Raw genomic sequence first — 46,037 nt, 5'->3', positions numbered from 1 at the left:
GGGCGGAGGTGCCAAGCGAGGGCACCGGGCCGCCTGGGCGCGACGGCACGCAGTCGCTGGCCCCTGCCCAAGCCCACGACCTCCAGTGCGCGCCGGCCTCTGCCGCGCGCCGGCTTCGTGGCGCGCCTGCTTCGGCGCGCGCCGGCTTCGTCGCGGGCCGGCTTCGTCGCGGGCCGGCTTCGACGCGCGCGGGCCTGCGTCGGCGGCTCAGCCGCTCTCGCGCACGAGCAACGCGTGGGGCACGACGATGGACCCGCTCTCCGGCACCGAGGGGTCGTCGAGACGCTCCACCAGGCGGCCGATGGCCGCGCCGGCGAGCACGTTGAGGTCAGGGGCGACGGTGGTGAGCGGGGGAGTCGCGTGCCGGCCTTCGGGCACGTTGTCGAAGCCGACGACGGCCACTTCGTCCGGCACGGCGAGCCCGTGGCGGCGCAGGGCCGACAGGGCGCCCAGAGCCATCAGGTCACTGAAGCAGAAGAGGGCGTCGAACGGCACCTTGTCATCGACGAGCCGGTCTACGGCGGAGGCCCCCTCCTCACGGGAGAACTGGTGGACCGGCACCTCCAGCCGGTGGTCCGGGTCCACGCCGCCCCGCGCAAGGGCCTGACGGTAGCCACTCAGACGCAGTTCGGCCGTCGCCGCCGTCGACCCTCGCTTGGCCCCCACCGCTGCGATCCGGCGACGTCCCTGCGCCAGCAGGTGGCTGACCGCCTCATCGGACGCGGCAACGTTGTCGACGGCCACCCTCGAGCGGCGGCTCGCCAGCAGGTGCTCGCCCAGCAGGATCAATGGGATGGTCGGAGACGCGTGGTCGAGCACGTCCTGGGTGACCGAGATGGGGGAGAAGATGAGCCCGTCGACGATGGTGGGCCTCCGGCCGTGGAGGACTTCGGTCTCCCGACCTGCATCTCCTCCGGTCTGCTCCACCAGCACTGACAGGCCGCGTTGCGCGGCGGCGTCGATGACCGCTGCGACGACCTCGGCGAAGTACGGGTCGCTGATCCGGGGGACGGCCAGACCGATCAGTCCGCTGCGGCCCGTGCGCAGCGACCGGGCCGAGATGTTGGGCAGGTAGCCGAGCGCCTCGATGGAGGCCTCGACCCGGGTCCGCATGGACCGGCTCACCGCCGGGTGGCCGTGCACCACGTTCGAGACGGTCTTGACCGACACACCGGCGTGTTCGGCGACGTCACGGAGCCGCACCGGCAACACCATCACCCACTTCCTCGCGCTGGACCTTCATGGTGCCACACTCTTTACAACGTTGGAACAACGTTGTATACCTGTGCGTGCACACCGACGTGACGACCGCAGGAGGCACAGTTGCCCAGCACCCGAATCGTTCTCGACCCGGCCTTCACGGTGGGGCAGCTCGACCGGCGGGTGTTCGGCTCGTTCGTGGAGCACATGGGCCGGTGTGTCTACACGGGCATCTACGAGCCGGAGCACCCCTCGGCGGACGAGCACGGCTTCCGCGGAGACGTCGCGCGCCTGACGCGCGAAGGTGGCGTCACCCTCGTGCGGTACCCGGGTGGCAACTTCGTCTCCGGATACCGCTGGGAGGACGGGGTGGGGCCGGTCGAGGAGCGCCCGGCACGGGTGGACCTCGCGTGGCGCAGTGTGGAGAGCAACGAGGTCGGCCTCAACGAGTTCGTCGGCTGGGCCCGCAGGACCGGTGTCGAGCCCATGCTGGCGGTGAACCTCGGCACCCGCGGGGTGCAGGAGGCCTGCGACCTCCTGGAATACGCGAACTACCCGGGCGGCACCGCGTGGTCCGACCTCCGCGCGAGCCACGGCCACCCGAAGCCGCACGGCATACGGCTGTGGTGCCTCGGCAACGAGATGGACGGTCCCTGGCAGACGGGGCACAAGACCGCCCAGGAGTATGGCCGGCTCGCGCTCGAGACCGCCAAGGCGATGCGCCAGGTGGACCCGGACATCGAGCTCGTCGCGTGCGGCAGCTCCAACAGCGCCATGCCGACCTTCGGTTACTGGGAGGCGACGGTTCTCGAGCACTGCTACGACGCGGTCGACTACATCAGCCTGCACGCCTACTACGAGGAGCGCGACGGCGACCTCGCCAGCTTCCTCGCGTCGTCGGTGGACATGGACCACTTCATCCGGTCCGTCATCGCGACGGCCGACCACATCGGCGCCACCCGACGCAGCCGCAAGAAGATCAACCTCTCCTTCGACGAGTGGAACGTCTGGTACCAGCAGGACTTCGCCGGACACACCAACCTCGATGTCGAGCGGACGCCGCGCCTGATCGAGGACACCTTCTCGGTCGCCGACGCGGTGGCCGTGGGTGGCTTCCTCAACACGCTCATCCGCCACGCTGACCGCGTCAAGATCGCGTGTCAGGCGCAGCTGGCCAACGTCATCGGCCTGATCCGTTCCGAGCCCGCAGGGCCGGCCTGGCGCCAGACGATCTACCACCCCTTCGCCCAGACGGCCCGCCTAGCCCGCGGGACGGTGCTGCAGGCGCAGACCAGAGGCGCCACGCACGAGACGGCCGTGCATGGGGTGGTGGACAGCGTCGACGCCACCGCCACCTGGGACGAACCGAGTGGCCAGCTAGCCGTCTTCCTCGTCAACCGCAACCCCACGGAGGCCGTCGACGTGACCGTCGAGCTGCGCGGGTTCGCGGAGGCGTCGCTGCAGGAGTGCCTCCGGCTCGCCGACGACGACCCGCGCGCGGTCAACACGATCGACGAGCCCGACCGGGTGGGCGTGCACGTCGACAGCGGTGCGCACGTCCAAGACGGGTGCGTCAGCCTCCGCCTTCCCCCGGTCTCCTGGACGGCACTGGACATCCGCACGACCCAGCCCTGATATCCCCCGCGGCGCCCTCGGCGCCCCTTCGAAGGAGAAGCACCACATGACCCCTACCCCGATGTCGTCACCCCTGTCTCGGCGACTCTTCCTCGGCTCCCTCGCGGCCGTTGGAGCCACCACCGCCCTGGCCGCCTGCGGGGGCTCCAGCACGCCTCCCGGGGCCGGTGTCCCCAGCGGTGCCTTCGGCCAGGGGGACACGTACACCGGCCCCAAGGTGGCCCTCAGCTTCTGGAACGGCTTCACCGGTGGCGACGGCCCGTTCATGCGGCAGCTCGTGGAGCAGTTCAACAAGGCCAACCCCACCGTCACGGTCTCGATGAACACCCTGCAGTGGGGGGACTACTACGCCAAGGTGCCGAATGCCGTCGCCTCGGGGGCGGGTCCGGACATCGGCATCATGCACATCGACCAGCTGGCCACCAACGCCGCCCGGCGCGTCATCATCCCCCTCGACGAGGTGGCGTCCGGGCTCAAGCTCACCGAGTCCGACTTCGCGCCCGTCGTGTGGAAGGCGGGGGTGTACCAGGACAAGCGCTACGGCATCCCGCTCGACATCCACCCGCTCGGCTTCTACGCCAACACCGGCCAGCTGAGCAAGGCCGGGATCGACAAGCTGCCCACCGACCGGGCGGGATTCGAGGCAGCCGTCAAGGCGCTGCAGGCCGGCGGCGGGGTCAAGCAGCCCTTCTGGGTGACCGCCACCTGGCCGGCCCACCTGATGTTCACTGCCCTGGTGGCCCAGTTCGGCGGCAGCATCTACGACGCCGAGGGCGGCAAGGCAACCTTCAACTCCGACGCGGGGGTGGAGTCCCTCGAGTGGCTCCGCAGCTTCATCACCAACGGCGCCAGCCCGGCGAACGTCTCCAACGACGCCCAGGCGCAGGCGTTCCGGCAGCAGCGCAACTCCCTCACGTGGGACGGCATCTGGATGATGAACGAGTGGGCGAAGGTCAACGGGCTGAAGTGGGGCGCCGCAGCGCTGCCGACCATCGGCGACAAGCCGGCGACGTGGGCCAGCTCCCACAACTTCGTCGTCACCACCCAGGCGACCAAGGACAAGAACAAGCTGGCGGCCTCCCGCGCCTTCATCTCCTATGTCTCCGAGCGGTCCATCGAGTGGGCCAAGTCCGGTCAGATCCCGGCCCGCAACAGCGTTCGTGAGTCGGCGGCCTTCTCCGCCCTGCCCGTGCAGTCGACGCTGGCCGCGCAGCTGCCCAACGTCGTCTTCCCGCCGGCGGTGCCGGGCATCGGTGACGTGACGACGCCGACGTTCGAGGCGGCCGTCAACGAGGTCATCCTCGGCAAGGCCCAGGCCAAGGCCGCCCTCGACGCCGCAGCGAAGAAGGCCGACGCTCTGCTGGCGGACAACCGCGCGAAGTACCAGGCCTGAGATGGCCACCGTCGTGCAGCCCTCCTCACCGCCGCAGGCGCGGCGAGGGGGGCGGCGGCCCAGGCCGGAGCCGGCGGTCAGCAGGGCCGGGCTCGGCACCGCGCTGCTCTTCGTCGCTCCCTACCTCGTGCTGTTCGGCACGTTCATCCTGGCCCCCATCGTCTACGGACTGTGGATCAGCCTGCACGAGTGGGACTTTCTCCTGCCCGGCAAGCCGTTCGTCGGCCTGAAGAACTACATCGACCTCGTCACGCCGGGATCGGTCACCTCTGGTCCGTTCTGGTCCGCCATGCGGGCGACCGCCATCTTCACCGTGCTGAGCGTCCCCCTGCTCATGGTGGTGCCGCTCGCGCTCGCCGTGGCGCTCAACCGTAGGTTCCGGGGGCGCAACGCCGTGCGGGCCGTCTTCTTCGCCCCCTACGTCCTCGGGGTGGCGGTCGTCGGGCTTCTCTGGCGTTACCTGCTCGACCCGAACGTCGGCGTGCTCAACTACTACCTCGACGCCCTGGGACTGGATCGCATCCCCTTCACGACGGCCACCCCCTGGGTCTGGCTCGCGCTGGTCGTCCCGACGGTGTGGTGGACCGCGGGATACAACATGGTCATCTTCCTCGCCGGCCTGCAGGACATCCCGAGTGAGCTCTACGAGGCGGCCGAGCTGGACGGGGCCAGCGCCTGGCACAAGTTCCGGCACGTCACCCTGCCGGGACTGAGGCCGGTCACCGTCTTCGTCCTGACCATCACGATCCTCGCGTCGGCCAACGTCTTCGGCCAGCCGTATCTCATCACCCAGGGCCAGCCGGGCCGCGAGACGCGCAGCGCCATCATGCAGATCGGTGAAGAGGGGCTGCGTCAGTTCAAGATGGGCAGCGCCTCGGCGATGAGCACCGTCCTCACGGTGGCGCTGCTGGCGATCAGCCTGCTCAGCCTGTCGTTCCTGCGCGAGCGGAACCCCAAGGAGAAGAAGCGATGAGCGAGCCGGCGAACCCCACGGTCACGGTCGCGCAGGGCGCGCGAAGGCGGGTGCCGTGGCAGGCGGTCGTCCTCGCCCTCGTGGGGCTGCTGTTCCTCACGCCGCTGCTGTGGCTCGCCACGACGTCCCTGAAGTCGACGAGCGAGGTCGCGCAGGCCGACCTCAGCGTGCTGCCGCGGGATCCCAGCGTCGAGGGCTACACCACCATCCTGCGGGCGCCCCAGACCCCCGTGGCCCAGTGGTTCCTCAACTCCATGGCTGCGGCGACCGCGCAGACCCTGCTCGTGCTCACCGTGGCGACGATGGCGGCATACGCCCTGGCTCGGCTCTCCTTCCCGGGCAAGCGGGTCCTGACCGCCCTGATCCTCGCCACGCTGTTCGTCCCGCCGATCTCACTGCTCATCCCCAACTACGTCATCGTCTCAAGGCTGGGGTGGCTCGACAGTCTCACGGCCGTCGTCGTGCCGGGCGCCGCGGGGGCCTTCGGGGTGTTCTTCCTCCGGCAGTTCTTCCTCTCCCTGCCCATCGAGCTGGAGGAGGCCGCCCTGCTGGACGGCGCCAGCCGGTGGAAGATCTTCCTCGCCGTCATCGTGCCGCTGTCACGTCCCGCCTTGGCAACCCTCGCGCTGCTGACCTTCCTGGCGAACTGGAACGACTTCCTGTGGCCGCTGTATGTGCTCTTCAGCCCGGAAAGGCTGACGCTCCAGCCCGGCCTGTCGACCCTGCAGAGCGCGTACACCACCGACTACGCAACGATCATGGCGGGGGGCGCGATCGCGAGCATCCCAGTGCTGATCCTCTTCCTCGTCAGCCAGCGCTTCGTCATCGAGGGCATCGCCCGCGGTGGCCTGAAGGGCTAACGCATGCCGCAGCAGCGACCGCTGTGGGACGGGTACTGCGCCGACCCCTTTGTCATCCGGGCGCAGGACGGACGGTTCGTCATGTACGGAACCTCGCCGGAGCGACCGGGCGGGCGCGCCTTCCAGACCCTCGTCAGCGACGACCTCGACGTGTGGTGCCCCGCGGGAGGGGCGCTGGTCATCCCCGCCGACGCCCCAGCGGGCACCGAGTGGTGGGCGCCCGAGGTCGCGTATGCCGGTGGACGGTACTGGATGTACTACTCGCAGGGAATGGGGGACCAGGGCCACCAGATCCGGGTCGCCTCCTCGGTCGAGCCGACCGGGCCCTTCACCGAGGCCGGCCCGCCGCTCACCGAGGACCTGCCGTTCGCGATCGACCCCTCACCCTTCCAGGACGTCGACGGCACCTGGTGGCTCTTCTACGCCACCGACCTCGTCGAGGGAGCGCGGCCGGGGACCGTCATCGCCGTGCAGCGTCTCCGCACGATGACCGAGCTCGCGGGTGAGCCCCGCATCATCCTGCGGGCCTCGGCGGACTGGCAGCTCTACGCCAGAGACCGGCAGCTGTACGGCGCCCAGCATGACTGGCACACCCTCGAGGGGCCGGCGGTCGTGCGCCACGGCGACCGCTACTGGCTGCTCTATTCCGGGGGGAACTGGCAGACGCCCCGCTACGGCGTCGCGGCGGCGAGCGCGGCCTCGGTGGAGGGGCAATGGACCGAGGACGCTGCGATCGGGCCGTTCATCACCAGCCAGAGCACGGGCCTGATCGGTCCCGGCCACTGCAGCATCGTGTCCGCGGTGGGCGGCGGCCACCACCTGTTCCTCCACGCCTGGGACGCGCAGCGCCAGCGCCGCCGACCGCACCGCCTCACCCTCCAGATCACCGGGGGCCCTCCCCGGGTGGCGCCGTGACCGCGTGGGTCGACCTGCTCCCTATCCGGCGTCGGCTGTCAGCCGCACCTAGTCGTCGTGGTCGTCATCGTCGTCCTCCCGGTGGCGCGCAGGCAGCCGGGTGATCCAGTAGCTGGCGGTGTCGGGGGATGCGACACCGAAGCGGGCGTTGACCGCCCACAGCCAGCGGCCGGCCAGCGTGGCCGTCGACGGCACGTCCAGGGTGTCGTCGGTGAGCTGACCGGCCCAGCGAGCCGCCCAGCCGTCGTCGGTCCGCCGGAGGAGCAGCACCGACACGGCGTCGGTCCCGGTGCCACGCACGTTGTAGAGGACGCGCCCGTCGAGCTCCAGCCCGTCGCCGCTCGTGATGCCCGGGCCGCCGCTGACCGGGATGGCGGTGGTGCGCCCCGTGGCGGGGTTCACTCTCCACAGTCCGCCCACCCGACTGTTGTTGAGCACGAGTGAACCGTCTGGCAGTCGCCGTATGCCGTTGCCGTTGAAGGCGATCCCGTCGCCGGCCGGCCAGGCACCACGCAGGCGCAGGAGCGCGCAGGCGTCCCCGTCGGTCGGCCCCGGGGACCCAGCCGGATCCACGTGAGCCGGTCGACCATCGAGTCCGTGACCCAGACCCGGTCCCGCGTCACGACGAGGTCGTTGAGGAACTTCGCACCGGGCACCACGGTGTCGGAGACCACGGCCCCGCTCCGGCCGTTCACGGCCCACACGTGACCGACGTCCCCGACGCTCCCGACCGCCCAGACGAGTCCCGTGCGCCGGTCCCAGAAGAGGCCTCGGAGGGACCGTCCGGTCGCGCCCGGCAGCAGGTTCCGGACCGCACCGGTGCGCAGGCTGCCGGTGGCGATGCGGCCGTCCGCCACCGAGCCGACGTAGAAGGTGAGGCCAGGACCCGAGGTGATCCCTTCCGGCCGGAAGCCGGCGGGCAGGGAGACCGTCTCGGGCACACGGCGCGGGTGGCCGGACGAGACGGACGCGGCCCCCGCAGCGGGTGCTGCAGGGGCCGTGAAGGCGACGAGGGCGGAAGCGGCCGCAGTTGTCAGGACCGTTCGCCGTGAGAGCTGGAGGTCTCCTCTGTGCATCGTTCATTGTGGACACGGGAAGGCGTCGGCGTCGACCCTCCGCGCATGGGGCGGCTGCGGGCCGGGTAGGGGGCGTGCGCCGGTGCGAGGAGGAGCAGCCGAGCCGCCGGCCCTGACCGAGCCTCAAGGAGAGAGATGCCCGAGGACCAGTACACCAAGCAGGACCCGACGCAGCAGCACCCGCAGCCGGACACCGAGGGCGAGCAGCTCGAGCACCCCGGCCGCACCGGCGAGATGCGCGACAAGCCCGACCACGGGGAGGAGAGCTACCGTGGCAGCGGGCGGCTGCAGGGCAAGAAGGCCGTCATCACCGGTGGCGACTCCGGGATCGGGCGGGCGGTCGCCATCGCCTTCGCCCGAGAGGGCGCCGACGTCCTCATCTCCTACCTCGAGTCCGAGGAGGAGGACGCGCAGGAGACGGTCAAGCACATCGAGCAGGCCGGCCGCAAGGCCGTCACCTGTCCGGGCGACATCCAGCAGGAGGACCAGTGCCAGCGGGTCGTCGACCGCGCGGTCGAGGAGCTCGGGCGCATCGACATCCTCGTCAACAACGCGGCATACCAGATGGCCCAGCCCGGTGGGATCGAGGACATCACGACCGAGCAGTTCGACCGGGTGATGAAGACCAACCTCTATGCGATGTTCTGGCTGTGCAAGAAGGCGCTGCCGCACATGGAGTCCGGTGCCTGCATCATCAACACGTCGTCCATCCAGTCGTCACAGCCGTCGCCGGAGCTGCTCGACTACGCCACTACGAAGGCCGGCATCGTCAACTTCACCAAGGGCCTCGCGCAGATGCTCGCCGCGAAGGGCATCCGCGTGAACTCCGTCGCCCCCGGCCCGATCTGGACGCCGCTGATCCCGGCGACGATGCCCGAGGACCACGTCGAGGGCTTCGGCGAGCAGGTGCCGCTCGGGCGGGCCGGTCAGCCGGCGGAGCTCGCCCCGGCCTACGTGTTCATGGCGTCGCAGGAGTCGAGCTACGTCACGGGGGAGGTGCTCGCCGTCACCGGGGGCAAGCCGCTCTGACGGTCGTGGCGGGCCGTCACCCCTGGGTCCGCCGCGCGGTGCGCAGGGCGTCCGCGATCCGGGCGGCGAGTGGCGAGTCCATGACCTGCTCGAGCTTCACCGGTATGCCGTCGGGCCCCGCCAGCGGCACGCGCCAGTTCGGGTACTCGTCCTGCGTCCCCGGCTGGTTGATGATGCGCACGTCGCCGACGAGGTCCGTGACGGCGACTCCGAGCATTCGTGACGGCGTCTGGCCGAGGAAGCGGTGCAGGGCCTCGACGGTGGCCGGGATGTCCGAGCCCTGCTCGAGCAGGCCTCGCTCCACGAGCACGGCGCGGACCTTGGCGATGGCGGCCTCCTCGACCGCTCGCTCCTCCTCGGCGGGTCGCGTGAGCAGCCCGAGGCGGTCCCGCAGCGCGACGTGCGCCAGCGCGAGGTAGCCCGCGGTCGGGGGCAGGTCGTGCGTCGTCACGGTGGACAGGCACAGCTCGCGGTAGCGCTCCGGGGGCAGCAGACTCCCGTCGGGATCCCACTCGAACCAGAGGATCGAGGTGCCGAGCAGTCCACGCTCGCGCATGTACTCGCGCACCCACGGCTCCACGACGCCGAGGTCCTCGCCGACGACGAGCGCGCCGGCGCGCTGCGCCTCGAGGACGAGGATGCCGATGAGCGCCTCGTGGTCGTAGCGCACGTAGGTGCCCTCGCTGGGCACGTGCCCTTGCGGCACCCACCAGAGGCGGAAGAGGCCGATGATGTGGTCGACCCGGATGCCGCCCGCGTCGGTCAGCACTGAGCGGAGCATGTCGCGGTAAGGCTCATAGCCGAGCTCGGCGAGGCGGTCCGGGCGCCAGGGCGGTTGGTTCCAGTCCTGGCCGACCTGGTTGAACTGGTCCGGCGGCGCACCGACCGTCACCCCCTGCGCCAGTGCGTCGGCGAGCGCCCACGCGTCCGCGCCGCCGGGGTTGACGCCCACCGCGAGGTCGTGGACGACCCCGATCGACATCCCCGCCCCGCGGGCATCCCGCTGCACGCCGGCCAGCTGGGCGCGCAGCAGCCACTGGAGCCACCGGTGGAAGTCGACGGTCTCGCGCTGCTCCTCGCGGAACGCGGCGACGGCCGCGGAGTGGGGCCGCTGCAACTGCTCGGGCCACGACCGCCAGGGCAGCCCGTGCCGCTCCGCCAGCGCGCACCACGTGGCGAACAGCTCGAGCCCCTCACCCTCCGCGCGGCAGAACCGGGCGAAGTCACGGGCTCGCCGGCCGGTCAGTCCGGTGCGGTAGACCTCCCACAGCGCCGCGCGCTTGGCCGCCCATGCGGCGTCGCGGTCGATGGTGTCGTGCGCCGTGAGGGCACGTGCCCTGGCCGCAAGCCGCGTGATGCGCGCCCGCGCCTGACCGGTGACCTGACGCAGCTCGGGCACGTCCTCGACGTGCAGGTAGATCGGGTTGGCGAACCTTCGGGAGGTCGGCAGGTAGGGCGAAGGCTCCATGGGCGCAACGGGTTCCGCGGCGTGGAGGGGGTTGACGAGCACGAAGTCGGCACCGAGCTCGTCGCCTGCCCACGCGGACAGCTCGGCGAGGTCGGACAGGTCCCCGACGCCCCAGGACCGGTCCGAGCGCACCTGGTAGACCTGCTCCATGACACCCCAGACCCGGCCCCGGCGCAGCGCCGGCGGCAGGGTGAGCGTGCCCGGTGTGACGACGACCGTCGCGCGAGCGGTGGGGTCGGCGCCCTGCTCAGCGCCGGCGACGTGCGCCCGCAGGACGTGCCAGCCGAGCGGCAGGTCACCGGGCAGCTCGAAGGTGGCCTCGCCGACGAGCGTGCCGTCGATCTCGTGGGGCTCGACCAGGCGGTCGACCTGCCGCGCCGCTCGGCGGCTGCCGTCCTCCAGCTCGAGCTCCAGCCAGATGTCCGTGCCGTGCGGGACGTGCGCGGCGACCCACGGCGTCCAGCCCTCCCGGCACACGACCGTGGGCGGGAGCGTGCGTCGCCAGGTGCGGTCGCCGAACTCGCGGAGCGAGCGCTCCGCCGCCTCGTCGGTCTCCGCCTCGACACCGAGGGCGGCCAGCACGGCGCGGATCGTCTCCGCCCCGACCATGACGTGCGCGCCCTGCCAGTCGTAGTAGTCCGTGTCCACCCGATGGACTCGGGCCAGCTCGAGCAGCGTGGGGGAGGGGGCGGTGGCCACGGCGGTCACTCCTGCGTCGGGGGAACGGGTGCCTGCAGTGTGCCATGCGCCCCGGTTGCGTCGGCCGAGGAAACCGCCGGCCCGCTGCCGCCTCCGAGCAGCTGGTGCCACGTGCGCGGCATACCGCTGCCACCGCCCGGTCGGGGCCGCACCGCGAGCACCTGGTTGACGCCGATCCGGCCCGCGGCAAACGCGAGCGCCGAGCCGGCGAGGTAGAGGCGCCACACCCGTGCCCGGCCCGGGCTCGACAGCGCGCAGGCGCGGTCCCAGTCGCGCTCGAGGTTGGCAACCCACGCCCGGAGGGTGTCCGCGTAGTGCTCGCGCAGTGACTCGACGTGTCGCACCTCCAGCCCCGCCGTCTCCAGCGCGTCCACCATCGTGGCAAGCGGCACCAGCTCCCCGTCGGGGAAGACGTAGCGGTCGATGAAGGACGTCCGGTTGCCCCGCGGGTGGCCCGGCGGACCGGGGCGCCGGGCGATGGCATGGTTGAGCAGCCGGCCCCCTGGTGCGAGCAGCGCGTGCAGCCGCTCGGCATACGTCGGCAGGTGAGCGAGCCCGACGTGCTCGGCCATGCCGATGCTGGCGATGGCGTCATACGGCCCGTCCGTGACCTCGCGGTAGTCCTGCAGGCGGATCTCGACGCGGTCTGCCAGCCCGGCTGCCGCCACCCGCTCCCGGGCGAGCCGCGCCTGCTCCTGGGACACGGTCACCCCGACGGCCCGGACGCCGTGGTGGCGCGCCGCGTGGAGGACGAAGGATCCCCAGCCGCATCCGACGTCGAGCAGCCGCATGCCCGGGCGGAGCCCCAGCTTGCGGGCCACGAGGTCGAGCTTGGCGCGCTGCGCGTCCTCGAGACCGTATGCCGCAGAAGGCTCCTGCTCGAAGTAGGCGCACGAGTAGACCATGGACGGGCCCAGCACGAGGGCGTAGAAGTCGTTGCCGACGTCGTAGTGCGACGACACGGCTCGGGCATCGCGCCGCCGCGTGTGCCGACGTCCGGAGAGCCGGATCTCCTCCGCGGGCGGGCGTGGGGGAGGACCGAGCGCGCCGAGCCGCAGCACCGCCCTCACGATCGCGGTGACGGTGTCCCGGCCGACGTGCACCCCCGGGCCCCGGGCCGGGTCGGCGACCTGCTCCAGCAGGTCGAGGGCGTCGAGGAGACCGCCCTCGATGACGACGTCGCCGGAGACGTAGGCGCGGGCGAAGCCGAGCTCGTTCGGAGCCCAGAGCAGCCGGCGCAACGCGCGCCGCGACGCAAAGCGCACGTGCAGCGGCGCGTCCGCCGGACCGCACGCGCTGCCGTCCCAGCAGTCGACGCGCACCGGCAGCGCATCACCGAGCGTCGCGCGGACGAGGGGGTCGAGCACCTGCGCCACGGTCATGGCGCGCTCCTTCCACTCCGGCACCGGACGCGGCTGCCCGCGTTCCTCTTGTGCCGCCCCATGGTCGCGGGGCGGACACGGCCTGTCGCACGAGGCACCATGGAGGGATGGCCGATCCCTTTGACCTCGAGCGCTTTCTCTCCGCACAGGACACCGGGGGCACGTATGACGCCGCCCTTGCCGAGCTGCGTGCCGGGCACAAGCACAGCCACTGGATGTGGTTCGTCTTCCCCCAGGTGTCCGGGCTCGGTCGGAGCCCGACCGCGCAGCGGTATGCCGTGTCGGGCCTCGCGGAGGCGCGCGCCTACCTCGCGCACCCGATCCTCGGCGCGCGGCTCGTCGAGTGCGCGCGGGTGCTCGCCGGCCTGCCCACGCATGATCCGGATGAGGTGCTCGGGCCGGTCGACGCGCAGAAGCTGCGCTCGTCGATGACGCTCTTCGCGCGGGCGGCCGAGCAGCCTTGGCAGCGAACGGCATTCGAGGACGTCCTCGACCAGTACTTCGAGGGTGAGCGCGACCCGGCGACGCTCGAGCGGCTCTGATGCGGGGCGTGTGCGGAAGTGGCCACTCGACGGGGTCGCGGGGTCGCCCGTGGCTCGAGTGGCCACTTTTGCGCGGGAGTGGGTGCACGGAAGTGGCCACTCGAGGGGGTCGGCCGTGGCTCGAGTGGCCCCTTTCGCCCGGGCGGGTCGCCCGCACCAGAGGGCCTCCGGGCGCGCCGTGTGCACTCGTCCGCGTCAGGGCACGGCCGATCGCACACAGGCCGCGGCACCCTCAGGCGTGGGTGACGAGCAGGAGTCCGGCGGCGACGGCGCCGACGAGGACCAGCAGCACGGCCAGCCCGGCCGTGGCTGAGCCCGCGAACGACCGCCGCGCCGGTGCCGGTGCGCTCCTCGGCGGGTACGCCTCGTCGGGCTGGTAGTAGTCGGCCGGCTTGTAGTCGTCGGTCCACCCGGCAGCCGTGCGATAGCGCAGCTGCCCGTTGCCGACATAGAACCACCCAGTCCGCATGTCAGTACTCATCCATGCCCCCCAGCATGTCGTTCTTTCCCCGAGGTGGACCTTACGGGCGTCCGCGGCCCGCCGCGGCGGAAACGACGAAGACCGCCACGTCGGCCCGCTCACCGCACCAAGGGAGCTGCAGCATGTCGCCGGTCACATCCCGCCGGTCACATCCCGCCGCGCAGCCGCAGCTGGAGGGGACGGCCGTCGGGGTCGAAGGCCAGCCGGTAGAGCGGGGCGGCCCAGGCCCGGGTGAGCCGACCCATCGGCAGGCGGGTGAGAGGGCGCAGCTGCCCGGGGGGCCGGGGCCCGCGCCGTCCGCCGTCGTGCCACGCCTGCAGTCGCCGGGCGGCGGCGGCATACGCCTCGAAGACGTCGTCGACGTCGGGCACCGGCTCCCTCTCGCCCAGGCCGAGGTGCTCGCGGGCGAGGGTGGCCCGCAGGTCCCGCGCGTAGTCCGGGTGTGCCACCGCCGCGGACAGCTCGGAGTCGTGGGTCCACGAGCGGCGGTTGAAGTTGTCGGAGCCCACGGCCGCCCACTCGTCGTCGAGGATGCACGTCTTGGCGTGGACGTAGATGGGCGTGCCGGCGGCGTTCTCGATGCCGTAGCAGCCGACCCGACCCGGCGCGGCGGCGGACAGCTGGTCGATGACCCGCTCTCGCCCGACGACGTTGGGCGGCAAGGCGATCCGGCCGTCCTGGTCGGGGAAGTGGGGAAGCACCGCGAGGAGCCTCAGGCCGGGCTCGCGGCGCAGGGCGGCCGCCAGCAGCGTCGCCACCTGCGGAGACCAGAGGTACTGGTCCTCGATGTAGACCAGGCGGCGGGCCTGGCGGATCGCCTTGCGGTAGCCGCGCGCCACGCTGCGCTCGCCGTCGGGCGCGAAGGGGTAGCCGCCCAGCCGCCGGGGATACGTGCGTAGCAGCTGCACCGGGTGCGGCCCGGTCGGGGCGGGGTCCGGCAGCTGCGGCGGCAGCGCCGGGCATGACTCCCGGTCCCCGTGGATGTGGTCGGAGACCCGGCGCAGCGGTGACCGGCTGAGAGGCTGCGGGTCCTCCCAGCGCTCGCGGAAGACGGTCTCGACGTCGCCGACCGCCGGGCCCGTGATCATGAGCTGGATGTCGTGCCAGGGTGGCCGGTCCCCGTAGACCGAGGCCATCGTCTGCGGCTGGGGGTCTCCGTCGTGGGTGGCGTCGTCGCGACGGCTGTGGCACAGGTCGATCCCGCCGACGAACGCCACGTCGTCGTCCGGTCGGCCGGGGTGGCGCAGGACGACGAACTTCTGGTGGTGCGAGCCGCCGGTGCGCACCCGCATGTCGAGCACGCAGCATCCCCCGGCGGCGTTGACGTCCTCCTCGAGGTGCCGGTTCTCCTCCGCGGAGAAGGCGAACTTGTCCCAGTGCGAGCGCCACACGAGGCCATGGACGGCGACACCCCGCCGGGCCGCGTCCGCGAGGACCCGGGCGACCTCGCTGCCGTCGGTGCCGACGAGCCGCTCGTCCGGGTCGCCGCGCCAGTCGACGAAGAGCAGGAGGTCACCGGCCCGCATGGCGGCGAGACGCCGCGTCAGCTCGGCGAAGTAGCCGGCCCCGTGCACGAGCGGGCGCACGAGGTTGCCCTCGCTCCACGGCAGGGCGCCGGGGTGGCGCGAGTCGAGCCGCGTGGCGGCGTTGCCCCGCTCACCGGGACCGAGAAACCACCGCGACGGATCCACCTGTGGATCGTATCGACGGGCCGAGGCGCTGGGTTAGGTTGAGGACATGCGCCTGACCCACCTCGGACATTCCTGCCTGCTCGTGGAGATGGCCGACCGCCGCCTGCTCATCGACCCGGGCAACTTCTCCGCCGGGTTCGAGGACCTCGGCCGCCTGGACGCCATCCTCGTCACGCACAACCATCCGGACCACTTCGACCCCGAGCGGGGGCCGTCCCTCGTCCGCGCCCACGCCGACACGCCCGTGCACACCGACCCCCTCACCGCGGAGACGCTCGCGGAGCAGGGCCTGCGGGCCGTGCCCACGCGGGAGGGGGAGGACTTCGCCGTCGGCGACGTCACGGTGACGCCGGTGGGCGCGCTGCATGCCTTCAACCACGTCGCGATGCCACAGATCCCGAACGTCGGGCTCGTCCTGCGCGCGGCGGGGGAGCCGAGCCTCTTCCACCCCGGCGACGCCTACGACGCAGAGCCGGGTGAGGTCGACGTGCTCGCCCACCCCCTCAACGCCCCGTGGGCGGCGAGCCGGGACTCCATCGCCTTCGTGGGCCGGATCCGTCCGCGCACCGTCGTGCCGATCCACGACGCGCTCCTGTCGGACCGTGGGCACGCCATGTATGCCGGCCACATCGAGAAGTTCGCCGGCGTCGACGGGCTGACCGTGCGCATGGTCGCCGACGGCGAGTCCGTCCAGTTGTGAGCCTGCCTCCACCCCGCGGCGCCCCGGCGGCAGGGCCGGCGATCGCCATCCGCGGCCTCGGCAAGCGCTTCGGGGACGTCATCGCCGTGCGCAGCATCGACCTCGACGTCCCACGGGGCTCGTTCTTCGGCCTCGTCGGCCCCAACGGCGCGGGCAAGACGACGACCCTGTCGATGGTGACCGGCCTGCTCCGGCCCGACGTCGGCCACGCGTTCGTCCTCGGCCGCGACGTGTGGGCCGACCCCGTGGGGACCAAGAAGCTCCTCGGCATCCTGCCGGACGGGCTGCGGCTCTTCGACCGCCTCACCGGCTTCCAGCTCGTGACGTATGCCGGGCTGCTGCGCGGCCTACCCCGCGACCTCGCCGCCGAGCGGGCCACCCTCCTGCTCGCCGCGCTCGGCCTGTCCGACGCAGCCGGAAAGCTCGTCGTCGACTACTCGGCGGGCATGACCAAGAAGGTCACGCTCGCGTGCGCGCTCGTGCACGGCCCCCGGGTGCTCGTCCTCGACGAGCCGTTCGAGGCGGTCGACCCGGTCTCCGCTGCGACGATCCGGCACATCCTCGAAGGCGTCGTCGACACCGGCGGCACGGTCGTGCTCTCGAGCCACGTCATGGACCTCGTCGAGCGGACGTGCTCGCACGTGGCGGTCATCGCAGACGGGTCGGTGCTCGCGGCCGGCCGGACCGACGAGGTGCGCGGCGGCGGCACGCTCGAGGACCGCTTCGTCGAGCTCGTCGGTGGCACGACGGTGGCGGAGGGGCTCGCGTGGTTGCACACCTCGTCCGACTGAAGCTGGCGCTGCTGCGCAACATCTTCCGCCGCAGCCGGGCCCAGGCCATCGGCGCCATCGTCGGCGTCCTCTACTTCGGCGGGCTCGTGCTGCTCCTCGCCGTCGCCGTCGGCGCGCTGCGCGGCTCGCTCGAGCTCGCCCTGACGGTGATCCCCCTGGGCGGGGCCGTCGCCGTCGTGCTCTGGTCGCTCGTGCCGCTCCTCGCCTTCGGCTCGGACCCCACGCTCGACCCGGGACGCTTCGCGACGTTCGCCATCCCGTATCGACAGCTGGCTGTCGGCCTCGTCCTCGCGGGGCTGGTGAGCCTCCCCGCGATCGCAACGAGCGTGCTTGCCGCGGCGACCGTCGTCGCGTGGTCGCACTCGGTCGCGGCCACGCTCGTCGCCCTCCTCGCTGCGGCGGTGGGGGTGCTCACGTGCGTCACGACGAGCCGGTGGCTCTCGGCCGCCGCCACCTCCGCCATGGTCAGCCGCCGTGGCCGCGACGTGGCCGCCGTCGTGGGCCTCGTCGTCGTCGTGACGCTGGGCCCGGCGGTGTCGCTGCTCGGCTCGCTGGGCGAGCGGTCGATGGACACCCTCTCGTCGGTGGCCCGAGCCGTCGGGTGGACGCCCCTGGGCTGGGTCTGGGCCGCCCCGGGCGACGTCGCCTCCGGCCACCCCGCCACGGGTCTGGGGCGGCTCGCCCTCGGCGTCGGCGTCCTGGCCGCGGTGGGCACGGCGTGGGCGCGGGCGCTGCGCAAGCAGGTGGAGAACCCCCGGCTGGTGGCGCGGTCACAGGCCGTGTCGGCCGCCGACGACCTCGGCGCCTTTCGCCGGGTGCCCGACGGCGCCACCGGCGCCGTCGCGGCCCGCCTGCTGACCTACTGGCGCCGCGACCCCCGCTACCAGGCCAGCCTGGTCCTCACCCCGGTGCTGCCGCTCGCGCTCCTCGTGCCGCAGCACGTGGCCGGTGCGCCGTGGACCGCCCTGCTCATGGCACCGCTCGCCGCCTTCCTCCTCGGCTTCAGCGAGCACAACTCGGTGTCCTACGACTCCACGGCCTTCTGGCTCCACGTCGCCGCCGGCGTCCCGGGGCGGGCCGACCGCCTCGGCCGGCTGGTGCCCACCGCCCTGCTGTCGGTCGTCCTCGTCCCGGCGTACGCCGTGCTCGGGACGTGGCTCGCTGGTCGCCCCGACCTGCTGCCCGCGACGGTCGGGCTGTCGCTCGTCCTGCTCGGCTCGGGCTACGGCATCTCCTGCCTGATGAGCGTGGCCCTGCCGTATGCCGTGCCCAAGCCCGGGGACAGCCCGTTCAGCAGCCCGCCCGGCGCGACGGGCGCGACCCTCGTGTCCCAGACGATCGCCGGCATGGGCATGGCCCTGCTGGCCGCGCCGACGCTCGTCCTCGCCCTCCTCGCCTGGTGGGGGAGCGCCGCGGCGGGCTGGGGCGCGGCTGCAGGCGGCGCGCTGCTCGGCGCGGCATACCTCGTCGCCGGCCTGCGGGCCGGCGCCGCCCTCTACGACCGTCGGGCACCCGAGCTGCTCGCGACGCTGTCCCGCGACTGACGGCGCAGCGACGGCTCAGGCGTGGCGGGCGAGGTCGGCGGCCAGCCGGGCGGCCCCCACGATGCCCGCGGAGTTGCGCAGGGCGGCCGGCACGATGGGCGCCCGCAGGCGCAGGTGGGGCAGGAACAGGTCGGCCTCCTTGGAGATGCCGCCACCGACGACGATGAGGTCGGGGGAGAAGAGGCGCTCGACCATGCTGTAGTAGCGCTGCAGGCGCTCGATGTACTCCTCCCAGGACAGCTCCTCCTTGTCCTTGATGGACGAGGCGGCGACCTTCTCGGCGTCGTGGCCGTCCATCTCGAGGTGCCCGAGCTCGGAGTTGGGCACGAGGACGCCGTCCATGATGAGCGCCGAGCCGATGCCCGTGCCGAGCGTCGTGAGCAGGACCAGGCCGGGGACGCCCTTCGCCGCGCCGTAGTGGACCTCGGCGACGCCCGCCGCGTCGGCGTCGTTGACGACGGTCACCTCGCGGCCCGTGTGCTTCTTGATGAGGGCCTGGGCGTCCGTGTCGACCCACGACGGGTCGATGTTGGCCGCGGACAGCACGGTGCCGTGGATGACGACGGCCGGCACGGTGACACCGATGGGAGCGTCCCGGGTCTGTGCGGCGAAGTGGTCGACGATCTGGTCCACGACGTCGGCCACCGCCTCCGGCGTCGCCGGCTGCGGGGTCGCGATCTTGAGCCGAGAGGTGGCGAGCTTGCCACCCTTGAGGTCGACCGGTGCGCCCTTGATGCCGCTGCCGCCGATGTCGATGCCGAGCGGGGTGCCCTTCTTGCCCATGTCTGTGCCGTTTCCTTCGTGCGGTGGAGGGGCGGATGCCGTGGACGTGCGGCCACCCTACGGGAGGGTGAGGATCTCGTTGCCGTCCTCGGTGATGACGATGGTGTGCTCGAACTGTGCCGACCGCGACCGGTCCCTGGTCACGACGGTCCACCGGTCGTCCCACATCTCCCACTCGGGGCCGCCGAGGTTGAGCATCGGCTCGATGGTGAAGGTCATGCCCGGCTCGATGACGGTGTCGTAGGCCGGTGCCGCGTCGTAGTGCGGGATGACCAGGCCGGAGTGGAACTCGAGCCCGATCCCGTGGCCGGTGAAGTCGCGCACCACCCCGTAGCCGAAGCGCCTGGCGTAGCTCTCGATGACCCGGCCGATGACGTTGACCTCGCGGCCCGGCCGCGCGGCCCGGATGCCGCGCATCATCGCCTCGTGCGTGCGCTCGACGAGCAGCCGCGACTCCTCCGCGACGTCGCCCACCAGGTAGGTGGCGTCGGTGTCGCCGTGGACGCCGTGGATGTATGCCGTGACGTCGAGGTTGACGATGTCGCCGTCCTCGAGCGGGCGGCTGTCCGGGATGCCGTGGCAGATGACCTCGTTGACGCTCGTGCACAGCGACTTGGGAAACGCCTTGTAGCCCAGGGTCGAGGGGTAGGCGCCGTGGTCGAGCAGGTACTCGTGGGCGACCCGGTCGAGCTCGTCCGTCGTGACGCCGGGCGCGATGCGCTCCGCCGCCGCCTGCATCGCCCGGGCCGCGATGCGTCCGGCGATGCGCATCCGCTCGATCGTCTCGGCGTCCTTGATCCGCAGGTCGCCGTCCTCCCGCGGGTTGGGCCGGTCGACGTAGTGCGGGCGCTCGATCGAGGCGGGGACGGCACGGCGGGGGCTCACGGAGCCCCGGGACACACTTGCGTGGGTGACCGGCATACGGTGGAGTCTAGGAGGTCCCGTGGGCGCGGCCACCGGCGGCGCGGCGCCTCGGAAGCACGGAAGGAAGGCGCGCGATGAGCTTCTGGTACAACGTCGACACCGGCAGGGTCGAGACCGACGAGGAGCGCAGCCCCGGCGCCACGGTCCTCGGGCCCTACGCCACGGAGGCGGAGGCCCGCGACGCCCTCGAGACCGCCCGACGCCGGACCGAGCGCTGGGACGCCGAGGACCGTGCGTGGAACGAGAAGGGCGCCCGCCCGGACGGAGGCGGCGAGGAGTAGCCGCCCCCACTCCGCCCGGCCTCGGGCCGTCATTCCCCGAAGGAGTGCTCCGGGCCCGGGAAGGCTCCGGACTCCACCTCGGCGGCATACGTGCGGGCCGCGGCGAGGAGGACCGTGCGCAGGTCCGCGTAGTGCTTGACGAAGCGGGGGCTCCGGCCCGCCCGCAGCCCTGCGAAGTCGGACCACACGAGCACCTGCGCGTCGGTGCCCGGACCCGCGCCGATCCCGACCGTCGGGATCGACAGGGCCGCCGTGACGCGGGCCGCCACGGGCGCCGGGACCATCTCGAGGACGACGGCGAAGGCACCCGCCCCCTCGAGGGCGCGCGCCTCGTCGACGAGCGCGTCGGCCGCGTCGCCCCGGCCCTGCACCCGGTAGCCGCCCAACTGGTGCTCGCTCTGCGGTGTGAACCCCACGTGCGCCATGACCGGGATGCCGGCGCGGGTCAGCAGCTCGACCGTGGGGACCATGGCGCGTCCGCCCTCCAGCTTGACGGCGTGCGCCCGGCCCTCCTTCATGAGCCGGACGGCGCTGTCGAAGCCCTGTTGCGGGGACGCGCCGTAGGTGCCGAAGGGAAGGTCGGCGACCACCATGGCCCGACTCGTCGAGAGGGCCACCGCGCGCACGAGCGGTAGGAGCTCGTCGAGCGTGACGGGAACCGTTGTGTCGTAGCCGAATACGTTGTTGCCGGCAGAGTCGCCGACGAGCAGCACTGGGATGCCGGCCTCGTCGAAGATCTGGGCGGCATACATGTCGTATGCCGTGAGCATGGCCCACTTGCGCCCGTCGCGCTTGAGCGCCTGCAGGTGGGGGATGCGGACCCGACGCACCTGCGAGCCGCTCCTGAGCCCGGCGCCGTAGGGGCTCGGCTCGTCCTGAGCCGGCTCGCGACCTCCCGGCGTGCTCTCGGTCATGTGCCCGAGCATAGCTGCGGGCGAACGGGCCACCGGCACAGGCCATTCGAGCGGCACTCCCCGGATGGTGGCACGCCGACAAGGTCGCTCGGGTCGTGTCGCCACAGACGTGGGCAGGAACGTGCCACCGGAGCCTCCGGCTTGGTCGAGTGGCCGACGGCGCCCGACCGTGCGCCCCGACGAGGAGGTAGGCGCGCTTCCCCTACCAGAAGGGCCTGCTCGTCTGGTAGGCCGACGGCGCGCTCCTCGGCAACCGGCGCCAGCCGTTCGACGACACGGACCCGAACCGGTACTGGGCGGCGGACCACCCGTGGGCCTCGACCAGGGTGGCCGGCATCGGCACCCGGATCACCGTGGAGGAGGCCACCTATGGCGGTCAGCGCATGCGGCTCTCGGTCCGGGGCAGGTGAACTACCCCTGTGAACAGGGAGTGCGGCAGGATCGAGCCATGAACCGTCAGGAAGAGTTCGTGCTGCGCACCATCGAGGAGCGCGACATCCGCTTCGTGCGCCTCTGGTTCACCGACGTGCTGGGGACGCTGAAGTCGGTGGCCGTCGCGCCCGCGGAGCTGGAGGGAGCCTTTGCCGAGGGGATCGGCTTCGACGGGTCGGCCATCGAGGGCTTCGCCCGCGTCTTCGAGGCCGACATGCTGGCGGTCCCCGACCCGGCGACGTTCCAGGTGCTGCCGTGGCGTGGAGAGAGCCCGGGCACGGCCCGGATGTTCTGCGACCTCCAGCAGCCGGACGGCTCGCCGAGCTTCGCCGACCCGCGGCACGTCCTCCAGCGCGCCCTGACCCGCGCGGCCGACCTGGGGTTCACCTTCTACACGCACCCCGAGATCGAGTTCTTCCTCCTCGAGCACGAGCGTGGCCCCGACGGCCGCCCCGTCCCCGTCGACGACGCCGGCTACTTCGACCACGTGCCGCACGGCACCGGGCACGACTTCCGGCGCGCCGCCATCACGATGCTGGAGAGCATGGGCATCTCGGTGGAGTTCAGCCACCACGAGGGCGCACCCGGCCAGAACGAGATCGACCTGAGGTATGCCGACGCCCTCAGCACCGCGGACAACATCATGACCTTCCGCACGGTCATCAAGGAGGTGGCCCTGACCCAGGGGATCTACGCCACCTTCATGCCCAAGCCGTTCTCCGAGCACCCCGGGTCGGGGATGCACACGCACCTCTCGCTCTTCGAGGGCGACGCCAACGCCTTCTACGAGGCCGGCGCGCCCTACCAGCTGAGCCGCGTCGGCCGGCAGTTCATCGCCGGCCTCCTCGTGCACGGCGCGGAGATCGCGGCCGTGACCAACCAGTGGGTCAACTCCTACAAGCGGCTCTGGGGCGGCGGGGAGGCCCCGGCCTACCTCACGTGGGGGCACAACAACCGGTCCGCGCTCGTGCGCGTGCCGATGCACAAGCCGAGCAAGGGCCAGTCGACCCGGATCGAGGTGCGCTCCCTCGACGCGGCGTGCAACCCCTATCTGGCGTATGCCGTGCTCCTCGGTGCGGGCCTCAAGGGCATCGCCGAGGGCTACGAGCTGCCGCCGGAGACCGAGGACGACGTGTGGAGTCTCACCGACGCCGAGCGCCGTGCCATGGGCATCGCCCCGCTGCCGGCGTCGCTCGGCCGGGCCCTGGAGGTGATGGAGCGCAGCGAGCTCGTCGCCGACATCCTCGGCGAGCACGTCTTCGAGTTCTTCCTGCGCAACAAGCGACAGGAGTGGGCCGACTACCGCCGCGAGATCAGCCGCTTCGAGCTCGACCGCTACCTGACCCGGCTCTGACCCCGCCCATGGCACCACGCAGCACGTCGACGGCGGGCACGCTCGCCCGCTGCGGGTTCCTCGACCTGCCCAAGGCGGCCACCCTGCTCGCCGACCGGGCGCTCGCGCCGCTCGCGGAGGCAGGCGGCGGGGAGGTCCCGGACGACCTCCTCGGTGCGCTGGGGGAGACCGCGGACCCCGACCTCGCCCTCCTCGGCCTGGTGCGGCTGCTCGAGTCGCTCGCCAGCCGCCCGGAGGACGGGTCGACCGGACTGGCCCGCCTCGTGTCGGAGCTGACGACCGAGGGGCCGGGACGCGAGCGGCTGCTGGCCGTCCTGGGCGGCTCCTCCGCCCTCGTCGACCATCTCGTGCGGCACCCGGAGCACTGGCTCGACGCCGCGCGGGCCGAGCGGCATACGGCCGAGCAGGTGCGGGCCCAGGTCCTGGAGGCGGTCGGCGCGGGTCGCGGCGACCGGACGCCACTCGACGCGCTGCGCGTGGCCTACCGGCAGGGACTGCTGCGGATCGCCGCCCGTGACCTCACGGCGCCCGACCCGCTCGCCGAGATGCCGTCCATCGGCGAGGCGCTCGCCGAGCTGGCGGAGGCGGCGCTCGAGGGGGGTCTCGCGATCGCCCGGGAGGACTACGGCCCCGGGCACGAGCAGTGCCGGCTCGCCGTCATCGGGATGGGCAAGACCGGCGGGGGAGAGCTCAACTACGTCAGCGACGTCGACGTCATCTTCGTCGCCGAGCCCGCGGAGGGCGCCGACGAGGACGTCGCGCTGCGGATCGGCACCACCCTGGCGACCGGCCTCATGCGCGCGTGCTCGGCTCCGACGGCCGAGGGCACCCTGTGGCCGGTGGACGCGGCGTTGCGGCCGGAGGGCAAACAGGGGCCGCTCGTGCGCACCATCCGCAGCCACCGGGCCTACTACGAGCGGTGGGCCAAGACGTGGGAGTTCCAGGCGCTGCTCAAGGCCTGGGTCTCCGCCGGGGACAAGGAGGTGGGCCTGCGCTACAAGGCCGAGATCTCCCCCCTGGTGTGGGGTGCCGCCGGGCGGGAGAACTTCGTCGAGGACGTCCAGGCCATGCGCCGACGAGTGGAGCAGCACGTGCCGGCCAATGAGGCCGCCCGCCAGCTCAAGCTCGGGCCGGGGGGCCTGCGCGACGTCGAGTTCAGCGTCCAGCTGCTCCAGCTGGTCCACGGCCGCACCGACCCGCACCTGCGCTCGGCCACGACCCTCGAGGCGCTCGCCGCCCTCGCGAAGGGCGGATACGTCGGCCGGGACGACGCGGCGATCCTCGACGAGGCCTACCGCCGACTGCGGTGCATCGAGCACCGGGTGCAGCTGTTCCGGCTGCGGCGAACCCACCTCATGCCGGACAACCCGGCCGACCTGCGGCGGCTCGGCCGCGCGATGGGCCACCGGACGGACCCGGAGCACGCGGTCGTCGCCGACCGGCAGGCCACCGCCCGAGAGGTGCGGCGCATCCACGAGCGGCTCTTCTACCGCCCGCTCCTCGCCGCCGTCGCCAAGCTGGCACCCACCGAGGCCGGCCTGACGCCGGAGGCTGCCCGGGAGCGACTTGCCGCGCTGGGTTTCCGGGACCCGGCAGGGGCGTTGCGGCACATCTCCGCGCTGACGAGCGGTGTGAGCCGGCGCGCCGCGATCCAGCGCACGCTGCTGCCCGTGATGCTGGGCTGGTTCGCCGACGAGGCCGACCCCGACGCAGGGCTGCTCTCCTTCCGCCGGGTCAGCGACGAGCTCGGCACGACGCACTGGTATCTCAAGATGCTGCGGGACGAGGGGCGGGCGGCCGACTGGCTGGCCCACTGCCTGGCCCGCAGCCGCCTCGCGGCGGACCTGCTCGTGCGCTCGCCGGAGAGCGTCGCCGTCTTCGGCGAGGTGGGCGGCCTCGTGCCCCGCACCCGGGAGGCGCTGGTCACGGTCATGCGCGCGGCCGCGGGCCGGCGTCAGTCGCCGGGAGCCGCGGCCGCCGCGGTGCGCTCCATCCGCCGTCATGAGCTGCTGCGCATCGTCGCCGCGGACCTGGTCGGGGCCGTCGACCTGCCCCAGGTCGGCGCCGCCCTGACGGACCTGACGGCCGCCACCCTGGAGGTGGTCCTCGAGGTGGCCGTCGACGCCGTCGAGGCCAGGGAGGGAGCCCCGCTCGGTGGTGACGTACTCATCGTCGCCATGGGCAGCTTCGGCGGCGGCGAGCCGGGATACGCCTCCGACGCCGACGTCATGTTCGTCCACCGACCGCACCCGGGCTCCGCCGAGGAGCAGGTGCAGCAGCAGGCCACCCTCGTCGTGCAGGAGCTGAAGAAGCTGCTCGCCGGGGCAGGGCCCGAACCGCAGCTGACGGTCGACGCCGACCTGCGTCCCGAGGGCAAGAACGGGCCGCTGGTGCGCAGCCTCGCCTCGTACCGGACCTACTACGAGCGGTGGGCGCTCACGTGGGAGTTCCAGGCGTTGCTGCGCGCCACCCCGGTAGCCGGGCCCGAGGACCTCGCCGAGGAGTTCCTGCGCCTGATCGCGCCGCTGCGGTGGCCGGCGGCCGGCCTGACGGCGGCCCAGCGGCGCGACATCCGCACCCTCAAGGCCCGGATGGAGTCCGAGCGGCTGCCTCGCGGCGGGGACCCGGGGACGCACCTCAAGCTCGGCCGCGGCGGCCTCACCGACGTCGAGTGGACCGCGCAGCTGCTGCAGATGTGCCACGCCCACGACGTGCCGGCCCTGCAGGTGACCGGCACGCTCCAGACGCTGGGCGCCCTGGAGGATGCCCGGTTGCTCACGGCCGAGGACGCCCATGCGCTGCGGGAGGCGTGGCTGCTCGCCGCCGGCCTGCGCAACGCCGGGGTCCTGTGGCGGGGGCGCGCGGTGGATGCGGTCCCGTCGGACGTCCGGGACGCCGACGGGATGGGCCGCATCCTCGGGCGCGGCCCCGCCGAGGCGGCACAACTCACCGAGCTGTGGCGCCGGGTGGGCCGGCGTGCCCGACATGCGATGAATTTCAACTTTTATGACTCGCCACGGGGCAGTAGCGTCTAGGGGTGGCGACGCACAGGGGTGGTGATGGCATGCCTTCGTATGCCGACGCCCTCCGGGTGCGCGGCTACCTGCCCATCTTCCTCGTCGGGGCGCTGTCGCTGTGGGGCGACTACATCGCGCGCGTCACCATCGCCGGCATCGTCTTCGAGCGGACGCGGTCGCCCCTCGCCACGGCGACCACCTTGGCCGTCAGCCTCCTGCCCGCCGTCTTCGGGCGCAGCCTCGTCGGGCCGGTCGTCGACCGGCTGCCCTACAAGGTGGCGCTCGTCGGGTCGCACGTGGTGCGGGCGCTCTGCGTCATCGGGCTGATCATCGTCGTCGTGCGCGCCGCGCCGCTGTGGTCCGTCTTCGTCCTGCTCGTCGTCCTCGAGGCGGTGGGAGGCGCGGCGACCGCCTCGTCGATGGTCATGCTGACGGACCTCTTCGAGGACCGTCGCCTCTATGCCAGGGCGATCGGCCTGAACGCCCTCTCGGAGCAGTTCAACCAGGCGATCGGGCTCGCCATGGGCGGGGGGCTCGTCGCCCTCCTCGGCCCGCGCGCGGGCCTGCTCATCGACCTGGCCTCGTTCGTCCTCGGCGCCGTCGTGCTCGCGGTGGTCGTCGAGCTGCGGCCGGTGCACGGGGATCGGGGCAGCGGCGTGCGGGGCTTCCTCGGCGACCTGCGACGGGCGGCCGGCGACCTCGTCCGGCACCCCATCCTGGCCCGCCTCCTGGCGCTCAGCGCCGTGGCGGCCCTGGGCGTCGGCGCACCGGAGGCGCTCGCCATCCCGCTCGCCGGCTCGAGCGGCTGGGGAGGGCTGCTCATGGCGGCACCCGTCGCGGGCGCGGTGCTGGGGATCCTGCTCATCTCGCGGTCCGACGTGCACCGGCAGAACGCCCTCGTGATGCCCCTCGCGCTCGCCATGCCGGTTCCGCTGCTCGCCACCGCGTTCCAGCCGCCGCTGGCGGCCCTCGCGGCCTTGTGGTTCGTCAGCGGGATGAGCCAGTGCTTCATGGTGCCCGTCCAGACGACCTTCACGCTGGTGACCGCGCCCGAGCTGAGGGGCCGCATCTTCAGCCTGGCCGGTGCCGTGTCCGTCGCGGCCGCGGGCCTGGCCTACCTCGGCGCCGGCTGGGTGGGCCAGCACACCGACCCGTGGCGAGGCGTCGCCATCTGCGCCGGGATCTGTCTCGGGCTCGTGGCCCTCCTCGGCCTGACGTGGCCGCACCGCCGCCTCCGCAACGCCGTCACTCGGGCCTACGACGGCCCCTCGTCGGCGTCACGCGCCGCCTGAACGGCGCTCGGGAGGGCGGCGCAGGCGGGGCGCCGGTCCTCGGGCCGGAGAGGTGCCCGCCGGTCAGGCGCCGCCGAGGTGGGCGGACAGCGGCCGGGCCGCCTTGGCGACGAACTGGCCCAGGGCATCGAGCCGGCCGGGGATGCGCGCCTTCGGGGCACTGACGTTGACGGCGGCGATGATGCGGCCGGTGAAGTCGGTGACGGGTGCCGAGGCGGCGACGACCCCGACCTCGAGCTCCTCGTCGGAGATGGCGTAGCCCGTCTCCCGGATGCGGGCGATCTGGGCGCGCAGGTCGTCGAGGGACCGGACCTGGGCCGACCCCTCGGACGGCGTGTCGAGCACGGCGAAGCGTGAGCCCGAGACGTCGGAGCGCCCCGGTCCCACGGTCGGCCGGTCCTGCCCGTGCTGCGCGTACCACGCTGCGAGGTCCTCGTCGTCCCAGTCGCTGAGCAGGACCCGACCCGACGGGGTGCGCCAGGCCGCCGTCGTCACGCCCTCCCAGCCGGCGGTGCGGAACTGGTGCGGGCTGAGCTCGCTGACGAGCGTGAGGACGTTGCCGCCCCGCAGGACCGACAGGTGGCTCGTCTCCCCGGTATGCCGGGCGATCCGCCGCAGGTAGGGGCGGGCCTCCGCCACGAGCGTCGACTCAGCCGTGCGCGCGGCGAGGGCGAAGAGCCGGGGACCCAGCCGGTAGGACAGCGTCTCCGCGTTGCGGGCGAGCACCCCGGCGTCTGCCAGCGTGGCCAGGGTGCGCGAGATGACCGTCTTCTCCCGGCCGGTGATCTCGGCGATGCGCACCACGCCCAGCCCTCCCGCCTGCACCGCCTCCGGCAGACCGAGCGCCTCGAGCACCTCGATGTCGCGGGCGAGCCCGGACGTGTTGCGGCGCGAGGCGGTGGGCTTGTGCTGGCTGGTCATGTCGGCCACGGTAGCAGAGGCAGTTGCCATATGTGCAACTGCTATTGCTGCTATGACTCAAGGGCCCGTACGGTTCCCCCACCTCAACGAAGAGAAGGGAGCGCCCCGTGGACGGACTGCGTGGGCTGCCGACGTTCCTCGAACGGCGGTGGGACGACATCCTCGTGCTGACGCTCCAGCACCTCGCCGTCGTCGCCGTGTCCCTGGTGCTCGCCATGGTCATCGGGATCTCGATCGGCGCCCTCGCCTGGGACCGGCCCGTGGCTCGGTCCGTGTCCATCACGTCGGCCGGCATCGCCCTGACGATTCCCTCCCTGGCGCTGCTCGCACTCCTCAGCCCGGTCCTCGGCCTCGGGTGGGGGCCCACCGTCGTGGCGCTCGTCTTCTACTCGCTCCTGCCGATCATCCGCAACACCGTCGTCGGCCTGCGCGAGGTGCCGAGCGAGGTGCTCGAGTCGGCCCGGGCCATGGGGATGGTGCCCTTCCGGGTGCTGCTACGGATCCAGCTGCCCGTGGCGTGGCCGGTCATCCTCACGGGCGTGCGCGTCGCGGCCCAGCTGACCATCGGGATCGCGGCCATCGCGGCCTACGTCGCCGGTCCTGGGCTCGGCCAGTACATCTTCAAGGGGCTGTCGTCCCTCGGCTCGCGCAACGCGCTCAACTACGCGCTCACCGGCACGGTCGGTGTCGTCATCCTCGCGCTGCTCGTCGACGCCGCCTTCCTCGTCATCGCCCGCCTCACCACCTCAAGGGGTCTCCGTGCCTGAGCACACCACCTCCGCAAGCATCTCCGCCCTCGCCGGGCAGCACCGCGGCGTCAGCATCGAGCTCGAGGCCGTCACGAAGACGTATGCCGGTCAGGCGGTCTCGGCCGTCGAGGACTTCTCGATGCACGTCGCCCCCGGCGAGCTGGTGATGTTCGTCGGGCCGAGCGGCTGCGGCAAGACGACCACGATGAAGATGATCAACCGGATCATCGAGCCGACGTCCGGGTCGATCCGGATCGGTGGACAGGACGTCCTGTCCATCGACCCCAACCAGCTGCGGCGACACATCGGCTACGTCATCCAGCAGATCGGGCTCTTCCCGCACATGACCATCGCGGACAACATCGGCGCCGTGCCGAAGCTCCTCGGGTGGACGAAGGCCAGGATCGCCGAGCGGGTCGAGGAGCTGCTCCACACCGTGCAGCTCGACCCCTCCGTCTTCGCCAGGCGCTACCCCCGCCAGCTCTCCGGCGGCCAGCAGCAGCGCGTAGGCGTGGCCCGCGCCCTCGCGGCGGACCCGCCCGTCATGCTCATGGACGAGCCCTTCGGGGCCACCGACCCGATCACCCGTGAGAAGCTGCAGGCCGAGTTCCTGCGCCTGCAGTCGGAGATCGGCAAGACGATCATCTTCGTCACCCACGACTTCGACGAGGCGATCCGCCTCGGCGACCGCATCGCCGTGCTCAGCGACCGCAGCCGGATCGAGCAGTTCGACACCCCGGCTGCGATCCTCGCCGCACCCGCCAACGACTACGTCCGGTCCTTCATCGGCCACGGCTCGGCCCTCAAGCGGCTGGCGCTCATCCCCGTCCTGGCGGGGGAGCTCGACGCAGGGGCGCCCGGTGCCCCTGCCGTGGAGGAGTCGGCGACGCTGCGCGACGCGCTCGACCTGCTCGTGCTGACGGGCGGCGACCGGGTCAACGTGACCCGCGCCGACGGCGCCGTCATGGGGTCCCTCACCCATGCCTCGATCTCCGCGTGCCTCGACACCGCCGCCGCCGTGCGCCGGTCGGGGGTGTGAGCCGTGTCCATCACCTCGGCCGCGGAGATCCTCGAGGGGCGGGACTCGACCACCCGGCTCGGCGCGGCACTGCGCCGCACCGCCGCCCCCCTCGTGGTGGCCGTCGTCTTCGGCGCCACCATGGCCTACGTCGCCACGACGGGGCTCGACTCCATCGAGCGGCGCACCCTCAACGCCGGCTACATCGGCGCACGGGTCGGTGAGCACCTGCTGCTCACCGTGGCCGCCTCGGCCCTGGTCGCCGTCCTCGCCATCCCGCTCGGCGTCCTCGTCTTCCGCGTGCCCTGGCAGGCGTTCCGCACCGTGGTCCTGGGGCTGGCCAACATAGGCCAGGCGACGCCTGCGGTGGGAGTCGTGATCCTGCTGGCCATCGTGTGGCAGACCGGCTTCGCCACGGCCCTGGTCGCTCTCGTGGCCTACTCGTTCCTTCCAGTCCTGCGCAACACCCTGACCGGCCTCGAGCAGGTGGACGACAGCATCCGGGAGTCGGCGCGCGGGATGGGTATGACCCCCAACCAGGTCCTGCGCCACATCGAGCTTCCCCTGGCCTCGCCGGTCATCCTCGCGGGACTGCGCACCTCCCTCGTCTTCTGCGTCGGGGTCGCGACGATCGCGACCTTCATCAACGCGGGCGGCCTCGGCGACATGATCGTCAACGGCCTGAAGCTGCAGCGCTTCCCGGTGCTCGTCGTCGGGGCGGTCCTCGTCGCCTGCATCGCCATCCTCATCGACTGGGCCGCCGGCCTCGTCGAGGAGCGCGTCCGGCCCAAGGGCCTCTGACCAGCGCCGGACCGGTTCCGGCATCCCGACAGCTCTCCACCTCCACCAGTTCATTCGGCGACCCCGCCGCACCAGTAGAAGGACACCCTCATGAAGATCACGCTCATCGCGACCGGCGCGGTCGCACTCAGCCTCGCCCTCGCCGGTTGCGGCGGCAGCAGCGACGGCGCGCCGGCGGGGAACGCCACCGCCGGTGGCCAGGCAGGCGGGGGCGACGGCAAGGAGCTCACCGGCCTCACAGGCACCATCGGCTCGAAGGACTTCTCCGAGCAGTACATCCTCGCCTACCTCACGACGGACCTGCTCAACGCGCACGGTGCCGGCCTGCAGGCCAACACCAAGCTCGTGGGCTCTGCCAACGTGCGCCAGGCGCTTGAGAACAAGCAGTTCCTCGGCTACTGGGAGTACACCGGCACGTCGTGGATCACCTACAACAAGAACACCGCCCCGGTGAAGGGCGCCCAGGCCCAGTTCGAGGCGGTCAAGAAGGCCGACGCGGCCAAGGGCATCGCCTGGGTCGACCCCGCGCCGCTCAACAACACCTATGCCTTCGCCATCCGCTCGGACGAGGCCAAGAAGCTCGGCGTCACGAAGCTGAGCGACCTCGCGAAGCTGCCCGAGGCGGACAAGACCTTCTGCATCGAGAGCGAGTTCTCGACGCGTGACGACGGCTGGCCGGGGCTCAAGAAGGCCTACAACCTCGACGTGCCGAGCGGCAACGTCAAGATGCTCGACACCGGCGTCATCTACACGGCCACGCAGAAGGGGCAGGACTGCAACTTCGGCGAGGTCTTCCAGACCGACGGCCGCATCAGCGCCCTCGGGCTGACCGTCCTCGAGGACGACAAGCAGTTCTTCCCGGTCTACCAGGGCGGCTTCACCCTCCAGGCCGACGTCCTGCGGAAGTACCCGAAGATCGCGGACGTCATGGCGCTCATGTCGCCGAAGCTCACCACCGAGGTGATGCAGAAGCTCAACGCCAAGGTCGACGTCGACGGCGAGGACCCCCAGGACGTCGCGACCGAGTGGCTCAAGGAGACGGGGCTCGTCAAGTGAGCGAGGCGCGCTTCGCCATCGGGGAGTGCTTCGTCGGTGACGGCGTCAACGCGGCCCACGTCAACACCGTCTTCGGTGACCGCAGCGGGCCGGCCGGCACGGCATGGGCCACGGCGCTCGGGTCGCCCAGCGCCGGGCACGTGCCCTTCGTCGCCGTGCTGCGCCCGTCCCTCCCGGTCAAGCCGCTCACCCTCTTCGTCTCCAAGGCGGCACCGGCGAGCGACGCGCACGGCGTGCACATCTGGGGCCCGGCCCAGGCGGGGGTCGCCGGCGGTGTGGCCGACGCCGTCGCCGAGGGCGTCATCCCGGCCGAGCACGCCGACTCCCACGTCATCATCGCCGCGGTGTGGGTCAACCCCGGCGCGGACGACGCCGAGGCCGTCTACCGCAACAACCGGGAGGCGACCTGCGAGGCGCTGCGCAACGGCATGAGCGGTATGCCGGGCCTCGACGCGGTGCTCGCGGCCCGGACGAGCGTCTCCAACCCCTTCTACACGCCACCCGCGTGACCGCCAACCCGACCAGGACGCAGGAGATCTACGCATGACCAGCGAACCCGCCCGCCCCACGGTGGGCTTCATCGGCCTCGGCAGCATGGGCTCGGGCATGACCCGCAACCTCCAGCAGGCCGGCTACGCCCTCGTGGTCAACGACGTGCGTAAGGAGGCGGCCGAGCAGCTCCTCGCCGCTGGCGCGCGCTGGGGTGAGACCGCGGCCGAGGTCGCCGCGGCCAGCGACCTCGTCATCACGATGCTGCCCACCCCGCGTCACGTGGCCGAGGTCGTGACCGGGCCGGGCGGCATACTCGCCGGGATCCGGGACGGCGGCACGTGGATCGACATGTCGACCTCGGTGCCCGAGGTGGCCGACCAGGTGCGCGCCGAGCAGGCGCACCGCGGGCTGCGCATCCTCGACGCCCCCGTGAGCGGCATGTCGGTCGGCGCGGCGAAGGGGACGCTGCAGATCTTCGTCGGCGGCGACGCGCAGGACGTCGCCCGGGTCCGGCCGGTCCTCGAGGCGATGGGCGACCCGGAGCGGATCCTCCACGTCGGTGCCCACGGCGCGGGGTATGCCGTCAAGCTCATGATCAACCAGCTGTGGTTCTCCCACCTGGTGGCCACCGCCGAGGTGCTGTCCGTCGGGGTCAAGGCCGGGGTCGACCTCGCCGTGCTGCGCGACGCGCTCGTCGCGAGCCCTGCCAACAGCACGTTCGTCGAGCGCGACGTCCTCTCGGTGCTGCGGGACGGTGACTATGACGAGGGGTTCGCCATCGCGCTCGCCTGCAAGGACCTCGGGCTGTCCGTCGACCTCGCCCGCGCGGTGGGCGTGCCGGCGGAGGTGTCCGCGCTCGTGGAGCAGGTCTACCGCCGGGCCCGGGCGAGCTACGGCGACCGGGCCGGCGAGATGACACCGCTGCGGCTCTACGAGGACCTCATCGGGCGCGACCTGCGCCTCTGAGCCTCCGGCCATCCTCGAGCCCAGCCACCCGACCGCGAAGGACAGCACCATGACGACGCCCGTGACGACCGCACCGCCGACCGCGACGACGCCAGCGGCGAGGACCCCTGTGACCGACGACACCGAACGCGCCCTGCTCGAGCGCATCCCGACCGGTCTCTACATCGACGGGCGGTGGACCGACGCGGCCGACGGCTCCCGCTTCGAGGTGCTCGACCCGTCCCGCGCGACGGTGCTCGGAAGCGTGGCCGACGCCCGGCCCGAGGACGGGGTCCGCGCGCTCGCGGCGGCCGCCGAGGCGCAGCGATCGTGGGGGCGGACGGCGCCGCGGGCCCGCGCGGAGATCCTGCGGCGCGCCTTCGAGCTCGTCACGGCCCGCGCCGACGACTTCGCGCTGTCCATGACCCTGGAAATGGGCAAGCCACTCGCGGAGGCCCATGGCGAGGTGGCCTACGGGGCGGAGTTCCTCCGGTGGTTCTCCGAGGAGGCGCCCCGCGTCTCGGGCCGGTACGCGACCGCGCCGGACGGCGGCAACCGCCTGCTCGTGACGAAGCGGCCGGTCGGGCCGTGCCTGTTCATCACGCCGTGGAACTTCCCGCTCGCCATGGCCACCCGCAAGATCGCCCCGGCCGTGGCCGCGGGCTGCACCATGGTCCTCAAGCCGGCCGAGCTCACCCCGCTCACCGCGCTGCTCCTGACGCAGGTCCTCGAGGAGGCGGGGCTGCCGCCGGGCGTGCTCAACGTCATCCCGACCACGGACCCCGGCGGGGTCACGGGGCCGCTGCTCAAGGACGACCGGCTGCGCAAGCTGTCCTTCACCGGTTCGACGGCCGTGGGACGCCGCCTGATCGCCGAGTCGGCCGACCAGGTGCTGCGCGTGTCGATGGAGCTCGGTGGCAACGCCCCCTTCATCGTCTTCGAGGACGCCGACCTCGAGGCGGCGGTCGAGGGCGCCCTCGTCGCCAAGCTGCGCAACGGTGGCGAGGCGTGCGTGGCGGCCAACCGCTTCCTCGTGCACCGCAGCCTCGCCGAGGACTTCGGGCGCGCCCTCGCCGAGCGCATGGCCGGCTACCCGGTGGGCCGCGGCACCGACCCCGACTCGAGGCTCGGGCCGCTCATCAACGAGGCGGCCGTGGCCAAGGTGAGCCGGCTCGTCGACGACGCCGTGGCGCGCGGGGCCCGCCTCGCGGTCGGCGGCGGGCGGATCGAGGGCCCCGGTTACTTCTTCGAGCCGACCGTGCTCACCGACGTGCCGCGGGGCGCGGACATCCTCGACGAGGAGGTCTTCGGCCCCGTCGCCTCGGTCGTGGCCTTCGACACCGAGGAGGAGGCGGTCGCCGTCGCGGGCGCGACCCCGTTCGGGCTCGTCTGCTTCGTCTACACCCGGGACCTGGGCCGCGCGTTGCGGATGGCCGAGGAGCTCGAGACCGGGATGCTCGGCCTCAACACCGGGGTCGTGTCCAACCCGGCCGCCCCCTTCGGCGGCCTCAAGCAGTCCGGGCTGGGCCGCGAGGGCGGGCTCGAGGGCATCGGGGAGTACCTCGAGACGTGCTACGTCGGCATCGCCGACCCCTTCGCGGGAGGACGGGCATGAGCATCGAGGACTTCGGGCTGCACCGGTTCTCCCTGGCCGGCCGGCGAGCCGTCGTCACCGGCGGCAACACCGGCCTCGGCCGGGCCTTCTCCGTGGCGCTCGCCAAGGCAGGCGCCGACGTCTTCGTCGCCGGGCTCGGCGAGGACGACGGCACGACGGCTCGCCTCATCGAGGCCGAGGGCCGCCGGATGGCGTTCCTCAAGGCCGACATCACCCAGGCCGGCGTGCCGGCAGACGTCGTGCGCACCTGCGTCGAGGAGCTCGGCGGCCTCGACATCCTCGTCAACTCGGCCGGGATCTGCCTGCTCGCCGACGTCGAGGACTTCGGTCGCCAGCAGTGGGACCCGATGGTCTCGGTCAACCTCACGGCCGCCTTCGAGCTGGCCCACGAGGCGAGCCGGGTCATGGTCGCGCAGGGCGCCGGGAAGATCATCAACGTCGCCTCGCTGTTCTCCTTCCTCGGCGGCCGCGCCTCGCCGGCATACGCCGCCACGAAGGCGGGGATCGTCGGGTTCACCAAGGCGTACTGCGACGAGCTCGGCGCCTCGAACATCCAGGTCAACGCGCTCGCGCCCGGCTACTTCGCCACGGCCATCACCGAGGCCACCCGCTCGGACCCGGAGGCCGACCGCCGGATCGTCGAGCACATCCCGGCCGCGCGGTGGGGGGACGTCAGCGACCTCATGGGCGCGGTGGTCTTCCTTGCCAGCCGCGCGTCCGACTACGTCAACGGCCATGTCCTCGTCGTCGACGGCGGCTACCTCGTCCGTTGAGGCACCGCCGCGTCCCTCGCACTCCTCGCGCCCCACAGAAAGACGTGATCCCCATGGTTGCCTCCCGCTCCCGCCTGCGCCGCGACGCCATCGCCCGGCGCCTGACCGCCCTGCTCGACCCCGGTGATGTCATCACCGACGAGCAAGCCCTGCGCGAAGCGAGCGTCGACCGCTTCCGCAAGTACACCGCCGTCCACGGCATCTACGACGGGCCCATCCCGGCCGCAATCGTCCGGCCGCGCTCCACCGAGCAGGTGGCCCGGATCTTGAAGCTGGCTCAGGACGAGGTGCTCAACATCGTCCCGCGCACCGGGGGCACGGCCACCGAGGGCGGGCTCGAGACGGTCGTCGAGGACACCGTCGTGCTCGATGGCTCGGCCATGGACGCCATCCTCGACATCAACCCGGTCGACATGATGGCGACGGCGCAGTGCGGCGTGCCACTGCAGGTCCTCGAGGACACGCTCCGCGCCCGGGGCCTGACGACCGGGCACTCCCCGCAGAGCAAGCCCATCGCTCAGCTCGGAGGCCTCGTCGCGACCCGCTCCATCGGCCAGTTCTCCACCCTCTACGGCGGCATCGAGGACATGGTCGTCGGGCTGGAGGCCGTCTTCCCCGGCGGCGTCGTCACCCGGATCAAGAACGTCCCGCGCCGCGCGGCCGGGCCGGACATCCGCCACGTCGTCATCGGCAACGAGGGTGCGCTGTGCTTCATCACCGAGGTGACGGTCAAGGTCTTCCGCTACCAGCCGGAGAACAACCGCTACTTCGGCTTCCTCCTCGACGACTTCCCGGACGCGGTTGACGCACTGCGCACGCTGGTCACGGACGGCTACCGGCCCTCGGTATGCCGGGCCTACTCCGCCGAGGACGCGCGCCAGCACTTCGCCCATTTCTCCCGCGACAAGAACGTCGTCGTGCTCGTCGCGGAGGGCCCCAAGCCGCTCGCCGACGCAACAGCCGAGGCCATCGAAGCCGTCTTCGCCGACCGGCCCCACGAGCGGGTCGAGCCCCGGCTCATCCAGGAGTGGTTCGACGGCCTCAACTGGGGCCAGGACAAGATCGACGCCGAGAAGCGGGCGATGCTCGAGCAGGCCCACCTCGGCTACACCACGGAGGTGTCCGTCGACTGGTCCCGCGTGGGGGAGCTCTATGACGCCGTGGTCAAACGCATCCGGTCGGAGTTCCCGCGAGCGCAGGACCTCACCATGCTCGGCGCCCACTCCTCGCACAGCTACCAGACGGGCACCAACCTCTACTTCGTCTACGACTACGACATCCGCTGCGAGCCCCGCGACGAGATCACCGAATACCACCTCCCGCTCAACGCCATCATCGTCGAGGAGGCACTGCGCCTCGGCGGGTCGATGGTCCACCACCACGGGGTCGGGAAGTACCGCACCCCGTGGGTGCACGAGGAGCACGGCAGCGCCTGGTACCTCCTCGAGGGGCTCAAGCGCGCCTTCGACCCCGCCGGGATCATGAACGCGGGCACCATCTACCCCCTGCGGGAGCCCGACGGCGGCGCGCCCGCCCTTCAGGGGCGGTGGTGAGGTCGCGCTACCTGCTGGCGATCGACAACGGCTCGCAGAGCACGAAGGTCTGCGTCGTCGACGAGCACGGCAGGGTTCACGCCTCAGCCCAGCGTCGGCTGCGGCCCTACGACACGTCGGTGCCCGGCCACGTCGTGCACCCCGACGACGACCTCTGGGACTCGATCCGCGACGCGTGCACCGAGACGCTCGAGCGGTTTGCGGGCGACCGTGACGAGATCGTCGCGGTGGGCCTGTGCACCATCCGGTTCTGCCGGGCCCTGCTCGATGCGCACGGCCGGCTCGTGGAGCCGGTCCTCAGCTGGATGGACGTGCGCGTCTCGCGGCCCCACGACGCGGCCGACCCCCGGGTGGCGCACGTGACGACGTCCTCCGGCTACCTCACGCACCGGCTCACCGGCCGCTTCCTCGACACCCGCGCCAACTACCAGGGCGTCTGGCCCATCGACCAGGCGACGGCGGAGTGGTCGGCCGACCCGGCGGCCTACGTCGAGACCGGTATGCCGCGCGCTCTGCTGTCCGGGTTGGTCTCCCCGGGTGAGCTGCTCGGCACGGTCACGCCCGAAGCAGCCGAGGCGACCGGCATACCGGCCGGACTGCCGGTCTACGCCACGGCCAACGACAAGGCGGTCGAGGCGCTCGGATGCGGCCTGCGGGCCCCCGACGTGGCCCTCCTGTCGCTCGGGACGTACATCGCGGCGATGGCGACAGGCTCCGCGCCCACCGCGCGCGACGCGGGCTACTGGGTCAACTTCGGCTCGACGCCGGGGGAGTATCTCTATGAGAGCCACGGCATCCGCCGGGGCATGTGGACGGTGAGCTGGTTCCGCGGCCTCGTCGACGGCGGCGTCGCCCGGATCGAGCAGGCAGCGCCGGGGGACGCGGAAGCCCTGCGCGCGTCGAGCACCGAGGACCTGCTCAACGCCGAGGCCGCCGAGGTGCCGCCCGGGTGCGGGGGACTCGTCGCCATCATGGACTGGCTCGCGCCGACCGAGGCCCCGCACCGACGCGGCGCGCTCGTCGGCTTCGACGGCACCCAGGGGCGCGCCCACATCTACCGCGCCATCCTCGAGGGCATCGCCCTGACCATGGTCGGACACGTCCGGGCCATGGAGGAGGGCCTCCGGCGGCGCTTCTCGGCCCTGCTCGTGTCGGGAGGGGGGTCGCGGTCGGACCTGATGATGCAGATCCTCGCCGACGTCTTCGACCTGCCGACGCGGCGCACCGCGATGCCGGATGCCGCCGGGCTCGGTGCGGCGATCTGCGCGGCCGTCGGCAGCGGCATCCACCCCGACTGGGACACCGCGGTGGACGAGATGGTCACCGCGGCGGAGGTCTTCCTCCCCGATCCCGAGCGGGTCGAGGTCTATCGGCGCAGCCGGCGGGTCTACGAGCGGCTGGGCGACTACACCGACCCGCTCTTTGCGTTCATGGACGCGCAGGCGCCGGCGGTCCAGCCGGCTGCTCCCTACCGCGCTGCTCCTGCTGGCCGTCCTGGTAGGGGTGGTGGCGCCCCGTGACGGCGGAGGTCCTCAGGCCGAAGCCGTCGGGGACGTCGCCGGCGTCGTGCCCCACCTCGACGATCCGGTTGTGCGCGTCGACGAAGACCACCTGCGCCTCGTGGGCCCGCGCCTCCTCGTCGTCCATGCACGCGTAGGCGATGACGATGACCGTGTCGCCGGGCTGGATGAGCCGGGCGGCGGCGCCGTTGATGCACACGATCCCGGTGCCGCGCTCTCCCTCGATCGCGTAGGTCGTCAGGCGGTTGCCGTTGTCGACGTCGACGACATCCACCTGCTGCCCCGGCCACAGATCGGCCGCATCGAGCAGGTCACGGTCGATGGTGAGCGAGCCGACGTAGTGCAGGTCCGCCTGGGTCACCGTCGCACGGTGGATCTTGGAGTGGAGCATGAAGCGTTGCATGGGTTCAGTCCTCGGTCGAGCCGGCAGGGCGGGGACTCGCGGCGGTCGCGGAAACGGGCTCATCCCAATCAGTGAATCTTCTCGTCAGTGAATCTTCTCGTCAGTGAATCTTCTCGTCAGGGTGTAGTGGGGCGTGAGCATGGTGGGGGCGTCGGTCCCCGGGGCGGCGTCGAGGTCCTCCGATGATGGACGTTCTCACAGTGCCCATCCGGAAGACCTCGACGTGCCCGACGCTATCTTCGCCTGCCCTGACTTGACCACGTTCTGCCGGCTTCATGAGCTCAGGCTTGGAAATCACTGGGCAGCGGCTCGAGCCGGACCGCGCGGTGCTGGCGTGCCCGGTCGTCGATCCCGACGACTGGTGCCGCCGTGCGACGGGCCCTATCGGTGAAGGGCGGTGCGAGGTCCATGCGGGCGAGGGTCGGCTCAGGTGTCCGCGTGAATGCCTGCCAGGGCGATCCCGAGCACGCAGAGGGTCGAGAGGAAGCCGAGGACGAGGGGCCGCGGCCCGAGGTTGCGCAGGGTGGCGATGCGGACGGAGATCCCGAGAGCGAACATCGCGGCACTCAGGCAGAGCCCCTGCAGGGAGGAGGCGAGCTGAAGCAGTCCGGCACTCGGGGTGAGCAGTGTCGTGAGGACGGACGCGGCGAGGAAGCCGACGAGGAAGAGCGGCAGGATCGGGGGCTTCTTTGCGTCACGAGTCGATGCCGTGGTGCCCGAGTGTCCCACGACGCCGGCCCGGGCGCGGCTGGCACCCCATCCGACGGCGACGACAACCGGCGCCAGGAGGGCGACCCGGGCGAGCTTGACGACCACCGCGGTGCCGACCGCGTCCGGACCGACGAGGGATGCGGCCGCGACGACCTGGGCCACCTCGTGGACGGAGGCGCCGACGAGCAGGTTGCCGGTGTGGGCGTCGATGGACAGCATCCGGACGAGCAGCGGGATGAGCGGGATCATAAGCGTCCCGAAGAGGACGACAAGGGCGATCGAGGCGGCGACGTCCTCGTCGTCCCGGTCGATGGCCCCCTCGACGGCTGCGATCGCGGCAGCCCCGCAGATTGAGAAGCCGCACGCGATGAGCAGCCGTTGCGCGTGCGGCACTCCGAGCAACCGCCCGAGCGCGAGTGTGCCGAGGATCCCGCCGGAGACGACGGCGAGGACGACCAGCAGCATGTCCGGCCCGAGCGCTGCGATCTGGGTCAGGGACAGTTGGAGCCCGAGCAGCACGATGCCGATCCGCAGCACACGCCGTGCGGCGACGGCGAGCCCGGGATTGAAGGCCTCGGGGATTCGGATCAGGTTGCTGGCGAGCGCTCCGAGGATGATGCACACGAGCACGGCGTTGACCATGGGCACGGCCCGATGCAGTTGCTGGGCTGCAAGGGCCACGCCGAAGGCGAGGACGACGCCGGGAACCCAGGCCAGGCATGCCGGGCGCCGCCCCCTTCCGGGGCCGGGTCCCCTTGCGGGGCGGGTTGGGGCAGGGTCCGGCGAGACGGCCCGGCTGGGCGCGAGCGGTGCGGCAGGCGGGAGGCTCACGAGCCGGCCCCGGCGTACTCTTCGAGGGTGGCCGTGACGAGGGTGTCCATTGCCGGCCATGGCCCCAAGCCGGAGGCGGGATTGGCGTGCCCGACCGCCCCGAGCTCCACGACGACGGCTCCCCACCCTGCCGCCAAGGTGCGGACCTCCTCTACCGGACCGAGCGGGTCGTCGTCGCTGAGGCACACGGTCCCCGCGAAGGGCAGGGCGCCGATGGGGATGGGAAGCCAGCCGTGGGCGGAGAGCTCGGCCAGTCGCGGGTAGGGCGGAGGGAGTTCCTCGCCCAACGTCGGCGGGGTCACGAGGAGCGCCTCGACCACGCGGTCGGTGGTCGATAGGAGGGCCCCAGCTGCCCAGTGCAGGAGGGTCAGCACCCCTGCGCTGTGGGCGATGAGGATGGGTCGGTCTGCTGCGGCCACGGCGTCGTCGAGGTCCTGCACGCGCGTGTCGAGGTCGAGCGGCTCGCGGTCGGTGCGCAGGTGGACGGCGTCCGGACGGCTGGCCAGGTGCTCCTGCCAGTGGTCTGGTGCGGGGCCGCGCAGGCCCGGCACCAGGATGAGGGTCATTGGACCGACCCGTTCGATGCGGTGGCACCACCGGCGCCGGCGAGGCCGAGCCGAGCCAGGCTGGAGTGGTGGGTCCGCCACCCGACGACCAGGGCGAGGATCGCGAGCACGCCGACCCACGGCACGACGCGCAGGGCGCCCGCCAGCCCGATCGAGTCGGCGATCCGGCCGGTGACGATCGGACCGAGAGCCAGCCCGAGGACGTTGTTGGCCAGGGCGAGCGTGGCGAAGGCGGTCGCCCTGATCGACGGGGTCGTCAGGGCCGCCACCATCGCTCCCGCCGGTCCGGCGGGGCCGGAGACGAAGAAGGCACCCACGGCGAGCAGGGCGAGTTGAGCCGGTCCCCGACCCAACGAGAAGGCGGAGACGAGGAACACCAGGCTCAGCACGGCATACACGATGGAACTGGTCCACTTGCGCTGCGTGACCCCACGGCTGACCCGGTCGCTGATCAGACCGGTCCCGATCATGCCCACCCCGAGGAGGAGCAGGAAGAGCGCGGAGACCTTGCCCGCCCGGTCCGGGGTCATCCCGTAGGTGCGGTTGAAGAAGCTCGGCAACCAGGCGAGGAGGGTGCCGGTCATGAAGAGCTGCAGTCCGCTGCCGAGATAGGCCATGATGACGGCCGGTGTCGAGACCAGGGTCCGGAAGCGAGCCTTGGTCATCAGCGCGGTGGTCTCGGGCTCGAGCTTCGCCGCGGGGTCAGGAATCGCGTGGTCACGCAGCCGCTGCTCGGTGATCGTGAAGGCATAGACGAGGGCGAGCACCAGCCCGATGACACCCATGACGACGAAGGCCGGACGCCAGCCGAAGCGCACCGCGATGACCCCACCGAGGGCGACCCCGATGACCGACCCGAACGCGCCACCACCGAGGAAGGCACCGGACAGGGTGGAGCGCAGGTGTGGCCGGAAGACGAGGAAGACCACGGCCAGCCCGATGCTGCCGTAGGCAGCCTCGCCGACGCCGACCAGGATGCGAGCGACGAGCAACTCGCCGTAGCTCGACGCCCAGGCCGAGGCCAAGGTGGCCAAGCTCCACAGTGCGGCCATGCCGACGATGGCCCGGGCGCGCCCGTAGCGGTCACCGAGGACCGACAACGGGACGGCGAGCAGGCCGACCGCCAGGGCCACGACGCTGTTGAGCGTGCCCAGGGCCGTGTCGCTGAGCCCCCACTCGGCCTTGAGGAGGGGGAAGACTGCCGCGAGCACCTGCCGGGACATGTAGTCCGACAGGAGCAACGCGAAGGTCAGGCCGAACACCAGACCGGGGAAGAACCGTGAGCCCTTGCCCGGCATCCGGTTCGGCAGCGCGTGACCGTGAGTGGGGTCGGTCGCCTCCGTGATCGTCGTCATCTCTCGTCACTCTCTGTGCGATCGCTGGGTCAGGCGTGCATGAGGAAGCCGAGTTGCCCAGGCTTGCGGTTGGGCGGGAACCCGAGACGGGCGAGGGCGTCGTCGACGTCGTCGTACCAGGTCTTGAGCTTGTACTGGTCGCGGGCCGACTTGGCGTCCGCGATGTCGCGGCCGAGCTCGGTGGCGATCCGGACCAACTGCTCGATCTGCTGCACCGAGGTGGCGCGCTCGCCGAGCCTGCCCCAGAGGGTGTCCTCGTTGCCGCACCGCGTGTGCAGGCCCATGGCGATGGCCATCGCGTTGACCGGGAGGACGTTGCGCTGGATCGACTCGAGGGTGAGGTTCGCTCCGTCCGGCACGCGGCGGATGAACTCCATCATGTTGTAGGGGCTGGGGCCATCGAAGCCGCCGCCGATCGCGACCCAGGTGAGGTTGAGCGGGCCGAGATAGACGCCGCGCCGGACGAGCCGCTCGACGGTCTCGAGCTGGGCGATGTTGGCGAGCTGGAAGTGCGGCTGGATATCGTTGGCGCGCAACCGCTTGAGGTGTTCTGCGACCCACTCCGGGCCGGCCGGGACGGTCATCTCCCGATAGGTGTGAGCCAGCTCGGGACGCTCGAAGGACGTGCCGCGGATGTCGTCCGCCGTCATCAACTCCATGATGTTCATCTGGTTGGTGTTGATCGCGATCGTCACCTGGTCCGGCTTCGGGTCGAGCTCGGCGAGCATGTGTCGCGTGTCGTCGCTGAGCCACTTGGCCTCGGCACCCTCCCCCTCCGGCGCGAAGGAGATCGAGCCGCCGACCTGGAGGATCATCTCGGGGACGGCCTCACGCAGCCGCCCGAGCAGCTCGTTGAACATCGAGAGCCGCTTGGAGCCCTTGCCGTCGAGCTCACGGACGTGGATGTGCAGGACCGTGGCTCCGGCGTTGAAGCAGTCGACGGCCTTTTGGACCTGCTCGTCCATGGTCACCGCGATGTCGCCGGGGGCGTCACCCGGCTCCCACTCGGGGCCATAGGGAGCGGCCGTGATGACCAGGTCGTCCTGCAGCTCGGGGAAGAGGGAGTCGTCGATGAAGTGCATTGGGTCCTCCTTGAGAGATGGTGGTGGTGACCGGGAAGTGGGATTGCGACTTGGCCGGAGCCGGTTGGGTCGAGCCGGAGCGGTCACTCCGGGCAGGAGCCGGGGTGGCGTTGGATCAGAAGGGACGGTCGCCTCGGATGCCGGCGCGCTCCATCCGCCGACGGCCGGGCCAGTAGTCCATGACGGCGTAGTGCTGGGTCGAGCGGTTGTCCCAGATCGCCACGCTGTTGGGCTGCCAGCGCCATCGGACCTGGTAGTCGGGGATCGTCGCCCGGTGTTGGAGATAGGTCAGCAGGGCGGGGGCACTGTGGACGAAGTCGATGCCGTGGGTGACCCGCTCGGGGGTGTGGAAGTTGACGAAATGGGTCGTGAACGAGTTGACATAGAGGATCTGCTCGCCGGTCTCCGGGTGGGTGCGCACGACGGGGTGCTCGGCGTCGGGATATGTGGCCTTGAGCCCGTGGCGCCGGTCGCGCGGCAGGACGGCCCCGAAGGTCGCCTCGATGCTGTGCCGGGCGCGCAGCGCAGAGATCTGGTCCTTGACCGAGACAGGGAGGTCGGCATAGGCGCGGACCATGTCGACCCAGATCGTGTCGCCACCGACGGGCGGGCACTCGATGCAGCGCAGGATCGAGCCCATCGCAGGCTCCTCCCGCCACGACCCGTCGGAGTGATAAGCGTTCTCGTAGCGGTCCGCGGGGCTGTCGACGTCCTTGTAGATGCGCACGAGTCCCGGGTGCTCGGGGTCGCTCGGGGCCACCGGGTGCTCCTCGAGCGGGCCGAAGCGCTCGGCCAGAGCGACGTGCTCTCCACGGTTCATGTCCTGCTCGCGGAAGAACAGCACCTTGTGGGTGAGGAGCAGGGTGCGCAGCGCGTCGAACTGCTCGTCGTCACGGGAGACCTCGCCCAGGTTGATGCCGGTGATCTCGGCCCCGAGGGTCGCCGTGAGGCGGTGCACCTCCCACGCGGCGGGCGGCCGGTTCGAGGTCGCGTGGATTCGTGCGGCGCTGATGGACATCGTCGTCCTCCGATCGTGCTGAGTGGTCGGGTGGTGCAGCTGGTGAAAGGGTTGGTGTGCGGTGCCGTCCGGTGGCTCAGAGGGTGAGCACCGAGGAGCCGACCGAGGCGCCGCTCTCCAGGGCGACGTGGGCGCGAGCCGCCTCCCGCAGCGGGTATCGCTGGTTGATCTCGATCCGGATGTCGCCGGCGGCGACGTGCCCGAACAACTCACCGGCGAGTTCGGCGCGCTCGGCGGGGTCGCGGATGTAGTCGGCCAGGGCGGGTCGAGTGACCTTGATCGAGCCCTTCATGGCGAGCTGCACCGCGTCGATCGGCGGGATCGGGCCGGAGGCAGTGCCGAAGCACACGAGCAGTCCGCGGGGCGCCACGGAGTCCAACGACGCGGCATACGTCGCGGCTCCTACGCTGTCGTAGACGACCTTCGCGCCGTTGCCGTCGGTCAGGTCGCGGACCCGGCGGGCCGTGTCATCGCGGCCCACGATGACCTCGGCGGCGCCGTGGGCCCGGGCGACCTCGGCCTTCTCCTGCGTCGAGACGACGCCGATGACCCGGATGCCGAGCAGACGGGCCCACTGGCAAACGATCAGGCCGACGCCTCCGGCCGCCGCCTGGAGCAGGACGGTGTCGCCGGCTGTCAGGTCCGGCGCGATGCGCCGGAGGAGGTATGCCGAGGTGAGGCCGCGCATCGTCATCGCGGCCGCCGTCTCCCCCGGGATGGCGTCGGGCAGGTGGATCAGGCTGTCGACAGGCATGACCCGCTCGGTGCTGTAGGCACCCAGGGGCGAGCCGGTGTAGGTGACGCGGACACCCGGGGCGAAGCCCGTGACGCCCGGGCCGACCTCCTCGACGACACCCGCGGCCTCGACACCCATGCCGGAGGGGAGCGGCGCAGGATAGAGCCCGGTGCGGAAGTAGGTGTCGGCGAAGTTGAGGCCGACCGCGTCATGTCGGACGCGCACCATGCCGGGCTCGGGTTCCCCGACGTGCACGTCGGTCCATTCCAGGACCTCGGGTCCCCCAGTGCGCTCGAAGACGATGGCGCCCGCCATGACCAGCTCCCTTGCTCGATCCGTGCCGTCGTGGTGCGGCAACACATCGAAGGTAGGTAGGACAGCGATGCCGATGCTTGACGATCTGGGACACAGGGATTGACAATCCGGGACATCATGCGATCACAACCGATCGTCCGGTACGCCGCCCTCTCCGGTTTCGCGTCCGTTTGCCGGGAGGTGGCGGTGGACCATCGTGCC

At 71.9% G+C, this 46,037-nt stretch carries 43 protein-coding genes and 1 pseudogene; 25 read left to right on the top strand and 19 right to left on the bottom strand.

Annotation, left to right across the window (positions count from 1 at the left end; genetic code table 11):
- Positions 1-207: 207 nt before the first annotated feature.
- Entirely contained in the window at positions 208-1,215 is a 1,008-nt protein-coding gene (locus tag VFJ94_RS01110; protein ID WP_325002322.1) for a LacI family DNA-binding transcriptional regulator, read from the bottom strand.
- A 108-nt stretch (positions 1,216-1,323) separates the two neighbouring features.
- Here VFJ94_RS01110 and VFJ94_RS01105 point away from each other — a divergent pair, with 108 nt between their 5' ends.
- The 5 genes from VFJ94_RS01105 to VFJ94_RS01085 are packed head-to-tail and all read left to right on the top strand — an operon-like array spanning position 1,324 to position 6,976.
- Complete coding sequence (locus VFJ94_RS01105; protein WP_325002321.1) at positions 1,324-2,835, top strand: alpha-N-arabinofuranosidase; 1,512 nt, start codon at positions 1,324-1,326, stop codon at positions 2,833-2,835.
- 46 nt (positions 2,836-2,881) lie between these two features.
- On the top strand, positions 2,882-4,228 hold the full coding sequence (locus tag VFJ94_RS01100) for an ABC transporter substrate-binding protein (RefSeq protein WP_325002320.1): 1,347 nt from the start codon (positions 2,882-2,884) through the stop codon (positions 4,226-4,228).
- A 1-nt stretch (position 4,229) separates the two neighbouring features.
- Entirely contained in the window at positions 4,230-5,201 is a 972-nt protein-coding gene (locus VFJ94_RS01095; protein WP_325002319.1) for a sugar ABC transporter permease, read from the top strand.
- The gene (locus VFJ94_RS01090; RefSeq protein WP_325002318.1) at positions 5,198-6,061 is read left to right on the top strand and encodes a carbohydrate ABC transporter permease; all 864 of its coding nucleotides are present in this window, start codon (positions 5,198-5,200) and stop codon (positions 6,059-6,061) included. The genes VFJ94_RS01095 and VFJ94_RS01090 overlap by 4 nt, the downstream gene beginning before the upstream one ends.
- 3 nt (positions 6,062-6,064) lie before the next feature.
- Positions 6,065-6,976 (top strand): glycoside hydrolase family 43 protein, encoded by a 912-nt coding sequence (locus tag VFJ94_RS01085; RefSeq protein ID WP_325002317.1) that lies wholly within the window; start codon positions 6,065-6,067, stop codon positions 6,974-6,976.
- A 48-nt stretch (positions 6,977-7,024) separates the two neighbouring features.
- Here VFJ94_RS01085 and VFJ94_RS01080 read toward each other — a convergent pair whose 3' ends face one another.
- Together VFJ94_RS01080 and VFJ94_RS01075 are read right to left on the bottom strand one after the other, a co-directional pair.
- Positions 7,025-7,378 (bottom strand): hypothetical protein, encoded by a 354-nt coding sequence (locus VFJ94_RS01080; RefSeq protein ID WP_325002316.1) that lies wholly within the window; start codon positions 7,376-7,378, stop codon positions 7,025-7,027.
- Positions 7,375-7,917 (bottom strand): hypothetical protein, encoded by a 543-nt coding sequence (locus tag VFJ94_RS01075; protein ID WP_325002315.1) that lies wholly within the window; start codon positions 7,915-7,917, stop codon positions 7,375-7,377. The genes VFJ94_RS01080 and VFJ94_RS01075 overlap by 4 nt, the downstream gene beginning before the upstream one ends.
- Positions 7,918-8,187: 270 nt before the next feature.
- On the opposite strand from VFJ94_RS01075, the gene VFJ94_RS01070 reads away from it, so the two are divergent.
- The gene (locus tag VFJ94_RS01070; RefSeq protein WP_325002314.1) at positions 8,188-9,081 is read left to right on the top strand and encodes an SDR family oxidoreductase; all 894 of its coding nucleotides are present in this window, start codon (positions 8,188-8,190) and stop codon (positions 9,079-9,081) included.
- Between the two features lie 16 nt (positions 9,082-9,097).
- Here the strand turns inward: VFJ94_RS01070 and malQ are convergent, their stop codons facing one another.
- Entirely contained in the window at positions 9,098-11,248 is a 2,151-nt protein-coding gene (malQ, locus tag VFJ94_RS01065; protein ID WP_325002313.1) for a 4-alpha-glucanotransferase, read from the bottom strand.
- A gap of 5 nt (positions 11,249-11,253) precedes the next feature.
- Entirely contained in the window at positions 11,254-12,630 is a 1,377-nt protein-coding gene (locus VFJ94_RS01060) for a cyclopropane-fatty-acyl-phospholipid synthase family protein (RefSeq protein ID WP_325002312.1), read from the bottom strand.
- Positions 12,631-12,737: 107 nt separating this feature from the next.
- Here VFJ94_RS01060 and VFJ94_RS01055 point away from each other — a divergent pair, with 107 nt between their 5' ends.
- Positions 12,738-13,172 (top strand): DUF1810 domain-containing protein, encoded by a 435-nt coding sequence (locus VFJ94_RS01055; RefSeq protein ID WP_325002311.1) that lies wholly within the window; start codon positions 12,738-12,740, stop codon positions 13,170-13,172.
- Between the two features lie 232 nt (positions 13,173-13,404).
- On the opposite strand, the gene VFJ94_RS01050 is transcribed toward VFJ94_RS01055, so the two are convergent.
- Complete coding sequence (locus tag VFJ94_RS01050) at positions 13,405-13,653, bottom strand: hypothetical protein (protein ID WP_325002310.1); 249 nt, start codon at positions 13,651-13,653, stop codon at positions 13,405-13,407.
- Positions 13,654-13,799: 146 nt separating this feature from the next.
- Entirely contained in the window at positions 13,800-15,344 is a 1,545-nt protein-coding gene (locus VFJ94_RS01045; protein WP_325002309.1) for a phospholipase D family protein, read from the bottom strand.
- A gap of 46 nt (positions 15,345-15,390) precedes the next feature.
- Here VFJ94_RS01045 and VFJ94_RS01040 point away from each other — a divergent pair, with 46 nt between their 5' ends.
- Genes VFJ94_RS01040 through VFJ94_RS01030 form a run of 3 tightly spaced genes read left to right on the top strand, consistent with a single transcriptional unit; the run spans position 15,391 to position 18,379 of the window.
- Positions 15,391-16,044 (top strand): MBL fold metallo-hydrolase, encoded by a 654-nt coding sequence (locus VFJ94_RS01040; protein WP_325002308.1) that lies wholly within the window; start codon positions 15,391-15,393, stop codon positions 16,042-16,044.
- Entirely contained in the window at positions 16,041-16,835 is a 795-nt protein-coding gene (locus VFJ94_RS01035) for an ATP-binding cassette domain-containing protein (RefSeq protein ID WP_325002307.1), read from the top strand. Before VFJ94_RS01040 ends, VFJ94_RS01035 begins: the two co-directional genes overlap by 4 nt.
- Positions 16,811-18,379, top strand: coding sequence for a hypothetical protein (locus tag VFJ94_RS01030; protein ID WP_325002306.1), 1,569 nt, complete (start codon positions 16,811-16,813; stop codon positions 18,377-18,379). The genes VFJ94_RS01035 and VFJ94_RS01030 overlap by 25 nt, the downstream gene beginning before the upstream one ends.
- A 15-nt stretch (positions 18,380-18,394) precedes the next feature.
- On the opposite strand, the gene ppgK is transcribed toward VFJ94_RS01030, so the two are convergent.
- Both ppgK and map read right to left on the bottom strand, forming a co-directional pair.
- A complete protein-coding gene (gene ppgK, locus VFJ94_RS01025) occupies positions 18,395-19,162 on the bottom strand; it encodes a polyphosphate--glucose phosphotransferase (protein ID WP_325002305.1) in 768 nt (255 codons plus the stop codon).
- A gap of 57 nt (positions 19,163-19,219) precedes the next feature.
- Positions 19,220-20,083 carry a type I methionyl aminopeptidase gene (gene map, locus VFJ94_RS01020; RefSeq protein WP_325002304.1) on the bottom strand — a complete coding sequence of 288 codons (864 nt, stop codon included), beginning with the start codon at positions 20,081-20,083 and terminating at the stop codon, positions 19,220-19,222.
- Between the two features lie 77 nt (positions 20,084-20,160).
- On the opposite strand from map, the gene VFJ94_RS01015 reads away from it, so the two are divergent.
- Positions 20,161-20,367, top strand: coding sequence for a methionine aminopeptidase (locus tag VFJ94_RS01015; RefSeq protein WP_325002303.1), 207 nt, complete (start codon positions 20,161-20,163; stop codon positions 20,365-20,367).
- A gap of 29 nt (positions 20,368-20,396) precedes the next feature.
- Here VFJ94_RS01015 and panB read toward each other — a convergent pair whose 3' ends face one another.
- The gene (gene panB / locus VFJ94_RS01010; RefSeq protein WP_325002302.1) at positions 20,397-21,281 is read right to left on the bottom strand and encodes a 3-methyl-2-oxobutanoate hydroxymethyltransferase; all 885 of its coding nucleotides are present in this window, start codon (positions 21,279-21,281) and stop codon (positions 20,397-20,399) included.
- A 202-nt stretch (positions 21,282-21,483) separates the two neighbouring features.
- A complete protein-coding gene (locus VFJ94_RS01005) occupies positions 21,484-21,624 on the bottom strand; it encodes a hypothetical protein (RefSeq protein ID WP_325002301.1) in 141 nt (46 codons plus the stop codon).
- Positions 21,625-21,729: 105 nt separating this feature from the next.
- Here VFJ94_RS01005 and glnA point away from each other — a divergent pair, with 105 nt between their 5' ends.
- From glnA to VFJ94_RS00990, 3 genes are read left to right on the top strand one after another with little or no spacing between them, the layout of a single operon-like run.
- Complete coding sequence (glnA, locus tag VFJ94_RS01000; RefSeq protein ID WP_325002300.1) at positions 21,730-23,067, top strand: type I glutamate--ammonia ligase; 1,338 nt, start codon at positions 21,730-21,732, stop codon at positions 23,065-23,067.
- Between the two features lie 8 nt (positions 23,068-23,075).
- Positions 23,076-26,102: a bifunctional [glutamine synthetase] adenylyltransferase/[glutamine synthetase]-adenylyl-L-tyrosine phosphorylase gene (locus VFJ94_RS00995; protein ID WP_325002299.1), complete on the top strand. Its 3,027-nt coding sequence runs from the start codon at positions 23,076-23,078 to the stop codon at positions 26,100-26,102.
- Positions 26,103-26,131: 29 nt separating this feature from the next.
- Positions 26,132-27,376 carry an MFS transporter gene (locus VFJ94_RS00990; RefSeq protein ID WP_325002298.1) on the top strand — a complete coding sequence of 415 codons (1,245 nt, stop codon included), beginning with the start codon at positions 26,132-26,134 and terminating at the stop codon, positions 27,374-27,376.
- A gap of 63 nt (positions 27,377-27,439) precedes the next feature.
- Here the strand turns inward: VFJ94_RS00990 and VFJ94_RS00985 are convergent, their stop codons facing one another.
- Complete coding sequence (locus VFJ94_RS00985) at positions 27,440-28,297, bottom strand: IclR family transcriptional regulator (protein WP_325002297.1); 858 nt, start codon at positions 28,295-28,297, stop codon at positions 27,440-27,442.
- Between the two features lie 107 nt (positions 28,298-28,404).
- On the opposite strand from VFJ94_RS00985, the gene VFJ94_RS00980 reads away from it, so the two are divergent.
- The 10 genes from VFJ94_RS00980 to VFJ94_RS00935 all read left to right on the top strand — a co-directional run bounded on the left by VFJ94_RS00980 (position 28,405) and on the right by VFJ94_RS00935 (position 38,819).
- The gene (locus VFJ94_RS00980; protein WP_414654531.1) at positions 28,405-29,064 is read left to right on the top strand and encodes an ABC transporter permease; all 660 of its coding nucleotides are present in this window, start codon (positions 28,405-28,407) and stop codon (positions 29,062-29,064) included.
- Entirely contained in the window at positions 29,057-30,085 is a 1,029-nt protein-coding gene (locus VFJ94_RS00975; RefSeq protein WP_325002296.1) for an ABC transporter ATP-binding protein, read from the top strand. The genes VFJ94_RS00980 and VFJ94_RS00975 overlap by 8 nt, the downstream gene beginning before the upstream one ends.
- A 3-nt stretch (positions 30,086-30,088) precedes the next feature.
- A complete protein-coding gene (locus tag VFJ94_RS00970; protein WP_325002295.1) occupies positions 30,089-30,865 on the top strand; it encodes an ABC transporter permease in 777 nt (258 codons plus the stop codon).
- Positions 30,866-30,955: 90 nt separating this feature from the next.
- A complete protein-coding gene (locus VFJ94_RS00965) occupies positions 30,956-31,921 on the top strand; it encodes a glycine betaine ABC transporter substrate-binding protein (protein WP_325002294.1) in 966 nt (321 codons plus the stop codon).
- Positions 31,918-32,430: a formaldehyde-activating enzyme gene (gene fae / locus VFJ94_RS00960; RefSeq protein WP_325002293.1), complete on the top strand. Its 513-nt coding sequence runs from the start codon at positions 31,918-31,920 to the stop codon at positions 32,428-32,430. The genes VFJ94_RS00965 and fae overlap by 4 nt, the downstream gene beginning before the upstream one ends.
- 34 nt (positions 32,431-32,464) lie before the next feature.
- The gene (locus tag VFJ94_RS00955; RefSeq protein WP_325002292.1) at positions 32,465-33,379 is read left to right on the top strand and encodes an NAD(P)-dependent oxidoreductase; all 915 of its coding nucleotides are present in this window, start codon (positions 32,465-32,467) and stop codon (positions 33,377-33,379) included.
- Positions 33,380-33,428: 49 nt separating this feature from the next.
- Complete coding sequence (locus tag VFJ94_RS00950; RefSeq protein ID WP_325002291.1) at positions 33,429-34,973, top strand: NAD-dependent succinate-semialdehyde dehydrogenase; 1,545 nt, start codon at positions 33,429-33,431, stop codon at positions 34,971-34,973.
- Positions 34,970-35,746, top strand: a complete 777-nt coding sequence (locus VFJ94_RS00945; protein ID WP_325002290.1) for an SDR family oxidoreductase — start codon at positions 34,970-34,972, stop codon at positions 35,744-35,746. The genes VFJ94_RS00950 and VFJ94_RS00945 overlap by 4 nt, the downstream gene beginning before the upstream one ends.
- A 53-nt stretch (positions 35,747-35,799) precedes the next feature.
- The gene (locus VFJ94_RS00940; RefSeq protein WP_325002289.1) at positions 35,800-37,299 is read left to right on the top strand and encodes an FAD-binding oxidoreductase; all 1,500 of its coding nucleotides are present in this window, start codon (positions 35,800-35,802) and stop codon (positions 37,297-37,299) included.
- Positions 37,296-38,819: an FGGY-family carbohydrate kinase gene (locus VFJ94_RS00935; protein WP_325002288.1), complete on the top strand. Its 1,524-nt coding sequence runs from the start codon at positions 37,296-37,298 to the stop codon at positions 38,817-38,819. The genes VFJ94_RS00940 and VFJ94_RS00935 overlap by 4 nt, the downstream gene beginning before the upstream one ends.
- Here the strand turns inward: VFJ94_RS00935 and panD are convergent.
- Positions 38,728-39,222: an aspartate 1-decarboxylase gene (gene panD / locus VFJ94_RS00930; RefSeq protein WP_325002287.1), complete on the bottom strand. Its 495-nt coding sequence runs from the start codon at positions 39,220-39,222 to the stop codon at positions 38,728-38,730. The two genes, VFJ94_RS00935 and panD, sit on opposite strands and share 92 nt — an antisense overlap.
- 223 nt (positions 39,223-39,445) lie before the next feature.
- Here panD and VFJ94_RS00925 point away from each other — a divergent pair.
- A pseudogene (locus tag VFJ94_RS00925) lies at positions 39,446-39,593 on the top strand (ISL3 family transposase); the annotation flags it as partial.
- A 55-nt stretch (positions 39,594-39,648) separates the two neighbouring features.
- Here the strand turns inward: VFJ94_RS00925 and VFJ94_RS00920 are convergent.
- The 6 genes from VFJ94_RS00920 to VFJ94_RS00895 form a co-directional block, all read right to left on the bottom strand.
- Positions 39,649-40,764 (bottom strand): YeiH family protein, encoded by a 1,116-nt coding sequence (locus tag VFJ94_RS00920; protein ID WP_414654529.1) that lies wholly within the window; start codon positions 40,762-40,764, stop codon positions 39,649-39,651.
- On the bottom strand, positions 40,761-41,330 hold the full coding sequence (locus VFJ94_RS00915) for an RBBP9/YdeN family alpha/beta hydrolase (RefSeq protein WP_325002285.1): 570 nt from the start codon (positions 41,328-41,330) through the stop codon (positions 40,761-40,763). Before VFJ94_RS00915 ends, VFJ94_RS00920 begins: the two co-directional genes overlap by 4 nt.
- Complete coding sequence (locus VFJ94_RS00910; protein ID WP_325002284.1) at positions 41,327-42,685, bottom strand: MFS transporter; 1,359 nt, start codon at positions 42,683-42,685, stop codon at positions 41,327-41,329. Before VFJ94_RS00910 ends, VFJ94_RS00915 begins: the two co-directional genes overlap by 4 nt.
- A 29-nt stretch (positions 42,686-42,714) precedes the next feature.
- On the bottom strand, positions 42,715-43,767 hold the full coding sequence (locus VFJ94_RS00905) for a 3-keto-5-aminohexanoate cleavage protein (RefSeq protein ID WP_325002283.1): 1,053 nt from the start codon (positions 43,765-43,767) through the stop codon (positions 42,715-42,717).
- A gap of 115 nt (positions 43,768-43,882) precedes the next feature.
- Positions 43,883-44,785 (bottom strand): TauD/TfdA dioxygenase family protein, encoded by a 903-nt coding sequence (locus VFJ94_RS00900; protein WP_325002282.1) that lies wholly within the window; start codon positions 44,783-44,785, stop codon positions 43,883-43,885.
- A gap of 76 nt (positions 44,786-44,861) precedes the next feature.
- A complete protein-coding gene (locus VFJ94_RS00895; RefSeq protein WP_325002281.1) occupies positions 44,862-45,836 on the bottom strand; it encodes a quinone oxidoreductase in 975 nt (324 codons plus the stop codon).
- Between the last annotated feature and the right edge of the window lie 201 nt (positions 45,837-46,037).

It is taken from the genome of Intrasporangium sp. (genome assembly GCF_035688975.1).
GTDB lineage: Bacteria > Actinomycetota > Actinomycetes > Actinomycetales > Dermatophilaceae > CALMNV01.
Note: the sequence above shows the minus strand (reverse complement) of the source record. Positions and strands in the feature narration are given on the sequence as shown.

Excerpts from the sequence above, each read along its gene's own strand:
- VFJ94_RS01110 (WP_325002322.1), bottom strand. The coding sequence starts at position 1,215 with ATGGTGTTGCCGGTGCGGCTCCGTGACGTCGCCGAACACGCCGGTGTG.
- VFJ94_RS01100 (WP_325002320.1), top strand. The coding sequence starts at position 2,882 with ATGACCCCTACCCCGATGTCGTCACCCCTGTCTCGGCGACTCTTCCTC.
- VFJ94_RS01095 (WP_325002319.1), top strand. The coding sequence starts at position 4,230 with ATGGCCACCGTCGTGCAGCCCTCCTCACCGCCGCAGGCGCGGCGAGGG.
- VFJ94_RS01090 (WP_325002318.1), top strand. The coding sequence starts at position 5,198 with ATGAGCGAGCCGGCGAACCCCACGGTCACGGTCGCGCAGGGCGCGCGA.
- VFJ94_RS01085 (WP_325002317.1), top strand. The coding sequence starts at position 6,065 with ATGCCGCAGCAGCGACCGCTGTGGGACGGGTACTGCGCCGACCCCTTT.
- VFJ94_RS01070 (WP_325002314.1), top strand. The coding sequence starts at position 8,188 with ATGCCCGAGGACCAGTACACCAAGCAGGACCCGACGCAGCAGCACCCG.
- VFJ94_RS01060 (WP_325002312.1), bottom strand. The coding sequence starts at position 12,630 with ATGACCGTGGCGCAGGTGCTCGACCCCCTCGTCCGCGCGACGCTCGGT.
- VFJ94_RS01055 (WP_325002311.1), top strand. The coding sequence starts at position 12,738 with ATGGCCGATCCCTTTGACCTCGAGCGCTTTCTCTCCGCACAGGACACC.
- VFJ94_RS01050 (WP_325002310.1), bottom strand. The coding sequence starts at position 13,653 with ATGAGTACTGACATGCGGACTGGGTGGTTCTATGTCGGCAACGGGCAG.
- VFJ94_RS01040 (WP_325002308.1), top strand. The coding sequence starts at position 15,391 with ATGCGCCTGACCCACCTCGGACATTCCTGCCTGCTCGTGGAGATGGCC.
- ppgK (WP_325002305.1), bottom strand. The coding sequence starts at position 19,162 with ATGGGCAAGAAGGGCACCCCGCTCGGCATCGACATCGGCGGCAGCGGC.
- map (WP_325002304.1), bottom strand. The coding sequence starts at position 20,083 with ATGCCGGTCACCCACGCAAGTGTGTCCCGGGGCTCCGTGAGCCCCCGC.
- VFJ94_RS01015 (WP_325002303.1), top strand. The coding sequence starts at position 20,161 with ATGAGCTTCTGGTACAACGTCGACACCGGCAGGGTCGAGACCGACGAG.
- panB (WP_325002302.1), bottom strand. The coding sequence starts at position 21,281 with ATGACCGAGAGCACGCCGGGAGGTCGCGAGCCGGCTCAGGACGAGCCG.
- glnA (WP_325002300.1), top strand. The coding sequence starts at position 21,730 with ATGAACCGTCAGGAAGAGTTCGTGCTGCGCACCATCGAGGAGCGCGAC.
- VFJ94_RS00995 (WP_325002299.1), top strand. The coding sequence starts at position 23,076 with ATGGCACCACGCAGCACGTCGACGGCGGGCACGCTCGCCCGCTGCGGG.
- VFJ94_RS00990 (WP_325002298.1), top strand. The coding sequence starts at position 26,132 with ATGCCTTCGTATGCCGACGCCCTCCGGGTGCGCGGCTACCTGCCCATC.
- VFJ94_RS00985 (WP_325002297.1), bottom strand. The coding sequence starts at position 28,297 with ATGACCAGCCAGCACAAGCCCACCGCCTCGCGCCGCAACACGTCCGGG.
- VFJ94_RS00965 (WP_325002294.1), top strand. The coding sequence starts at position 30,956 with ATGAAGATCACGCTCATCGCGACCGGCGCGGTCGCACTCAGCCTCGCC.
- VFJ94_RS00955 (WP_325002292.1), top strand. The coding sequence starts at position 32,465 with ATGACCAGCGAACCCGCCCGCCCCACGGTGGGCTTCATCGGCCTCGGC.
- VFJ94_RS00950 (WP_325002291.1), top strand. The coding sequence starts at position 33,429 with ATGACGACGCCCGTGACGACCGCACCGCCGACCGCGACGACGCCAGCG.
- VFJ94_RS00945 (WP_325002290.1), top strand. The coding sequence starts at position 34,970 with ATGAGCATCGAGGACTTCGGGCTGCACCGGTTCTCCCTGGCCGGCCGG.
- VFJ94_RS00940 (WP_325002289.1), top strand. The coding sequence starts at position 35,800 with ATGGTTGCCTCCCGCTCCCGCCTGCGCCGCGACGCCATCGCCCGGCGC.
- panD (WP_325002287.1), bottom strand. The coding sequence starts at position 39,222 with ATGCAACGCTTCATGCTCCACTCCAAGATCCACCGTGCGACGGTGACC.
- VFJ94_RS00915 (WP_325002285.1), bottom strand. The coding sequence starts at position 41,330 with ATGACCCTCATCCTGGTGCCGGGCCTGCGCGGCCCCGCACCAGACCAC.
- VFJ94_RS00910 (WP_325002284.1), bottom strand. The coding sequence starts at position 42,685 with ATGACGACGATCACGGAGGCGACCGACCCCACTCACGGTCACGCGCTG.
- VFJ94_RS00905 (WP_325002283.1), bottom strand. The coding sequence starts at position 43,767 with ATGCACTTCATCGACGACTCCCTCTTCCCCGAGCTGCAGGACGACCTG.
- VFJ94_RS00900 (WP_325002282.1), bottom strand. The coding sequence starts at position 44,785 with ATGTCCATCAGCGCCGCACGAATCCACGCGACCTCGAACCGGCCGCCC.
- VFJ94_RS00895 (WP_325002281.1), bottom strand. The coding sequence starts at position 45,836 with ATGGCGGGCGCCATCGTCTTCGAGCGCACTGGGGGACCCGAGGTCCTG.